General features: G+C 54.1%; 37 protein-coding genes (2 of these 37 cut by a window edge). 12 read left to right on the forward strand and 25 right to left on the reverse strand.

Going from position 1 to position 57,671, the window contains the following annotated elements:
- From adhE to ACODR9_RS13100, 3 genes are all read right to left on the reverse strand, one after another.
- Positions 1–2,250 carry the 5' portion of a bifunctional acetaldehyde-CoA/alcohol dehydrogenase gene (gene adhE, locus ACODR9_RS13090; protein ID WP_488809775.1) on the reverse strand. It extends 417 nt beyond the left edge of the window, so only the first 2,250 of its 2,667 coding nucleotides appear in the window; its start codon is at positions 2,248–2,250; its stop codon lies off the left edge, out of view.
- Between the two features lie 405 nt (positions 2,251–2,655).
- Positions 2,656–3,723 (reverse strand): carbonic anhydrase, encoded by a 1,068-nt coding sequence (locus tag ACODR9_RS13095; protein ID WP_488809776.1) that lies wholly within the window; start codon positions 3,721–3,723, stop codon positions 2,656–2,658.
- 183 nt (positions 3,724–3,906) lie between these two features.
- Positions 3,907–4,791: a DMT family transporter gene (locus ACODR9_RS13100; protein ID WP_488809777.1), complete on the reverse strand. Its 885-nt coding sequence runs from the start codon at positions 4,789–4,791 to the stop codon at positions 3,907–3,909.
- A 226-nt stretch (positions 4,792–5,017) separates the two neighbouring features.
- Here ACODR9_RS13100 and ACODR9_RS13105 point away from each other — a divergent pair, with 226 nt between their 5' ends.
- The 7 genes from ACODR9_RS13105 (at position 5,018) to ACODR9_RS13135 (ending at position 18,394) form a co-directional block, all read left to right on the forward strand.
- A complete protein-coding gene (locus tag ACODR9_RS13105) occupies positions 5,018–5,956 on the forward strand; it encodes a LysR family transcriptional regulator (RefSeq protein ID WP_488809779.1) in 939 nt (312 codons plus the stop codon).
- 124 nt (positions 5,957–6,080) lie between these two features.
- On the forward strand, positions 6,081–7,262 hold the full coding sequence (locus ACODR9_RS13110) for an FAD-dependent monooxygenase (protein ID WP_488809781.1): 1,182 nt from the start codon (positions 6,081–6,083) through the stop codon (positions 7,260–7,262).
- A 631-nt stretch (positions 7,263–7,893) separates the two neighbouring features.
- Positions 7,894–8,790, forward strand: a complete 897-nt coding sequence (locus ACODR9_RS13115) for a hypothetical protein (protein WP_488809782.1) — start codon at positions 7,894–7,896, stop codon at positions 8,788–8,790.
- Between the two features lie 25 nt (positions 8,791–8,815).
- A complete protein-coding gene (locus tag ACODR9_RS13120) occupies positions 8,816–13,312 on the forward strand; it encodes a Tle-like phospholipase domain-containing protein (RefSeq protein WP_488809783.1) in 4,497 nt (1,498 codons plus the stop codon).
- A gap of 120 nt (positions 13,313–13,432) precedes the next feature.
- Positions 13,433–15,634: a type I secretion system permease/ATPase gene (locus ACODR9_RS13125; protein WP_488809785.1), complete on the forward strand. Its 2,202-nt coding sequence runs from the start codon at positions 13,433–13,435 to the stop codon at positions 15,632–15,634.
- Positions 15,631–16,974, forward strand: a complete 1,344-nt coding sequence (locus ACODR9_RS13130) for an HlyD family type I secretion periplasmic adaptor subunit (protein WP_488809786.1) — start codon at positions 15,631–15,633, stop codon at positions 16,972–16,974. The genes ACODR9_RS13125 and ACODR9_RS13130 overlap by 4 nt, the downstream gene beginning before the upstream one ends.
- Positions 16,964–18,394 (forward strand): TolC family protein, encoded by a 1,431-nt coding sequence (locus tag ACODR9_RS13135; RefSeq protein WP_488809788.1) that lies wholly within the window; start codon positions 16,964–16,966, stop codon positions 18,392–18,394. Before ACODR9_RS13130 ends, ACODR9_RS13135 begins: the two co-directional genes overlap by 11 nt.
- A 75-nt stretch (positions 18,395–18,469) precedes the next feature.
- Here ACODR9_RS13135 and ACODR9_RS13140 read toward each other — a convergent pair whose 3' ends face one another.
- Both ACODR9_RS13140 and ppsA read right to left on the reverse strand, forming a co-directional pair.
- Entirely contained in the window at positions 18,470–18,814 is a 345-nt protein-coding gene (locus tag ACODR9_RS13140) for a YgiW/YdeI family stress tolerance OB fold protein (RefSeq protein WP_488809789.1), read from the reverse strand.
- 172 nt (positions 18,815–18,986) lie between these two features.
- Positions 18,987–21,374: a phosphoenolpyruvate synthase gene (gene ppsA, locus ACODR9_RS13145; protein ID WP_488809790.1), complete on the reverse strand. Its 2,388-nt coding sequence runs from the start codon at positions 21,372–21,374 to the stop codon at positions 18,987–18,989.
- Positions 21,375–21,707: 333 nt separating this feature from the next.
- Between ppsA and ppsR the strand changes: the two genes are divergently transcribed.
- The 5 genes from ppsR (at position 21,708) to ACODR9_RS13170 (ending at position 25,432) form a co-directional block, all read left to right on the forward strand.
- A complete protein-coding gene (ppsR, locus tag ACODR9_RS13150; protein ID WP_488809791.1) occupies positions 21,708–22,529 on the forward strand; it encodes a posphoenolpyruvate synthetase regulatory kinase/phosphorylase PpsR in 822 nt (273 codons plus the stop codon).
- Positions 22,530–22,812: 283 nt separating this feature from the next.
- The gene (gene trpS / locus ACODR9_RS13155; RefSeq protein WP_488809792.1) at positions 22,813–23,838 is read left to right on the forward strand and encodes a tryptophan--tRNA ligase; all 1,026 of its coding nucleotides are present in this window, start codon (positions 22,813–22,815) and stop codon (positions 23,836–23,838) included.
- A 67-nt stretch (positions 23,839–23,905) separates the two neighbouring features.
- A complete protein-coding gene (locus ACODR9_RS13160; RefSeq protein WP_488809793.1) occupies positions 23,906–24,235 on the forward strand; it encodes a chorismate mutase in 330 nt (109 codons plus the stop codon).
- 33 nt (positions 24,236–24,268) lie between these two features.
- Positions 24,269–24,742 (forward strand): CreA family protein, encoded by a 474-nt coding sequence (locus ACODR9_RS13165; protein WP_488809794.1) that lies wholly within the window; start codon positions 24,269–24,271, stop codon positions 24,740–24,742.
- A 6-nt stretch (positions 24,743–24,748) separates the two neighbouring features.
- Positions 24,749–25,432, forward strand: coding sequence for a YdcF family protein (locus ACODR9_RS13170; RefSeq protein WP_488809795.1), 684 nt, complete (start codon positions 24,749–24,751; stop codon positions 25,430–25,432).
- 205 nt (positions 25,433–25,637) lie between these two features.
- On the opposite strand, the gene ACODR9_RS13175 is transcribed toward ACODR9_RS13170, so the two are convergent.
- The 20 genes from ACODR9_RS13175 to ACODR9_RS13270 all read right to left on the reverse strand — a co-directional run.
- Positions 25,638–27,119 carry an LTA synthase family protein gene (locus ACODR9_RS13175; RefSeq protein ID WP_488809797.1) on the reverse strand — a complete coding sequence of 494 codons (1,482 nt, stop codon included), beginning with the start codon at positions 27,117–27,119 and terminating at the stop codon, positions 25,638–25,640.
- Positions 27,120–27,141: 22 nt separating this feature from the next.
- Positions 27,142–27,912, reverse strand: coding sequence for an SDR family NAD(P)-dependent oxidoreductase (locus tag ACODR9_RS13180; protein WP_488809798.1), 771 nt, complete (start codon positions 27,910–27,912; stop codon positions 27,142–27,144).
- Complete coding sequence (locus ACODR9_RS13185; RefSeq protein WP_488809800.1) at positions 27,899–29,281, reverse strand: glycosyltransferase; 1,383 nt, start codon at positions 29,279–29,281, stop codon at positions 27,899–27,901. Before ACODR9_RS13185 ends, ACODR9_RS13180 begins: the two co-directional genes overlap by 14 nt.
- Positions 29,282–29,387: 106 nt before the next feature.
- On the reverse strand, positions 29,388–30,473 hold the full coding sequence (locus ACODR9_RS13190) for a CgeB family protein (protein ID WP_488809801.1): 1,086 nt from the start codon (positions 30,471–30,473) through the stop codon (positions 29,388–29,390).
- The gene (locus ACODR9_RS13195; RefSeq protein ID WP_488809802.1) at positions 30,470–31,786 is read right to left on the reverse strand and encodes a glycosyltransferase family 4 protein; all 1,317 of its coding nucleotides are present in this window, start codon (positions 31,784–31,786) and stop codon (positions 30,470–30,472) included. The genes ACODR9_RS13190 and ACODR9_RS13195 overlap by 4 nt, the downstream gene beginning before the upstream one ends.
- Before the next feature lie 2 nt (positions 31,787–31,788).
- Positions 31,789–32,757, reverse strand: a complete 969-nt coding sequence (locus ACODR9_RS13200; protein WP_488809804.1) for a polysaccharide deacetylase family protein — start codon at positions 32,755–32,757, stop codon at positions 31,789–31,791.
- Positions 32,754–33,704, reverse strand: a complete 951-nt coding sequence (locus tag ACODR9_RS13205; protein ID WP_488809805.1) for a polysaccharide deacetylase family protein — start codon at positions 33,702–33,704, stop codon at positions 32,754–32,756. The genes ACODR9_RS13200 and ACODR9_RS13205 overlap by 4 nt, the downstream gene beginning before the upstream one ends.
- Positions 33,705–33,812: 108 nt before the next feature.
- A complete protein-coding gene (locus tag ACODR9_RS13210; RefSeq protein WP_488809806.1) occupies positions 33,813–35,081 on the reverse strand; it encodes a hypothetical protein in 1,269 nt (422 codons plus the stop codon).
- Between the two features lie 48 nt (positions 35,082–35,129).
- Complete coding sequence (locus ACODR9_RS13215) at positions 35,130–36,782, reverse strand: hypothetical protein (RefSeq protein ID WP_488809807.1); 1,653 nt, start codon at positions 36,780–36,782, stop codon at positions 35,130–35,132.
- A gap of 33 nt (positions 36,783–36,815) precedes the next feature.
- On the reverse strand, positions 36,816–40,178 hold the full coding sequence (locus ACODR9_RS13220; RefSeq protein WP_488809808.1) for a glycosyltransferase: 3,363 nt from the start codon (positions 40,176–40,178) through the stop codon (positions 36,816–36,818).
- A gap of 17 nt (positions 40,179–40,195) precedes the next feature.
- Entirely contained in the window at positions 40,196–41,458 is a 1,263-nt protein-coding gene (gene wecC, locus ACODR9_RS13225) for a UDP-N-acetyl-D-mannosamine dehydrogenase (RefSeq protein ID WP_488809809.1), read from the reverse strand.
- A gap of 81 nt (positions 41,459–41,539) precedes the next feature.
- Positions 41,540–42,697, reverse strand: coding sequence for a non-hydrolyzing UDP-N-acetylglucosamine 2-epimerase (wecB, locus tag ACODR9_RS13230; protein ID WP_488809810.1), 1,158 nt, complete (start codon positions 42,695–42,697; stop codon positions 41,540–41,542).
- Positions 42,684–44,471 (reverse strand): hypothetical protein, encoded by a 1,788-nt coding sequence (locus ACODR9_RS13235; protein WP_488809811.1) that lies wholly within the window; start codon positions 44,469–44,471, stop codon positions 42,684–42,686. The genes wecB and ACODR9_RS13235 overlap by 14 nt, the downstream gene beginning before the upstream one ends.
- Complete coding sequence (locus ACODR9_RS13240; protein WP_488809813.1) at positions 44,468–46,486, reverse strand: coiled-coil domain-containing protein; 2,019 nt, start codon at positions 46,484–46,486, stop codon at positions 44,468–44,470. The genes ACODR9_RS13235 and ACODR9_RS13240 overlap by 4 nt, the downstream gene beginning before the upstream one ends.
- A 19-nt stretch (positions 46,487–46,505) precedes the next feature.
- The gene (locus ACODR9_RS13245) at positions 46,506–47,633 is read right to left on the reverse strand and encodes a KpsE/RkpR family capsule polysaccharide export protein (RefSeq protein WP_488809815.1); all 1,128 of its coding nucleotides are present in this window, start codon (positions 47,631–47,633) and stop codon (positions 46,506–46,508) included.
- 41 nt (positions 47,634–47,674) lie between these two features.
- The gene (locus tag ACODR9_RS13250) at positions 47,675–48,337 is read right to left on the reverse strand and encodes an ABC transporter ATP-binding protein (protein WP_488809816.1); all 663 of its coding nucleotides are present in this window, start codon (positions 48,335–48,337) and stop codon (positions 47,675–47,677) included.
- On the reverse strand, positions 48,334–49,119 hold the full coding sequence (locus ACODR9_RS13255; protein ID WP_488809817.1) for an ABC transporter permease: 786 nt from the start codon (positions 49,117–49,119) through the stop codon (positions 48,334–48,336). The genes ACODR9_RS13250 and ACODR9_RS13255 overlap by 4 nt, the downstream gene beginning before the upstream one ends.
- Before the next feature lie 42 nt (positions 49,120–49,161).
- Positions 49,162–50,346, reverse strand: coding sequence for a polysaccharide biosynthesis/export family protein (locus ACODR9_RS13260; protein WP_488809819.1), 1,185 nt, complete (start codon positions 50,344–50,346; stop codon positions 49,162–49,164).
- A 27-nt stretch (positions 50,347–50,373) separates the two neighbouring features.
- The gene (locus tag ACODR9_RS13265) at positions 50,374–51,690 is read right to left on the reverse strand and encodes an aminotransferase class I/II-fold pyridoxal phosphate-dependent enzyme (protein ID WP_488809821.1); all 1,317 of its coding nucleotides are present in this window, start codon (positions 51,688–51,690) and stop codon (positions 50,374–50,376) included.
- Positions 51,687–57,671, reverse strand: partial view of an SDR family NAD(P)-dependent oxidoreductase gene (locus tag ACODR9_RS13270; RefSeq protein ID WP_488809822.1) — the 3' portion only. 1,623 nt of this gene lie beyond the right edge of the window; the window shows 5,985 of its 7,608 coding nt (coding positions 1,624–7,608); the start codon falls outside the window, past its right edge; its stop codon occupies positions 51,687–51,689. Before ACODR9_RS13270 ends, ACODR9_RS13265 begins: the two co-directional genes overlap by 4 nt.

Raw genomic sequence — 57,671 nt, forward strand, 5'->3', positions numbered from 1 at the left:
GTTATAGCGGATGACATTGCTGATCAGCAAGGCATTGGCCAGGCCATGTGCCAGGCCGAACTCCGCGCCCAGCTTGTGTGCCATGGAGTGGCACACGCCCAGGAAGGCGTTGGCAAAGGCGATGCCGGCAATGGTGGCGGCGTTATGCACTTGTTCGCGTGCTTTCGGATCGCCAGCGCCCTTGGCATAGGCCGAAGGCAGGTAGTCTTTCAGCAGTTTCAGGGCTTGCAGGGCCTGCGGGTCGGAGTATTCGTTGGCCATCACCGACACATAGGCTTCCAGCGCGTGGGTGACCGCATCAATACCGCCAAAGGCGGTGAGCGACTTGGGCATGTCCATCACCAGGTTGGCATCGATGATGGCCATGTGCGGGGTGAGTTCGTAGTCGGCAATCGGGTATTTCACCCCGCTCACTTCGTCGGTCACCACGGCAAACGGGGTGACTTCCGAGCCGGTGCCAGATGTGGTGGGCACGGCCACCAGCATGGCTTTGCCACCCAGCTTGGGAAACTGGTAAATACGTTTGCGAATATCCATGAAGCGCAGTGCCAGATCGGCAAAATGCACTTCCGGGTGTTCGTACATCACCCACATGATCTTGGCGGCATCCATCGGCGAGCCGCCGCCCAACGCCATGATCACATCCGGCTGGAAGGCATGGGCCAGATCAACCCCCTTGCGCACCACCGCCAGCGTCGGGTCGGCAGGCACTTCAAAGAACACCTCCACTTCCAGGCCCATTTTTTTCAGCAGGCGCACCGGCTCGTCAACAAAACCATGCTCCAGCAGGTACTGCCCGGTCACGATCAGGCAGCGTTTTTTGCCGGCCAGGTCTTCCAGTGCTACCGGCAGGCAGCCACGACGGAAATAAATGGACTTGGGCAGTTTGTGCCACAGCATGTTTTCCGCCCTCTTGGCCACGGTTTTCTTGTTGATCAGGTGTTTGGGGCCGACGTTTTCCGAGATGGAGTTACCACCCCAGGAGCCGCAGCCCAGCGTCAGCGACGGGGCCAGGCTGAAGTTGTACAAATCGCCAATGCCGCCATGCGAGGACGGGGTGTTGATCAGGATGCGCGCGGTTTTCATCTTGTCGCCAAAAGTGCGGATGCGCTCGCCTTGCAAGTCCTGATCGGTATACAGCGCCGAGGTATGGCCAATGCCACCCAGCGCCACCAGTGCCGCTGCCTTGTCGCAAGCATCGGCAAAATCGCGGGCGCGGTACATGGCCAGGGTGGGCGACAGTTTTTCGTGGGCGAAGGCTTCGTCATTGCTCAGATCGCTCACCTCGCCAATCAGCACCTTGGTATCAGCCGGTACGGTGATACCGGCCATGGCGGCAATCTTCACCGCGCTCTGGCCGACAATGGCCGCATTCAGATTGCCACGGTTGAGAATGACACCGGCGACAGCAGCGGTTTCCTGCGCGCTGAGGATGTAACCGCCATGGCGCGAAAAGCGTTCGCGCACGGCCTCGTAAATGCTGTCCACCACGATGACCGACTGCTCGGACGCGCACACCACGCCGTTGTCGAAGGTCTTGGACATCAGGATGGAAGCCACCGCGCGCTTGATGTCGGCGGTTTCGTCGATCACCGCCGGGGTATTGCCCGCCCCCACGCCAATGGCAGGTTTGCCGGAGGAATAGGCGGCCTTCACCATGCCGGGGCCGCCGGTGGCCAGAATCAGGTTGATGTCCGGGTGCTGCATCAGCGCATTAGATAGCTCCACGCTAGGCTCGTCGATCCAGCCGATGATGTCCTTGGGCGCTCCGGCAGCCACCGCTGCATCCAGTACCAGCCGGGCGGCTTCGCAAGTGGAGCGGCGTGCACGCGGGTGCGGCGAGAAGATAATGGCATTGCGGGTTTTCAGCGCAATCAGCGCCTTGAAAATAGCGGTGGAAGTGGGATTGGTGGTGGGCACGATACCGCACAGGATGCCAATGGGCTCGGCAATGGTGATGGTACCAAAGCTGTCGTCTTCCGACAGCACGCCGCAGGTTTTTTCATCCTTGTACTTGTTGTAGATGTACTCGGAGGCAAAGTGATTCTTGATCACCTTGTCCTCCATCACCCCCATGCCGGTTTCTTCCACCGCCATGCGCGCCAGCGGAATGCGCGCATCGGCTGCGGCCAGCGCCGCACTGCGGAAAATGACATCCACCTGCTGTTGGGAAAATTCGGCAAAAGCCGCTTGGGCCTGTTTGACGCGCGCTACCAGCGCATCCAGTTGTTCCAATGAGGATACCGACATGACACGACTCCAATAACAAAGAAAGAAATCCGTCCCGGGCATCATGACATTCAGTTTATTCACCTGCCATTCAAGCAATATGAATAATATGATTGACTGAATATTCCGCCCTGCCTGCTGTAATTAATGCACTACAACAAGGCAAATGAAATTGTCCGACAAACAATAAAAATACCTTTATTTGCGAGGAAATTTATTAATTAAGGCCAGATTACTCTTTTTGTTTTCGGATCGTTTTGCGCCAAGCCAAAAGAAGGTAGCAAACAGGCCAGGCAATCAGGCCGTGCGCCAATGAGCGGCCTGCCTGAGTGTAGCGCGGTACTTACATGGAAGCGGGCCAAGCATGAAAAAACCGCCAGCGCCAGACTAGGCGGTGGCGGCATGAGCCGGGGATACACACTTGAATCAGCGCATGAAGCTGTACTTGAAATACTGGCCCTGCTTCATCAGCTCGCGGATTTTTCCCGGGTCGGTTTCACCGTTCAGATTGGTAATGATCAACTTGCCTGCGCCCTGGTGCAGATCGTTACGGAAATCGTAGAACGCCCCCAGGATGGCCAGATGCCCAGCTTCCACCTCGCCGGAGAATTTCAGGATGGCGCTTTCCACCTGGTTATTCACATTCAGCAGCGCACCATCGGTAGGATCGATTCCTTGCGGGATATTAATGGTGGCCAGTTCCTTGCGAATCGCCGGTTCCAGCTTGCCGTAATCTGCCGAGGCGGCCTTGATGGCACCGCAGGCAGCATGGCCGACAAAAATCAGCAGCGGGGTGTGCAGATGGCGCACGCCATATTCCACCGAGCCTTCGGCCGTGGCCAACTGATTGCCGATATCGCGCACCATGAACAGGTCATTGACCGCCCCCTTGTCCATTACCTCGCTTTGTACCCGCGAATCAGAGCAGGTCACCACGGTTGCGCGCGGTGTCTGCTTGTCGGCAAAGGTTTTGAAATAGGCTGCCTTGTGGTGCGCCATGTAATCGCTGTTGTCATGCAGGATGGTGGTTACGGCTGCACGCACCTGTTGCGCTTCGGAGCCATGGCCGTGCTCGTCGTGGCTGCTCTCCTCCGGCTTGCGTACCATTGGCTTGGGTTTTGCCCGGCGTGGCTTGGCGCTGCGTCTGGCCTCATGCACAGCACCGCCCGGTGCATGCACTTCGGGGCTGGGGCCAAGCGGGGTCTTGATTTGTGGCGCTGCGGACTGCTTGACCTCGGGCTGCAGGGTCTCCGGTTCCTTGGGCTTGGCGCGGGCGGCCGCCATCGAAGCGGCCAGCTTGCCCGGTAGCACAATGGTTTTGGTCGGGCTCTCGGCCGCAGCGGATGCAGCCTGTTTGCCCGGCAAGACAATCGGCTTGCCGTGTTCAGCAGGTGCAGCGGCCTTTTCCTCTGCCTGTACCATTGCCGCGAGCAAACACCCCCCCAGTAATACTGCCGCCGCATGCCGCGAACGGATCTGCCATGTTTTGTTCATCACGCCTTGCATCCTGTTGTTGGTAAGAGATGCCGTTTTCACTCACCCTGCCCAGGTAGTGTTGCCGGCTGGCTTGCCTGTTCTCTTTATATGCTGGTCCGGTCGCCATCACCGCCCTTGCTATCGGCAGCGCGCACGCCGCCGACTACTGCTACTCGTCATATCGACTAGTTTTTACCAAACTTAACCTTCAGCCTGCACGTTCGCCGGCCGCTCCCGCCCCAGCAACACGCCGCCCAACACCAGCAAACAGGCCAGCCACTGGGCCGCAGCCAAGGTTTCACCCAGCAGCAGCCAGGCCAGCATCACGGTAAACAGTGGAATCAGATTGATAAAGGCAGATGCCCGCGATACCGGCATCTTGCTAACCGCCCAGGTATACAGACCATAAGCCCCCAGCGTGACAAACACGCCCAGATACACCACCAGCACGCTGGGCAGCACCGGAAACTTCACCGGCCAGTGTCCCCATGGCGTCAGCAAGGCGGCACCAAACCAGACACTGCCCAGCAGCGTCTGCATGCCGGTGATGGCCAGCGCGGAGTAACGCAAGGACAGCCGCTTGGCAATCAGCACATAGCCAGTGGCACACAGCATGGCGCAAAACTCCAGTGCATTGCCCAGCACCGGGTGGGGGGCCTGGGCGGATGCCTGGTTGTCCAGTGTCAGCCACAGCACCCCGGCAAAGGAAATGGCCAGGCCCAGCCAACTGCGCGGCCCCATCTTTTCATGCAGAAACAGCATGGCCCCCACCCCAGTCAACAAGGGCAGCGTGGCGGTAATGACCGAGGCCTGTGCCGCGCTGGTATTCATCAGCGCCTGCGCCTCGAACAGAAAATACAAACAGGGCTCAGCCAGACCCATGGCCAGCATCCAGCGCCAGTCACCACGCTGGTAGCGCCAGCGCTCTCCCCGCTGCCATAACAGCGGCAGAATGCAGCAACTGGCCAGCACCATGCGGGCAAACAGAACGGCCAGCGGGTCAAACACGGCAAATACGATTTTGAGGGCGATAAAGGCACTGGCCCACAGCAGCATGGCGGCACTGAGTGCGAAAGTGGGCAGCATGTCACATCCATAAATTGTTACGACAGGCGACACAGCGCCCTGGACCGGTATTTTCCCACACCTTTGACTGCGTCGTCCTGCCGATGACACTGCGTATATCAGACATGGAAAGTGCGCTGTATAGCACTGGTTTTTTCTGTTAACTGTTCAAAATTCGTCCGACTACTCATGCTAATATCGTTAAAAACCCATAGAAACTTCCTCCCTGCCCACGTTTTGTTCTGCCATGAAAACAAGTAGCACCCCCACGCCCGATGCCCTGCTGGCTTTTGATGCGCTGGCACGCAAAGGCAGCTTTACCGCCGCCGCCGATGACATCGGCTGTGCCAAAAGCCGTATCAGCCAGTTGGTGAAAGAGCTGGAACAACAGCTGGGCACGGTATTGGTATTGCGTAATACCCGCCGCGTGGCACTGACTGAAACCGGCCGCCGGCTGGCTAAGCACGCCCGCCAATTACGCGAGTTGCTGGACAAGGTAAGCCCGGATATCGAAGAGGCGCAGGGGCTGATCGAAGGCCCGCTGCGCATTAGCGCCACCGCCTCCTTCGCCCAATACCTGCTGGCCCCCATGCTGTCCGAGCTGGCCGCCTGCCACCCCGGCCTGGAGCTGGAGCTACGCGCGGAAAACCGCCTGCAAGACCCAATCAACGACGGCGTGGATTTCTGTATCCGCTCGCGTAATGTGCATGACGACCGGCTGGTAGCCAAACCGCTGGGCTTTGTCTGGGAGGCCCCCTATGCCTCGCCCGACTACCTGGCCAAGGAGCCACCGCTGGAAACCCCCGATGACTTGTGCCGACACCGCATCCTGCTCAACAGCCATCACGTGTATGGCCGCGAATGGCGGCTGGAAAAAGACGGCGAGCTCAAATCCATCACCACCCGTCCCATGCTGGTATGCGATCAATACGCCTCGCTGATTTCCGGGCTGATTGCCGGCCACGGCGTGGCACTGCTGCCGCACTATGTAGCCAGCCATTATCTGGACAGCGGGCACCTGGTACGGGTGCTGCCCGGCTGGCAAGGCGGCAGCTGGCCGGTATATCTGGTATTCCCCTATCGCCAGCCCCTGCCGGGAAAATACGAAGCCTTCATCCAGCATGTCACACCGCGCCTGCGCGCCGTGCTGGAAGAACGCCCGCTGTATTCCGGTGAAAAAGGCTGACACGGCAAGGCCAGGTACAGGCAGACCCTTGATCCAAACCAAAGCAGCCGCCGCCGGCTTTTGCCACAATCGCGCGTCAGGAAGCAATCGAGAATCAGGCGCATCGCGCCACAAGAGGGCAGCAATGGAACATCTGGATATTTTGATCGTGGGCGGGGGCATGGTGGGCAGCGCCCTGGCTTGCAGCCTCAGTGGCAAGGGCCTGAAAATTGCCGTGCTGGAACAAAGCGCTCCGCCGCCATTTGACAGTACACAGCCGCCCGATCTGCGCGTATCGGCCATCAGCCCGGCTTCGGCCAGCCTGCTGGACAGCATAGGAGCCTGGCAGCGCATTCTTGCCATGCGCGCCGCCCCTTACCGCCGCATGCAGGTTTGGGAAGACAACGAGCGTAACGGCACTTTGTTTGATGCTGCCGAAGCCGGTGTGGATGCACTGGGTCACATCGTGGAAAACCGCATCGTTCAACTGGCCGCCACCGCCTGCCTGCAAGAAAAAGACGACATCCGTTATCTCTGTCCCGCGCGTATTGCCAGCATCGTCTACTCCCCCAAGGCATCGCGCGTCACGCTGGAAGACGGCACCGTACTGGTGGCCCGCCTGCTAGTGGCCGCCGACGGAGCCCGCTCACAAGTGCGCGATGCTGCCGGCATCGGCATCACCAGCTGGGATTACCCCATGCACGCGCTGGTGGCCAGTTGCGAAATGGATTATGGCCAGCAGGACATCACCTGGCAGCGCTTTACCGCCACCGGCCCGCAAGCTTTCCTGCCGCTCACCGGTCCCCATGCCTCCTTGGTGTGGTATCACACCCCCACCGAGGTCAAGCGCCTGCTGGCGCTGAGTGATGAAGAACTGGTTTCCGCCTTCAGCGCCACCTTCCCGCCCAAGCTGGGCGGCATCCGTCAGCTGCTGGCACGTGGCTCCTTCGCCCTCACCCGCCGCCATGCCGCCAGCTATGTCAAAGATGGCGTGGTACTGGCCGGTGACGCCGCCCACACCATCCACCCGCTGGCAGGCCAGGGCGTCAATCTGGGCTTTCAGGATGTAGCCGTGCTGGCGGAAATCATCAGCACGGCGGTCAATGAAGGCCGCGACTTTGCCGATATCAGCGTGCTCAAAGCCTACGAACGCCGCCGCAAACCGGCCAACCTGGCCATGCAAACCGGCATGGATGCCTTCTGCTTTGGCTTTGCCAACGAAATTGGCCCGCTCAAGGCCGCGCGCAAACTGGGGCTGAAACTGGCCGACAAAGCCGGCCCACTCAAACGCGAAGTCATCCGCTACGCGCTGGGACTGCCGCGCTAAGGCAGTCTTGCGCTCATTCTGCACAGCAGGTCTGGATGGACCTGCTGCGCGCATTCTTGCCATCCCCAGCCCCCACAACAGTACCCTTGCCGCTGCTAAGCCATCTCACCGCATGGATAAACAGCCCAAGCACACGCTATCGCCAGCCCCCTTCCACAGCCTGTACCTCGCCCTCAACACCACACCTGCATTCAATCCCCAGACGCTCGCGGTAACACCATATCCAGGGGAAAAGTGAAATTGCACACACCGTAAGCACAACCCTACCAAACACACTACCTACCCATTTCACTGCATCAAGCTCAGCGCGCGCAGGCAAGCGGCATGTACTCACCGAGTAATTCTCATCCGGCAACGCCAACTTGCGCGGGCCTTATCCAGTCATTTCGGTACTGAAACCTGCAAAATTTTGCCATGCAAGGGAAAGATCCCAACCCGTCTGCCGGATTAATCCTCGGGAAAATAATCCAACTTCATCAGCCCCACGCCCTAGATCTGCATTAATGCCATTTACCTGTCCCTAGTACAGGTTTACCCACCCGATTACTCACCCCTACAGTCAGCCACAGTATCGTGGTCAGCCCGTGTTACCTCTCGTTTTACTGCCATTCCCTTCGGCGAAGGAAAGCCCATGTCCCGTCTTGCCCTTCCCCCTTATCGCTCTGCCATGAGCCTAGCGCTGGCCTGCATGCTAACCGCAGCCACGGCTCACGCACTTGAACCCTTGCCCATGCTGCAAAGCGAGCCACCCGCAGCGAAATTTTCTTATGAAGCACGCATTGTTCGACACCGTGGCGTGATGGATCGAGACCCCAATATCTACGTCTACACCCCCGCTTTTGCGCAGCGCTTTCAAATGCCGGTGCAATGGGAATCGAAAGAGTTGCAAGGTGCCGATGCTGTCGCCTTTCGCGTGATGCCCAGTTATGCCACCTGCGGTTGGGGGGGCAACCGCCAAGCTTGCCGTGAAGACGAAGTACGCTGTGTGCTGGATGTGTATTTCGATCAGCAGCGTAATCCGCTGCCCTGGGACCCAAGGATGCCGTTAGTAGAGCTGGATCTAAGTCAAACTTCATCGGAATTTTTGGCTAGTGCAGCGAACCGGCTAATGCGTCCGCGCAGCACATTACCGGGAGCTGGAGTTCGAGTACCACTAACCGACCCACAAACTGGCAAGGAGCTGGGGTGGATGTATTGGGATAAAAGCGGTAGCTCTGGATGGATTGGAATAATTTCTTACGACAAAAACATATTTAATCAAATCAGCATGATTACCATAGGAACTTCTTGCACCGACCCAACTTCCGAGTTGTGGTTAACATCAAGTTGGCTGTATCACGATGAAGTCACTAATTCGTCAAAATTAAAACATCGCATCACTTTTCCCGACAACTGGCAGCAACGGGTGAAGCAAGCAATGACAGCCAGCGAGCAGCGCAGTCGCGCATTTTATCGAGAGCAAGGCGAAAAAGCGCTCAAAGCCTTGCAGAAAGCCCAGCCCAGCCAGTCCCCTTCTTTCCCCCAGTAGACCTTGTCCAGACCGGAGATAAACCATGACCAGCACCCTGAACCGTGACGCCGTACTCAGTACCCTGTCAAATGCTGCTTATGAAGATAAGCCACCTGAAAAAATTGGCAATTGGAAATTAATTGACTACCAAGGGAAATCATCTGGTTTCTTCGCAGTGGCATATATCAATGATGTCACCAAAGAAGTCGTCGTCAGCTACCGTGGCACGGATAATCTGTTTTGGGGTGATGCTGCTGCTGATAAATCTTTTGTCACAGGTGGGTGGCATGACCAATTTGAGAATGCAGCAGCCTTTACAGCCAAAGTCATGGCGGATCGTTATATAGCACCTAAATTAAAAGATGGCCAATATACTCTTCTCACCACCGGACACAGTTTGGGTGGGGGGATTGCACAGTTGATGGCACAGATGTTTAACATCAACGGCGCCAGCTTTGATGCACCGGGTGCCAATAAGGTAGCTAACTCAGCAGGATTTCTACTGGCCAAAGCACGCTATGCACCTGGCAATAGCAACCAGATTGGCAGCGACTTTTACAACTACAGCTCCAATGGCAGCATGATTTCAGCAGCTGGTAGTCATCTTGGTCAGGAAATATCCATTATCAACCTTGCCGACGCCAGCCCAATTCCATTTATTATCGGCTTGGTGAGTGTAATGAGTGGTGGTGCTGCCGTAGCATTGCTGGGATTTGCTGGAAGCACAAGCATCCTGGATACACACCTGATGAATGGCATAGAGCGTGCGCTCTATATAGCAGCCGGTCTAGAAAAAGCACTCAATGATGGTTCTTTTAAGATGGCCACGGTTCCACTTTCCCAAGCGACCGGAAAGCCGTGGACGGGCTTGGGCAAAGAACCGAATGTCGTTGTTTTTCAGAATGCAGACAAGAAAACAACAGCAATAGTGGAACGTACCGGGGACATTTGGAAGTTATATACACCAAATGAATCAACAGTGATTACCTTGACCCCCTCCACAATACCCAACCAACCACCGACGTGCATCGTCAAGGAAGTTGATAAGCCCGCCTACAGTTGCACGATGGAGCAAAGTGGAAACACAGTCACGCTTCTAAAAGATACTAACCTGGACGGAAAAGTTGACTCTATCACTTCAATAAAATCTGTAGATGGCTATAACTCTGAAACAAAAATAGATAACAATGCAGATGGATTTTGGGATCGATTCGATTATGGTTATGACAGTAACCGTGATGGCCGTATCGACCAACATATTTCCACGGGCAACTCCTTTGCCGACCTGTTGAATGCTGACCGGCAAATGCGCTATCTGTATGGCCAAGGCAGTATGCTGGATTCCATCTGGCGTGATTACAGTAGTTTCTCCACCTATCAATTGGTATACAGCAGCCCTACCTTTACTACACCTACCTACCATTTTGGCTACGACCCCATCGGCGCTTTCTACGAAAGCAAAGCCATTGCCACCGATAATGCTGCATCCATTGCAAAACAAACTTTCCGAGTGCTGGACAGTAATGGCAAGGCCGTATCGGCAGCGCAATTGCTGGCACGCGATAGTAATAAAGACGGCAAACTGAGCGGGGCCGAGCTGGATGGGCTGACCGCCTGGCAGGATGGGAATGAGGATGGTGTTACACAGGCCGGTGAAAACATCACCCTGGCCAGCGCGCTGAGTGGGCTTGGTTTGCAGGCCATCCGCGCCAGCGATGTGGGGTTTTATACGGCAGGCCAGGCTGTTGGGCAAACCGTGGCGCAAAGTACGGCTGTCATTGCTGATCGAAAAACCCCGTCTACCCTGCCTGCTGCATTAGGCAGCAACTATGCCACGCTGCGTAATACCGACAATCGTTTCTGGGTCGCTAAAAGCTTGTGGATTGATTGGGCCCCTGGCCAAATCAAGATTTCCAGTGACCAGCGTAATTTGATTGGTACCGAAGGTAATGACAGTTTCGATATCAATTATTATGTGCAATACAATGGCAAGTATTTCAATTTGGGTTTGATCCAGAATTTTTATGCCAGTGGTGGCAACGACATGATGGGCGGGTCGGATCGCAACGACAATTTATGGGGTGGCACCGGTAATGATGTGTTGTTGGGCTATGCCGGGGATGACCACCTCGATGGCGAAGAAGGCGATGATGAGCTGGATGGCGGTGCCGGCAATGACTTGCTGGATGGTGGCAGTGGTAATGATCTTCTATTGGGGCAGGAAGGGAACGACACCCTGACAGGCGGGGATGGCCATGATGAGTTGAATGGAGGGAGTGGCCATGATGTGCTGGATGGGGGGGCCGGTAATGACAAGCTGTTTGGCGGGGTGGGGAATGATGTGCTGAATGGCGGCGATGGTGATGACCTGCTTTTTGGCTTCACCCCAAGTAACGACAGCAAACAAACCCTGGCCCCAGGTGAAAGCGACGATGATGTGTTGTTTGGCGGGGCGGGCAATGACTTACTGCTAGGCGGTTTGGGCCAGGATTATCTGGATGGTGGCAGCGGCGACGATGAGCTCAATGGCGGTGAGGGAAACGATGTCATGGATGGTGGCAGCGGTGCCGACAAGATGTTTGGCGGCGTGGGTAATGACCGCATGTGGGGCGGTGATGGCGATGACATCATGCTGGGGTTCACTCCAGATAATGATACCAAGCAGACCCTAGCGGCTGGCGAAACTGATGATGATGTGATGTATGGCGGGGCCGGCAATGATTTGATGATAGGCGGGCTGGGTCATGACCAGTTATGGGGCGGTACCGGCAACGATGAGTTGCAAGGGGGTGGGGGAGATGACTGGCTGTATGGCGAGGCCGGTAACGACCGGCTGTTTGGTGGCGCTGGCGATGATGTAATTTATGGTGGCGATGGCGATGATTTGATTATTGGTGGCGTAGCCAATAACGAAGCAGCATTGCCAGCAGGGACGCGTGATAATAATTTCCTGTACGGTGGTGCCGGGAACGACACCATTATTGGCGGCATTGGCAATGATTATATTGATGGTGGTGCCGGTGCCGACAGCATGGAAGGTGGAAAAGGTAACGATACCTATATTGTCAACAGCGTGAATGATGTGGTGCTGGAGCAGCAGAATGAGGGCTACGATACCGTTATCAGTAGCGTCAATTACATTCTGAATGCCAATATCGAAGAATTGCGCTTGCTGGAAGGCTATACCATCAATGGTACCGGTAATAGCCTGAACAACCGCATCATCGGCAATAGCCGGGACAATATACTGGATGGTGTCACCGGGGCCGACACCATGATTGGTGGCCTGGGTAATGATATTTATTATGTCGATAACACAGGGGATCAGGTGGTCGAGCTGGCTGGTGAAGGGGTGGATACAGTCTATGCCAGCATCAGCCATACCTTGGGTGAACATGTCGAAAACCTGACCTTGCTGGATTTTGCCAAGCCGGAAAAGGGTATTGCCGATGGGGTGGATATTCTGGTGTATGGCTACCCCAAGGCCAACGAGCTAGATTATATGCAGGGCAATGCCGTCCCCGGTTTCAGAGGCACTTGCGCACTGACCAGCATTGCCAACCCGACTACCCAGGCCAATATCGCACTGACCGAAGGCCAGGTGGTGCAGCGAGCGATAGACAATAAATGGTGTGTCACCGATCCGGTCAAAGCCGACTACCAGCGCGGTGGCAGCAACGCCTATGATCAGCAAGCCTTGCTCAATAGCTATGGCATTCGTAATGGTCTGATTGCTGGTTATAACGAACAGGCCATTGCCAACCTGATCAAGGGTGGGCGCGGTGTCATTATTGCGGTTAACAGTGGCAAGCTGTGGAACGATGCGGCTTATCTGGATGACGGCAGCACCAATCATGTGGTGACTGTGACCGGCGTGGCTTGCGATGCCAAGAGCGGCGCAATCAATGGCTTTTATATTGCCGACTCGGGCCGGGGCCTGGTCAGCGATATGACGCGCTATATCTCGCTGGCAGATTTCCGCCGTGACGCCAATGTCACTAATGCTTATGCCATTTACACCATCGAACCGATCAAGCTATGGGAAGAAAACATCAATGCCACTGGCAATGCATTGAATAACCAGATTATCGGTAACCGTGGCAATAATGTGCTGACCGGTGGCAAAGGTAATGACACGCTGATTGGCCAAGCCGGTAACGACCGCTATGTATTTAACCGTGGCGACGGCCAGGACTTGATCATCGATCAGGATGCCACGGTGGGCAATACCGATACCTTGCAGCTGAATGGCATCAATCAGACTGATTTGTGGTTCTCCAAACAAGGTATGGACCTGCAAATCCAGGTACTGGGCAGTACGGATAGGCTTACCGTCAAGGACTGGTACACCGCGGGCAGCAGCGGCACGGATAACCAGATCGAGCGGATTCAAACCGCTGATGGCCGCACGATGTACAACAGCGACGTCGCCCGCTTTGTGCAGGCCATGAGTGCGTTTGCGCCACCATCAGCTACCCAAACCAGTTGGGTGAATGGGCAGCAAAGTAATGGGCAGATACTGCTGGCGGTCAATCATTAGTCCCGTCAAATCATCCTGTTAAGCAGTCGGGAGGTAAGCCTCGCTTGCCTCCTGTACTGCCATTGTTCCCGGCTGGTGATGCAGCACCGCCTTCATCCTGTTCGTTTTGGCTTTGTTTCCATGTCTACACTCTCTTCCTCTCCGGCTGATGCCACACATAGCAAGCAACTTGACAGCGGCTTGCACTGTTTGATTCTGATGGCGCAATTACATGGTATTGCTGCCGATGCCGCGCAGTTACAGCACCAGTTTGGCAATTCAGCTTTTTCGGTACAAACCCTGTTGCTGGCAGCGCGCAAGTTGGGGCTGACTGCCAAATGTATTCAACAAGATATGGCGCGACTGGAACGCGCGCCCTTGCCTGCGATTGGCATACAACCCAATGGTGAGTTCTTTATCTTGGGGAGGGTGGATACCGCGCAAGAGCCCTGGCGTGTATTGCTTCAGCAACCAGGTCAGCCACCGCAGGTATTGAACCTGCCAGATTTGTTGGCACGCTGGAATGGCGAGTTGATTCTATTTACCAGCCGGGCCAGCTTTGCTGGGGCCATGGCGAAATTTGATTTCACTTGGTTTATCCCAGCCGTGGTGAAGTATCGCAAGTCCTTGGGCGAGGTTTTGCTTATTTCACTGGCGCTACAGCTGATTGGCCTGATCACACCCTTGTTCTTTCAGGTGGTGATGGACAAGGTGCTGGTGAACCATGCCATGACCACGCTGAACGTGATTGCCATCGGCCTGATTGTGGCCACCTTGTTTGATACCTTGCTCAGCGGAATTCGCACTGCAGTATTTGCCAACACCAGCAGCAAGATTGATGTGGAATTGGGCGCCCGGCTGTTCGACCATTTGCTGTCCTTACCTGTGGCCTACTTTCAGGCAAGACGCACTGGGGATTCGGTGGCACGCATACGCGAACTAGAAAATATCCGCTCTTTTCTTACCGGCAATGCCATGACCCTGGTGCTGGATACGGTGTTTTCTGTTGTGTTTTTACTGGTGATGCTGTGGTATAGCGTGCCGCTAACCATGATTGTGTTGGCATCGATTCCGGTTTACCTGCTGCTGTCCTTTATTTTTACCCCTATCCTGCGTGCCAAGCTGAACGACAAATTCAATAAGAGTGCCGAGAACCAATCATTTTTGGTGGAAACTCTCACCGGTATAGACACCATCAAATCGATGGCGGTGGAGCCACGCTGGCGGCAAAAGTGGGACAAACAACTTGCCGCCTATGTGGCCGCAGGGCTGTCCACCACCAATGTAGGCCTGGTGGCCAGTGGTGGTGTCGGCCTGGTCAGCAAACTGGTGACTGCTGGCATCATGTGGCTGGGGGCTTTACAAGTGCTGGACAGCAAAATGACCGTGGGTGAGCTGGTGGCATTCAATATGCTGGCAGGCCAAGTATCGGCTCCCATTCTGCGGCTAGCGCAGTTATGGAATGACTTCCAGCAAGTGGGCATTTCCATGCAGAGACTGGGCGACATCCTGAATACCCATACCGAGGTGGAAGGGCATAAAACCCGCATTCCGCGCATTACCGGTGCCATTGGATTTGATCAGGTGTCCTTCCGCTATCGTCCGGATGCCAGTGATGTACTGCGTGGCGTATCTCTGGAAATAAAACCAGGTGAAGTCATTGGGATTGTCGGTCGCTCCGGGTCGGGCAAAAGTACCTTGAGCAAACTGGTACAGCGCCTGTATGTACCGGACCGGGGCCGGGTAACCGTGGATGGTCAGGATATTGCCATTGTAGACACCGCTTCCTTGCGTCAGCAAATCGGGGTGGTTTTACAAGAAAACACCTTATTTTCCCGTTCAATTCGCGACAATATTGCGCTGACAGATCCCGCCACGCCGATTGAGAAAATCATTCAGGTAGCCAAACTGGCTGGTGCGCACGACTTTATCTGTGAACTACCCGAAGCCTATGACACCTTGGTTGGCGAGCAGGGGTCCGGTTTGTCTGGCGGGCAGCGGCAACGGATTGCCATTGCACGGGCATTATTACTTGATCCACGCATTCTAATTTTTGACGAAGCGACCAGCGCACTGGATTACGAGTCAGAAAAAATCATCCAGGACAATATGCGGCGGATTGCCGCCGGTCGCACCGTATTGATTATTGCGCATCGCTTGTCGGCAGTGCGTGATGCCAACCGGATCATCGTGATGGAAAAGGGCCAGATTGCCGAATCAGGCAGTCACACCCAATTGATGCAAATGCCAAATGGCATTTATCGCCATTTGCAAACCCTGCAAGGACAGGCGGCAGTCAGCCCGGCAGTGCAAGGCAAGCTTGACCCTCAGGAGCAGGCATGAGCTTGCGTCACCGGCTACAGGCCGGGTTCGATCTGTTGCGCCGTTACGTTTCGGTTTTCCGGCACTTCTGGCGTATCCGCGATACGCTGAAAACCGATTTTTTCAACAAGCAGGAGGCAGAGTTTCTACCTGCCGGGCTGGCATTACGGGAGACTCCCGACTCGGCTACCTTACGGCTAAGTGCCCGTGTGCTGATGAGTTTGCTGCTGGTGGCCATACTGTGGGCCTGCTTTGGCCATATCGATATCATCGTCACCGCTACGGGCAAGATCATTCCATCGGCACGCATCAAAACCATTGCATCGGTTGATGTGGCCAGCGTCAAGGCATTGCATGTGAAGGAAGGGCAAACCGTACGGGCTGGCGAGGTGCTGGTTGAGCTGGATGCCACCGGCAGTGACGCCGAATACGATAAGGCCGCAGATGCCTTGCTACAAGCGCGCTTGCAAGTTGCGCGTTCGCAAGCCCTGATTGAAGCACTGGATCAGCACCATCCTCCACGTCTGACCGATAACAAGGACATTCCAGTACAGCAATGGCGCGCGGCCAAGCAACAGCTGGACAGTCAATATCAGGATTTCCGGGCCAAGCTACAGCGTCTGGATAGTGATATCGCCCGCTTTGCCGCTGCTCTACCGTTGGCGACGCAGCGCGAACAGGACTACAGGATCCTGGCACAGGACAACACCGTCTCCCGCCATGCCTGGCTGGAAAAGGAGCAGGCGCGGATTGATCTGGCAGGGCAGCTGGCAGATGCGCGCAATCAGCGTATCGCCTTGATTGCCCAAACCCGCAAAGAGGCCTTCGACGCCATCACCGAAGGCAACAAGATCGTGATTGCCTCCGGGCAGGATGCCCGCCGTGCCGGCTCGCGCAGTCGGTTACTGAAATTGACCGCACCTGTTGATGGAACCGTGCAGCAGCTCACCGTACACACGGTGGGCGGTGTCGTCCCTGCGGCACAGCCCTTGATGCAGATTGTTCCCCAGCAATCAGCCATGGAAGTCGAGGCATTTATCGAAAACAAGGACGTCGGCTTCGTACATGTCGGCCAGAGCGCTGCCGTCAAGATTGATGCTTTTGAATACACCAAGTACGGCACCATTCCGGCCCAAGTCAGCCATGTTTCTCACGATGCCATTCAAGATGAAAAGCGTGGGCTGCTCTATGCCAGCAAGATCACGCTAGACCGGGATAGCCTTATCGTTGACGACAGAAAACAAGCACTCACCCCTGGCATGGCAGTTAACGTGGATATCAAAACCGGCAACCGCCGCGTCATTGAATATCTGCTCTCTCCACTGCTTCGCCACCAGCAGGAGTCCTTGCGTGAACGTTAACATTCGTACTTATCCGCTGCTCTCACTCTGTTGCCTTGTCTTACCGATGGCCTCTGCCATGGCGGAAATCAGCAGGGCAAGCTGGCTGTCAGACCCGCTATTGGCCAGCCCGCCACTACTGGAGACTGCTGCTGATCATGGTCAGCCTTGCCAGATCGCGCAGAACAACAGCGCAACAATAATCAGCCTGGCCACGGCACTGGATATGGCGCTGTGTTTTAATCCGCAATCGCAAGATGCATGGGCTTCCATCCGGCAATACAGTGCACAACGCGGAGAAGCACGCGCCGCCTACTTGCCGAACATCAGCGCCGGCATCAGCCGCCAGCAGCAGCAATCCCGCTACCCTGCCACAAGCAGCCAGATGGATACCAGAATTACCACCGATAGCCGTTATGCCAGCCTGACCTGGCGACTGCTGGATTTTGGTGGTCGGGAGGCCAGGCTGCAGGCCGCTGACCATATGCTGAGCGCAGCTCTTGCCAGTCGGGATGCCATTGTTCAGAAAATCATGAGCGATGTGATTGCGCTGTACTTTTCTGCCCAATCTGCTCAAGCCGAACGAGAGGCTCGAGCGGAAGGAAAGAATATTGCTCAAGAGATTCTGGCCATGGCCAAGCGTCGTGAATTGCAAGGACTGGCTGCGCATACCGATAGCCTGCAAGCAGCAACGGCCTTGGCCAAGGCTGAGCTGGAACTGGCTCGCGCCACAGCCAATGCCGACAAGACCAGCTTGGCGCTAGCCTTGCAATTGGGTTTGCCACAACGAATGCTGCAAATACCACGCATACCGGCTACCGATGTTCATCGTTATAACGTGATCCAGAAAGACCTGAGCGCCTGGCAGGCACTCGCCAGTGAACAACACCCGGCCATTGTGGCGGCCTATGCGCAGTGGCAAGCCGCGAAGGAACAATACAAGGCCACGCGGGCAGACGGGCTGCCAGTACTGGAGTTCAGCCATAGCCGTTATTTGAATGGACGTCCCAATCAGGAACTGAACAGCAGGCAGTCCCGGGAATCGGTCACTGGCCTGACATTGAGCATCCCGCTATTTGAAGGCTTTGGCCGACACTACAAACAACAAGGAGCACTGGCACAGATTGCCCAGAAAGAAGCGCAATGGCAGGAAACCCGTAACCAGGTACTGCACGACATCAGTCAAACCTATAGCGAAGCCACGGCCTCCTTGCTCACCCTGGAAGCCTCGGGCCGACTGCTGCGCATTGCAGAGGAAACCATGCAGGCCATACAGCGCAAATATGCCAATGGGCTGGCTGACACACAGGAAATTCTCAATGCTCAGGCTGGTTTGGCCGATGCACGACAGGAGCGGGTACGGACACTGGCGGAATGGCGCTCAGCGCAGTTGCGCCTGCTGACGGACGCGGGAAAATTGCGCATGCATGATGTGGAATAAATTCCAGTGACCATACGGCATGAAATAACCAGATAGCCGTCCGGTTTTTTCATGCCGACAACTGCGTCAGTCGGGCTATTTGAGGATTTCTACCTGCTTGACATCAATCTTGCGACCGGAAAACTCCTTGTCTACCTTGCCGTGCAAACGGACTTTGCTTTGCGCGGTAAATTTTTCAGCCGGCAGGTACTTGCTGTCAATTTCCACTTTTGCCGTACCACTGGCATCCTTGAATTCATAATGCTTGTTATCGATCTGGCGGACGATATTGCCCTCCAGCACAACGCGGCTGTCGTCAGCGGCCTGCAGCACCTTGGCAACAGTCGTGAGCGCCGGAGCGCTGCCTTCTCCGATAAATTCGGCATGGGCACCAAGTGGCAGCAAGGCGGCAATACTCAACATGGCAAGAATCTTTTTCATGGTGTGTCCTTGTATGGATGGAAAGGGTCTCGCCATTTAAGTCTGGCAAGCTTAAGTCATGCTTAAAGCAGTCATCACTCAACCCATCCTTTAGGTCAGTCATATCCAAGCGGAGTAGCCATAAAAAAACCGCCCTCGAAGGGGCGGTTTTGTGTCGCCTGCAGATGCAGGCTTAGGCGTTCAGTTCGCGCGCCAGGTACAGCCAGGTTTCCACCACGGTGTCCGGGTTGAGGGAGACAGTCTCGATACCCTCTTCCACCAGCCACTTGGCAAAGTCCGGATGATCCGACGGGCCCTGACCGCAGATGCCGATATACTTGTCGGCCTTGCGGCAAGCCTGGATGGCCATGTGCAGCATGGCTTTCACGGCTTCGTTACGCTCGTCGAAGGTAGCCGCAATCGGGCCACCGGAGTCGCGATCCACGCCCAGGGTAAGCTGGGTCATGTCGTTGGAGCCGATGGAGAAGCCATCGAAGAACTGCAGGAACTTGTCGGCCAGCACAGCGTTGGTCGGCAGTTCGCACATCATGATCAGACGCAGGCCGTTTTCGCCACGCTTCAGACCATTGGCCGCCAGGATTTCGACAACCTTCTCGGCTTCAGCCAGGGTGCGGACAAACGGGATCATCACTTCCACGTTGACCAGACCCATCTCGTCGCGCACCTTCTTGATGGCGCGGCATTCCAGGTCGAAACAGTCACGGAAGGATTCAGCCACGTAGCGCGCTGCACCACGGAAACCGATCATCGGGTTTTCTTCGTGCGGTTCGTACAGCTGACCGCCGATCAGGTTGGCGTACTCGTTCGACTTGAAGTCGGACATGCGTACGATGACCTTTTTCGGGGTGAAGGCTGCGGCCAGGGTAGCAACACCCTCGGCAATCTTGTCCACGTAGAAGTCAACCGGGCTGGCGTAGCCAGAAATGCGATCGCTGATGGTCGCCTTCAGGTCGGCCGGCAGGGTGTCGAATTCCAGCAGGGCTTTGGGGTGAATACCGATCTGACGGTTGATCACGAATTCCATGCGGGCCAGACCAACACCTTCGTTCGGCAGCTGCGCGAAGTCGAAGGCCAGTTCCGGGTTACCCACGTTCATCATGATCTTGACCGGAGCAACAGGCATCTTGTCCAGCTCGAGGTCGATGATTTCCACGTCCAGCAGGCCATCGTAGATGTTGCCGGTATCGCCTTCGGCGCAGGAAACAGTCACCTGCATGCCTTCGGACAGTACGTCGGTGGCATCGCCACAGCCGACAACAGCCGGAATACCCAGTTCACGGGCGATAATCGCTGCGTGACAGGTACGGCCACCACGGTTGGTGACAATGGCAGCGGCACGCTTCATCACCGGTTCCCAGTCCGGGTCGGTCATGTCGGTGACCAGCACGTCGCCCGGCTTCACGCGGTCCATTTCGGACGCGTCCTTGATGGTGCGCACGGTGCCCTGGCCAATCTTCTGACCAATGGCGCGGCCTTCGCACAACACGGCGGACTTGCTGTTCAGGCGGTAGCGACGCAGGGTGTCCTTGCGGTCTTCCTGCGACTTCACGGTTTCCGGACGGGCTTGCAGGATGTACAGCTTGCCATCGCCACCATCACGGCCCCACTCGATGTCCATCGGGCGGCCATAATGTTTTTCGATGATCAGCGCGTATTCAGCCAGCTCGGCCACTTCGGCGTCGGTGATGGAGAACTGCTTGCGCAGGTCTGCCGGTACATCCACGGTCTTGACCGAGCGGCCAGCCTGGGATGCATCGGTGAATTCCATCTTGATCAGCTTGGAACCCATGTTCTTGCGCAGCACAGCCGGACGACCTGCCTTCAGGGTCGGCTTGTGTACGTAGAATTCGTCAGGGTTGACGGCACCTTGCACCACGGTTTCGCCCAGACCATAGGAAGCGGTGATGAACACCACGTCTTCAAAGCCGGATTCGGTGTCGATGGTGAACATCACACCAGCAGCACCCGTGTCGGAACGCACCATGCGCTGTACACCGGCGGACAGGGCCACAACATCGTGGGCAAAGCCTTTGTGTACGCGATAGGAAATGGCGCGGTCGTTGTACAGGGAAGCAAAAACATGCTTCATGGCATCCTTGACGTTTTCAAGGCCACGAATGTTCAGGAAGGTTTCTTGCTGGCCTGCGAACGAGGCATCGGGAAGGTCTTCTGCGGTTGCGGAAGAACGGACTGCTACGGAAATATCTGCACCACCGGAGTCGGCAACCATCTTGTCCCAGGCAGTCTTGATATCTTCATCAAGCTTGGCCGGGAAAGGGGTATCGATGATCCACTGGCGGATTTCCTTGCCAACGCGGGCCAACTCGGTCACGTCGTCGATGTCCAGTTTGGACAGCGCGGCGCTGATCTTGTCAGCCAAGCCATTGTGCTGGAGGAAATCACGGTAGGCATCCGCAGTAGTAGCAAAACCACCGGGGACTCGGACGCCCGAGCCTGCCAGCTGACTGATCATTTCACCCAGGGAGGCGTTCTTGCCGCCTACCTGTTCAACGTCAGTCATGCGCAGCTTCTCGAACCAGATGACGTAGTTCTCTGCCATCACTTCACTTCCTGTGTTGGATTGGACGGATAGAAAACCCGCATTCTAGCCGAATACCACTGCATTTGCGTAGCCCATTTTGCGGCGCACAACGCAAGGGTTTGCCCCATATCAATGCAAACTACGCCCAGGAATGGTCGATACAGGGGCGTTTCTTTGCAGATTTGTGACTGCAATGTAGTGTGGCAACTACAACAAAAGCCACGGCAGGGGCGGATCATGGCCAATTCGTGGCAAATCTCCTGTCAACGACACCCACCTGCCGTACTCCGGGCAGCCAAGGGTATAATCTGCTGCAACATTTTCCCCATTGCTTCCGAAACAGGTGCATCCATGCCACACCGTCGCTCCGCCTTTTTCATTTCTGACCGCACCGGCATCACGGCCGAATCGCTGGGCAATACCCTGCTGACCCAGTTTGACACCCTGGATTTCAAGCGCGAGGCCATCCCCTTCATCGATACGGTGGAAAAAGCCCAGGTGGTTGCCCACCACATCCGCACCGTGGCCGAGGCGGACGATCTCAAGCCTTTGGTGTTCACCAGCATCGTCAACCCCGAAGTGCGCGAAGTGCTGCACATCGACAATGCACTGGTGATGGACTTCTTCGACACCTTCATTGGCGAACTGGAGGCGGAACTGGGCCAGAAGGCTTCGCTGACGCTGGGCAAGGCCCACGGCGTGGGCAGCGAAGAAAAATACGACCACCGCATTGAGGCAGTTAACTTTTCGCTCAACCACGACGACGGCGTGAAGCTGAAAGACCTGGCCGAAGCCGATGTGATTCTGGTGGGGGTGTCCCGCTCCGGCAAAACGCCAACCTGCCTGTACCTGGCGCTGCAATACGGCATCAAGGCCGCCAACTACCCGCTCACCCCGGAAGACCTGGACAGCCCCACCCTGCCCAAGATGCTGCTGCCCTACCGCAACAAGATGTTCGGCCTCACCATCGACCCGGCCCGCCTGCACCACATCCGCCAGGAGCGCCGTCCGGATTCCAAGTACGCCAGCCTGGACAACTGCCACTTCGAGGTAAACGAGGCGGAGTCCATGTTCCGCTTTCACGGCGTGCCCTTCATCAGCACCACCCACAAGTCGATCGAGGAAATTGCCACCACCATCATGCACAAGGCTACGCTGGCCCGGCGCTTCTAACACAAGAGCTGCCCGCAAAACCTCTGTTGCGGCGTTGTGGCCACGCGCCACGCACTGCGTTTGCTGCTTGACGCCTGCAGCTGCGCCGTGGTGTGATAGAAAACATGAACTCCCGCATCGCATTCGCATCCTTCACCTGGTGGTGGCGCCTCTCCTGAGGTAGCACCGGCGACTGCGCACGCATACAACCCGGAGGCTGCCGACAAGGTGGATCCGGGTTTTGTTTTGTCTACGTTCCGCCTTGTCGATGGTTTCCGTTTATCACTGAAAACTGGAACCCGACATGAAACTGCGCGACATCACTTCCCAAGACATCATACTCACCGGCGACCGCACCACCGGCCCGCTGCACCTTGGCCATTACGTCGGCTCCTTACGCAACCGCGTGCTGCTGCAAGACCGTTGCCAGCAATTTCTGCTGCTGGCCGATGCCCAGGCGCTAACCGACAATATGGGCAATTACCTGAAAGTGCGCGACAACGTACTGCAGGTGGCGCTGGACTACCTGGCTGTCGGCATCGACCCGGCCAAGAGCACCATCTTTATCCAGAGCCTGGTGCCGGAGCTAACCGAGCTGGCGTCTTACTACCTCAATCTGGTGACGGTATCGCGGCTGGAACGCAACCCCACCATCAAGGATGAAATAAAACTACGCGGCTACGAGCGCGACATCCCCGCAGGCTTCCTCACCTACCCCGCCGCCCAGGCCGCCGACATCACCGCCTTCAAGGCCACCATTGTGCCGGTAGGCGAAGACCAGATTCCGATGATCGAACAGACCAACGAAATCGTGCGTCGCTTCAATGCCAGCGTGGAAACCGCACCAGTACTGGTGGAAGCCAAGGCCATGGTGCCGGAAGTGGGGGCGCGCCTGCCCGGCATTGATGGCAAAGCCAAGATGTCCAAGTCGCTGGGCAATACGCTTACCCTGTCCGCCAGCGCCGATGAAATCCGCCAGGCGGTGAAGATGATGTACACCGACCCCAATCACCTGCGCGTATCCGACCCCGGCCAGGTGGAAGGCAATGTGGTGTTCAGCTATCTGGATGCCTTCCACCCCAATATCGAACTGGTCAAGCGCCTGAAAGACCACTACCGCCTGGGCGGGCTGGGCGACACGGTCATCAAGCAGCATCTGGAAGAATGCCTGCAAGAACTGCTGGCCCCCATCCGCCAGCGCCGCGAGGAATACGCCCGCGACCCCGCTGCCATTCTGGCCATGCTGAAGGAAGGCACCGCGCGCGCCCGTCAGGTAGCCGCCGTCACCCTGAGCGAAGTAAAAGCAGCCATGGGGCTGAATTACTACTGATCCGCCTGCATGCGCCATGACAACACGGTCACCCGGCTGCGGGTGGCCGCCAACAGGAGAAACACCCGTGGAATTTGTTTATCAATGCCAGAATCTGGATGAGGTACGTACGCAAATCGACCGTATCGACCGCGCACTGGTGTCCCTGCTGGCCGAACGTGGCCTGTATGTGAAACAGGCAGCCCGCTTCAAGCACAGCAACGACGAAGTGGAAGGCGGCAAGCGGGTGGACCAAGTGATGCGCCGGGTAGAAAAACTGGCCGGAGAGCTGGGGGCCGACCCGCAACTCACCGCCGAGGTGTACCGCACCATGATCAGCCACTTCATTGCCAGCGAGTTGCAGGAATTCGCCACGCAGCAGTCGGCCAGCATGGGCAAACCGGCACAGTCGGCTTAGACTCTGCAGCAGACCTCACACCAAGGAAAGTCCATGTCCCTACTGCACCCCCTGCTGCTGGCTGCCAGCCTCTTCAGCCTGCTTCCCTTGGCCCAGGCAGAGGAAGTCGGCAAGGTATCCACCACCTTCCGCCTGCTCAGTCCCAACGACAAGGTAGTGGTGGAAGCCTTTGACGACCCATCAGTCGCCGGTGTGGCCTGCTATGTATCGCGCGCCCAGACCGGCGGCTACAGCGGTGCCGTGGGCTTGGCCAAGGACCCGTCGCGCTTTTCTGTGGCCTGCCGCCAGATCGGCAACATCAGCTTTGCCAAGGCATTGCCCAAGCAGGAAGAAGTATTCAAGGAAAGCGCGTCCTTCATCTTCAAGCATGTGCGGGTGGTACGTATTGTCGATGCCAAACGCAATACCCTGGTTTACCTCACCTATTCCGACAAGCTGGTGGACGGCAGCCCGGACAATGCCGTTACTGCAGTACCGGTGAGTGGTCAGAACATTCCACAGAAATAAACGATAGTGCTGAGACCTCCGCCAACACAACGCCCCACAAGCACCTTGCAACTGGCAGGCCGGCTATGGGATTTCCTGTCAGCCGGGCGCAGACATCAGCCCTGTGATGTATTGGTGGTGTGTGGCTCTTACGATATCCGGGTGGTCGACCATGCGGCGGGCTTGCTGCAACAGGGTATCGCCCCATCCATGCTGATCAGCGGCAATACCGGCAACTGGACACGCGACCTGTGGGACCGGCCAGAGGCAGAGATCTTTGCCGAACGCGCGCTCGCGCTGGGAGTAAGCCCGCAACAATTGCTGCTGGAGCCGCAAGCACGCAGCTTTGCCGAGAACCTGGCATTTGCGCGTGCCATGTGCCCGAATGCACGGCGCGTCACCTTTGTCACCAAGCCCAACTCCATCCGCCGGGTGGCCCAGACTCAGCCAATCCATTGGCCGGATATCGACTGCGCAGTAGATGCGCCGGACTTCGCCTTTCCCTGGGGCGTGTCCAATATGGTAGGGGTGTTCGGCTTGATCGAAGAAATGGTGGGCGACATTCACCGCCTGCTGCGCTATCCACGACTGGGTTTTCAGCTGGCACTACCCATTCCGGCCGAGGTGCTGGATGCCTGGCAACAACTGATAGCGCTGGGTTACAACCGTCACCTGCTGCGTGGCAGCGCGCTGGATGATCTACCGGTTTAGCCCTTCCGCCCGGCCCACCTCGCCAGCGTGGCCATACCACCTGTCAAATTAGGTGCCATCTCCAGCAGCCCCATGCGGGTTCAAGTGATGGCCAGTGCTCCTGAATAACATCAAGCGTGCTCATACCGATCGATAACCCATCAATAGTCAGCACATCCGTCGATAAATGGCTGACTTGAGCGCCATAAGGTGCTGGCAAAATCGCCTACGACACACCCACAGCCTGCAGCCATCGCTGCGCCAGCGCATCGGCGCTGCTCATGGTTGCTGGCTGAGACTTGACCTTCCAGTTGGCCCAGAGAATATATTCGACCTCACCACTCGGGGTGGCAAACTGCTTGTATACACTAGGCATGATCGGCACATGGTCGCCATACCAGCACAGGCTAGCCGGATGAGAGCACTGCTCCAGCGTCTGGCGAAGCGAAAGAATCATCCGATCGGCATTGCGCAAGTGGCGCAGATAGATGGTCAGATCGTCGCAACCATCTGGCGGCGCGGTGTGATAGAGATCGTCCACATCACCAGCTACCACCTCCTCAAGATGCAGGGGACCGTGATTTTCCATGGTAATGACGAAAACAAAGAGCGGCTGTGCGGCCTCACGCACAATACGGTCAACCAGATTGGCCACTGCCGCGTCCCCGGTATAGGGGCCAGAGCGCATCGACTCATCAAAATGGCGGATATCCAGAAACTCATCAAAGCCCAGCCGGGGATAAACACAGTCACGGCGATAAAAACTGGCCGGATAAGGGTGAATACAGACGGTGCGATACCCCAGACGTTTGAGATGGCTGGCCAGCGAAGCCACACCCCAACCACCGGCAACTGCCCGGTAAGGATTGAAGCGATGCACACCCAGTTGCTCGGCCGCGATTCCACTAAGAAAGGCAAATTCAGACCGTACCGTATTGGCCCCCCAGGCAGGAACCTGCAAAGGACCATGCAGCACAGCATCCTCTTTGAGACGGTCGTACTGCTGCAGCACATCCGCGCGAATACCGGCAAACAGCTGGCGGGCATCGAAAAAGGACTCGCTCTGTACCGCCAGCAGATGTGGCAATACAGTATCTGCTGGTGACTTCAGCCGCGTACTGAATGGAGAACTTACCTGCGGAGTGGACTGCTCGGCTTCGGCGTAGCGCCACAGACTGGCCAGGAAACCCAGCGCAGGGATATCCAGTTCCGGCTTCAGGCTAACCAGATAACGCTGGCGCTGCCCCAGATACAGCAGTAGCCCTCCGGCTACCAACAACAACAAGACGCCCCCCAACTGCCCACTCAAGTTTAAACGCAACGCTGGTACTGATTCGCCATACAGCCCGACACCTACCGCCAGCACAAAGCCGGCTACGGCAGCAAAAAACTTCCACCAACCCAGAAAAGGAATATAAAGCCGTGGGTGCAGAATGGCATCGGTGAAGTATTCGTAGTCTTGAAAGACAAAAGGCTCGCGCAGCGAATGCACCTTGGCATTGTTAACCAGCACCAGCAGCAACAGGAAAGCAGCAACAGCTGCCGCCGCAAACCAGGGCCGCCCCAAAAGCAGAGTGAGCAAAGCATGCGCAGACATCACCAAACCGATATGCAAGGCCCAGGCAGACCAGGGACGCCGCAGCCCAGGTTTTGGCACCATCAGCTGTTCAATCCCCAAGGACAGCGCCAGCAGTAGCAGGCTTGCCATTATCACTGTGCCAAACGCAAACTCAATCACCATAACCCACCATGCGTACGATCAAAGACGACAAACCCGCTGGCAACACCGCCAGGAACCAGGACCCCAGATTCAGCGGGAAAGGAAAGCTGATACGTGCCTGGTTACGCTGCAAACCACGCCGGATGGTGCGGGCAGCACGCTGAGGCGTCCACAGGAAGGGCTTTGGCCCGGGCATGGCATCACACATTGGTGATTTGACATAGCCCGGCATGATCACACTTACCCGGACTCCCTCGCTGGCCAGCCAGCCGCGCAAGGCCTCACCATAAGCCTTTACACCCGCCTTGCTGGCGGAGTAAGCGGGCGTAACCGGCAGACCAAAATAACCCGCCAGAGAGCTGAGAAAAGCAATCTGGCCATGACCACGCTGCCGCATGGCCGGCAGCACTGCCTGGGCAATCAGCATGGCGGATTTCAGATTGACATCAAGCAGAGCCTCTACCTCGCCCCAGGGCTCCGGCTCACCGGCAGGACCAATATTGGTGTTCACCCCGGCATTGATAATCACCAGATCCAATACCCCCAACTCCCGACACCAGCTGTCCAGTGCAGAAAAATCACGTACATCCAGCTGCTGGGTCACCACCTCGGCCCCCTGCTGACGGCAAGCAGTGGCAACCTCATTCAGCTTGGCAACATTCCGGCCCTGCAGATAAAGCGTTCCCCCTGCTTGTGCATACTCCATGGCCAAGGCGGAGCCGATAGCGCTGGTCGCTCCGGTAATCAAGACGGAGGGACTGGCGCGCTTAATCTCGCCCATGCTGCTGCCTTTCCTGCCAGGACCAATAGAGCACCATTGCAAAGCCCAGGCATACATTGATATTGAAAGAAATGAACAGGTAGTTTTTTTGCCAGACCGCCACGGCAATCGCCAGCAGTGAATACACGAAAGTAATGATTTCACCAGCCAGCAATATCACATTGATGTGGGGCATTGCCGCCCGATAAGCCGACTTGCCCTTGGGGGTACGATTAAACTCGTCATACACACCAAACAAGGCACGTATGCCTCCGGCAAAGTAATACCATGCCATGGGCGAAAACATCGCAACATAGCGATAGGTATCCCACAAGGTATGCCAGATGTTTTTCCTGCGCTGGATGCTGCAACTTTTTTGCGCGGCAAACACATTATCCAGAGCCCACACGGAAACCAGCAGCGTGAAAACCAGTACCACCCAATGCAAGACAGAGCCTTCCACATGAATCAGGTAACTCAAGGGCAAGCTGAGAAACACCAGCACGTGAATGGAAGCAAGCAATACCGAAGAAAACATCATTGAAATAGCGTGCAGCCGTTTGAGCAGCGGCATTTCCTGCCGGAACATCTGCCGGGCATGTTTGAAGGCACTGTGAATCAGGCCACGTCCCCAGCGCTCGCGCTGAATGCGAAAAGCGCTGATGGTTTCCGGTAATACCGACATGGAAACCACATCGCGCAAGTAGGCATATTTCCAGTGTCCCAACTGGGCGCGGTAGCCCAGATCCACATCCTCGGTAATAGTTGCCGCACTCCAGCCACCCAGTTGCTCGACACAGCTTTTGCGCCATACACAAGAGCTGCCACTGAGCGAAGCCATATCGCCGTCCTCACACAAACCCACGGTGACATACTGTTGATGCCCCATTTCCATGGCCTGAAAACGCGTCAGAAATGAAACATCACTGTTTTCATAGCCAATGCCAGTCTGCAAAAAGCCCAGCGCAGGGTCAGCAAAACAAGGAATGGTCTTTAACAGGAAGTCTGATGGCGGAACGAAATCAGCATCGAAAATGGCAAAAAAATCGCCATTAGACTGTTTAATGCCATGCAGCAGATTGCCAGCCTTGTAACCCTGCCGGTCCTGCCGCTGTACCAGGCGGATATTGACCCCTTGTGGTACATGCAAGCGGATTCTGGCCTCGGCCAGAGCTGATGTCGCATCACTGGAATCATCCAGCACCAGGATTTCAAGCAAATGGGCAGGATAAGACAAACGGCAGGCAGCATCGATCAAGCGTTCGACAACATCCGATTCATTACAGATCGGCAGCAGTATGGTTACCCTGGGCAATACACTCGGATCGATATCCACTGCATGATGTGAAATTTCGGTCAGCTTGCGCTGCTCTACTTTTCTGGAAATCAATAAAACACGCAGTTCCAGCAATACATACAAAGCAAAATAAATGACAACAACAAGGAAAAGACCTTGCGCGAAATAGGAAATAAATAACACCGTTGCAACCCAAAAGCTAAATGTTTACGGCTGCGCAAATCTGCTCCAGCCGGTGAGACCAGGTATGATTTTGTCTCACGTAGGTGGCACCAGCCTCGGCTCGCGCAAGATCCACCGCTGAGGGCCCATACCGAAGACGGGAAAACAACGCCAGCGCCTCTTCCCTGTTATTCACCACATGACAATAATCACGAAAATGCTTGTCAATCGCCAGGCTGGGATTCGTCACCGCAATACCACCACAAGCCAGGATTTCCAACAAACGACGCGAGCACATGGTATCGGAATCGGTTACCGAATTGACATTCAATGATATCAAATGCGATTTGTACACGCTGGCGGTATCCCGATGCGCTACGCTGGAATGCAAACGCAAATGCGTGCACTTGGGAAAACGGAACTCAAAATGCCGCGACAGGCGATGATGGTTTCGGTCAAAAACATTCAGCCACAAATCAGACTCGGCACAGGTATCAAAAATCATATCCAGAAACTGTCGACGCACATTCAGGATGCGCCGGTAATAGCTGCCAGTGAAACACGCCTCGTTACGGGTAAAATTGAAGCCGGTAAACTGGTGAAATGCTGGCTGATATGGCATGGCCAGTGTTGCCACCGGCACCTGGGCTGGTAGCTGCTGCCGATAGCGTTCGATACATTCTTTATCCGTGGTAAAGACAAAATCGAATGCCTTGGCCACCTCAATGAAGTGTTCAAAAAATGCCCCGTCGTCCTTGTTCCAGAACACAGTGGGAATACCCAACTGCCGGGCATGTGCCACCAGCTGGAAAATGGTTTTGGGCTGCCCCAACCGCAACAGCTTCGACTGTTTGGCCAGCTCATAACGCCATTCCCCACCAACCCCGTGGAAAGTGGATTCAACAAACACCAGATCAGGCTGCCAGTCATTTAGCACATCCCTGAAGTTGGCTGGTGTCATGACACGAATCCGGCACTCGGCAGACAGACAATCCGCCGTAAAATAATCGCTTACCAGCGCAATTTTAAGCTGGCCGAACACACCAGCCTGCGCCACATCCTCTGTCAGCTGCGGAAACGTATAAACCAGCGAGCCCAGTTTTCTAATTGCCCTGCCTATCATGTTGTTTCGCCTTGTTGCACTGCCAGTACATTCGCCACAAAAGGTGCCCAGCTCCGCTGGGTTACTGCATATTCACGTGCCTGGGCTCCCAGCTTTGACAGCCCCGCCGGGTCGGCAAAGGCGGTAACAATCACCCGCGCCAGGTCTGCGCTGTCTCCCGCCCGGAAAAACCAGCCAGCCGGGTGGCTGCCCATTTCATCGCGAAACACCGGCAAGTCCGGCACAATAACCGGCTTGCCGGTCGCCAGTGCTTCCACCAGCTTGATCGGAGTCACGATCTGGCACACCTTGAAAGGCTTGCGTGGAATACACACCACTGCGCATTGCTCCAGATGGCTACGGGTTGCCTCTGGTGACTGCTTGCCCAGGAATCTCACCACGACGGTCAGGCCCAGTCGCTGCACCTGCTCTTCCAACTTTGCGCGCACCTCGCCGTCGCCAATGATGTCCAGGCGCACCGGGCAGCCCTGCTGCCGCACCAGTACCATCGCATCAATCAGGGTATCCAGCCCCTCGTACCCCAGCAGTGAGCCAGCATAGACCAGCGTATGCGGCACGACCTCCGCGGCATCCGCCGGTACAAAACGCTGCGGATCGACACAATTGGGCAGCAACTCAATGCGCGCGGGGTCTACCCCCCAGTGTTGCTGCACATAACGCCCCAACTGCTCGGATATCACGAACAAGCGGTCAGCATGGCGCGCCACCAGCGCCTCCAGCTGCAAACCCTGCAGATACCCTTGCGAACCTTCGTATTGCGGAGAGCGGGAAATACGACTCAGCTCCCACAAACCACGCATTTCATATTGGAAGGGAATGCCCAGACGCCGTGCGGCCAGCAAGCCGGGCAAGGCATTGACATGGTTTGATGCCGCATGAATGACCGTCACACCGTGACGCTGCGCAAAATCCGCCACCACCTTCGATGCCTGCATGGCGTATTGCAAGACAGGCCGGTTGTTCAAGGGAGCACTTGCATGCTGATAGAGCACATCGTCCCTTATCGTTGACTCTGCCGCAGGATCACAACGCCGGTCGTTACGATCCCAGGGGTAGCCGGGCCGGGTCAGCACATGGACATTTGCACCGCAGGCGCGCAAGGCACGAATCACCTCGTGAGTGCGCGTGGTATAGCCACTGATATGGTAAGGCAGCGAACTGGCTGGCACATACAGCATGGCACCGGATGACCAACGCGTCTGGCGTTGTCTTGCAAGCCGACGTAAACGCCAGTCCAGCACATGTACGGTCAGCCAACGATTAAACGCCAGCCACGGCTCGCCCATCCATGAGCGTAAAAACCAACTCAGCACAATCAGCCCCCCAGCCCGGCAACAGCATTCAGCTCGGCCAGTGCCAGATCAACGGTCGGCGACAGCTTGATACGACCACGCGCGTGCAAATCCAGAAAATCCGCACTGGTAATCACGTCGTAATCCTTACTCAGGCGAGCCAACAATTTGCGATAGCCCTCCAGCCGCTCATCATCCTTGTACATGGCATGGCCCTGCTCGTCCCAGTGCAGTAAAGACCACGAATGCAGCAAGAACACCGCAAACCCGGGGCTACCACTCAGAGTATCCAGCAGCAACTTGCCCCACCACGGACGGAAGCGGAAATAACTGGACTCCGGATAGGTCAGCCGTGCCCACCACTCCGGCTTGCCCACCTTGGGCAGGATTTTCTTCTCGGTCATCGGGATTTCAATCACCCCGTTCGACCAGCAAAATGGCAGATTGGTAGGCAGGCTGAATCCACACTGCCCCGCATGCACCGCGCACATGGAATTATTGAAAGACAGTGCAATTCCCGCTGCTTTCAGCGCACGGATGGTACTGGCATTCCAGCGAAAAGAACCCGCGCGATGCGAAAGCAAGGGCTTGCCAGTCACCTGCTCGATCAAACCACCAAAATGGCGGATGACAAACTCTGCCCGGCCATCATCAGCATACTGATTCATATACGAAGGGCGATTCTCCAGGCCATGCTCGGCCCAGAAACTGTCTGGCAGATACTCCGGATGCGTGTGCAACTGCACATCCTGTCCGGCAGCATCCAGCCAGCGGACAACCTCGCGTGTTTCGTCCAGATAGGCGTAAGAGCCGCACTGATCGACAAAGAAAACCTGCTTGATGCCAAACTCGTCGCCAACAGAACACATTTCGCCAATGCCCGCAGTGCCATTAGCGTGACGCCCCCACATCAGGCGATTGACATGATCCTCAGCCGCACGTTTTGGTAGTGCCTCGGTATCCACCGTAATCATTGCATAGCGCTGTTTCATGCCGACCATTCCGCCTGGGCAATATCCACGGTCTGATTGGTTTTAATTTTCCCCCTGGCATGCAGGTCGAGAAATTCACTAGTGGTAATCACATCATAATCCTTACTTATCCGGGCCAGCAGCTTACGATAGCCCTCCAGCCTCTGGTCGTCCTTGTAGACGGCATGGCCGTTTTCATCCCAGTACAACATGGACCAGGAGTGCAACAGGAAAACCGTAAAATCAGGCTGTCTGCCCAATAGCCGGTCCATCAGCTTGCCGCGATGATCGGCATAACGAAAATAAGATGACTCGGGGTATGTCAAACTGACCCATCGATCCGGCTTTCCTGCAATTGCAGGAAAGTATCGTTCCGTGACCGGGACTTCAATAACACCGTTAGACCACAAATAAGGCGAATTGGTGGGCATACTGAACGGACAGCGCTTATTATTAAATGCACGCATGGAGTTATTGAATGAGAGTAGAAGTCCAGCCTTGGCCATTGCAGAAATGGTTGCACCATTCCAACGAAATGATCCCGCTCTAAAAGAGGTTACCGGCCTCCCGGTTCTAGATGAGATAACCTCAGAAAAATAGCTCAGAAAAAATGTAGTTCTCTCAACATCATTAGAATTTCCAAAATATTCATTATAAAAACAATAGCCGTGATTTGACCAAAATTCTGCTGGTAAAACCTCAGGATGAGCATGAAGCTGAACATCCTGCCCCTGTGCCGCCAACCAACCCACTACGTCAGACACCTCGGAAAATCGACCATAAGAACCACAAAAATCAACGAAAAAGACGTGGGGTGCACGAAACTCCTCACCAATGGCAACCAGTTCACGTATACCGGCACATCCATTGGAATACTCACCCCACATCAAACGTCGGACATGATCACCTCCAGAGCGACTTGGCAATGCTTCCGTATCAACCGTGAGAAGTGCGTATTTACTCTTCATTCAAAGTTTTCCCTGCACACTCAACACCTTAAAAATTTCAATTGAAATAAATAATTTTCAAATTACGCACAGTAACAATAGAAAGCTTAATTCAATACGTGAATTACATTAAATTTCGACATTTTTAATTGCATTAAGCGCACTTAATAGTCTAGTTATTTTTGCATTTTGGCTACCAGTTGGTATCAACGTATAATCAGGCAATTCATAAAACAAATTCGAGACTTCACTCATATCAACAAATCGACCCGCCACCTCAAGTGAGTTTTGATCGATCCACCATTGCTCACCATCCAAAGCCAGCTGATGATAAAGAAATGCCTCAACAGTAGCAAGATAATCTCTTGAAATACCATTCGGATAAAATATACCAAACCCCGCTGTCACATATTGCCACGGAAGGCACTTTTCCTTTTCCAAATACCGCAATGCCATTGATTTATTTTCATGAGAACGAATAAGTGGCAACAATGATTTCTTGATTACACAATCAAAATCCATTACAACAATCGGCTTATCAACGACAGAACTAACTTTACTCGCAGCCAAATATCTCAAAGCAGATGAAATTGGGCCAATATTACTAGATCGCGCCAATCCCAACTGCTTAACAACAAAACGTGGATCACTGAATTCTGGCTGAATATCAAGTGCATCTGCTATTACAATAAAACACAAGAATCTATCACCACTAAATGCTAGAGAATCAATAATAAATTTATTATACTTCTCAAAATAGGATGAATCGCAAGAAATCGTCACCACATAATCAATCGCACCCACATTATTTAAGAAAGCTGAAAAATCAATACTATTAACAATTTGAAATAATTTATTCTCATATGAAACAGGGATGCTTTTTGGCGATTTCTCACTAAGCCAAACCGTAGAACAAGGGATTGCCATATAGGGGTTAAAATTTTGTTCCTTTGCGTCAAAAAATGTACTCAACAATGAAACATACTTATCATAGGCACCCTTTCTCCACAAAAGAGCCGCCTCAAATATCAAAACGAGTGCATTCGTATTTTTATTAGTGCAATATTTTCGCACCGCATCAAGCTTTTCTTTTGCCATGTCACAATCATTATTGTGAATAATAGCAAGGCAATAATAGACAACTGCATCAGGATGATCACTAACCTGAAGCGCCATCAAAGCAAATCGCTCAATGTCTTTGTGTATTTCTTTATATCTTTTTGTATAAATTTGGCAAATTTTAAACAAAAAGGTAATTCCGCCACCCGTTAAAAAGCAATACTCATAAATCTTTACAATCGAATCAAAGAGAAGTTCATCTTTTTCATCCAGGAAATCAATTCTCTTAAAAATGTCATCAACTTTTTCTAAAAAATCCTTATCAAGATAATATGACATACCCTCACCTATTAATTTAAGTATAATAATTAACTATTTTTCAATAGCTTATTCAGAAATTTTCTCAAGAACAAGTAGGGAATTTGTTCCGGCACATGTAGAATTCCTGTCAAAAAATCCTGCCATACGAAATAAGCCACCCTTAAACCCACAGCGCAGACCATCAATATCAACTCTAGGACTTGCCTTAAATCTTTTCATAAGATAATTAGAAACCCCATACTCATCACTCAAAGGAGCCTCTCTAGGAAAATCAATGGCAATAAAAGTTCCAATAGAAAATGATTGGGCCAAAGCACGGATTTCAGAAGACCAGAATTTAACAAAGTTACTGAGATCAGGCGCCTCAACAAAAACAATATTACGGCCATCAATATTCAATCGTGCCGACACCTCAACATTAGAAGATATTTCCCCCGTCACGATAACAGCACTAGTATCATGTCGATATTTTTTGGAAATGCCCTTCACACCATTATTTACCTTACGGTCTTTAACCTTAGATTGTCTGGCAGGCACATCAAAACCTTGCAAATCCTCAATAGCATCATAAATGAAAATTTGACGCGATTTAAAACCCATGCTTCTCTTAAACAAATCTATACCTGAAGTTTTATTCTCACTTACATACAAATAATTTAAATATTTAACTTCTTTTTTATTCTCAACTAGATAATTAACCGCACAGTACAGGTTAAAATTCATCACCCCATCATTCAAATTATCATTATGACAGAGGATGTGATTAATCTCTGCCAACTGCCCGAAAATAAACAAAGTTATATATGAAACAAGCTTCTCCCCCAAAAACACACCAACAAATATTTCATCATGGTGATGACAACCTACTTTGCTGCGATCAATCACAAACTTTGGTGGATTAGTGTGAAAATACTCAGGTATGCTTCTTCCCTGTCGCATAGGATCAGAAGTTCTCACCTCATAAATATCTTGCCCAACTTCTGATGGATCAACTTTTTTAAAATAATAACCAAGCCTCCGAGCTTTGGATATCATGTTTCTTGATTTATCACCAATCTCATATAGCCACTCAGAAATATCAGTAGGGACTCTCAACAACGCGGGTTGGCCTCGATGCAAAACAGCGGGAAAAGACTCTCTCCCATTACTCAATAAAAGACTATCTCTTCCCAAATGATCACCCCAACGCGAGGCAAACCCGTCCATTGAGTCAAACCACTTATTAAAATGAATACAACACTCACGCCCACAGTTGAATTTCAGAATATTCGCATTAATAGCTACGGCACCTGATGGTACAGTGACGGGCCCCTCCCCCTGACGGATCGAAGAAGGCAGATTAACGTTAATACTTGTCGAATCGGATGAAACTGCATTCAACCCTTTAATATAAACAGGACTCTGAGTGCAAAATGGAACCAGCCACACTTCGCCAACAGAAGGTGAGACTTTAAAAGTCATAAAAACCCTCTCCTCCTGCATGTGAGGCTTGACATACTTATAAAATCCGTACTCAGAAGAAACAAAACCCAATCGGCCAGCTTCCTCCTGAGAAAGTTCATCTCCCTTGATAACCAATAGTAAATTTGCACCTGGCTTTGAATCAGACCAGTAACAACAGAAATCAATACTAAGTTCAAACTCTATTTGAGAGTTTACCGAAAATAACACTTTCCCGACATTAGGGATTTTAGTGAGCCATGGAAAATTAAAATTCATTTTAATATCACCTTATCGCACATCTCTGAAAAGTCACACAAGCAAACTTAACTCTTGGGAAACAATGCGAATTTTATCACTTTGACATCTAACTCGTTTAGCTGCACTAATTGACATAGCGGTAAATAATGTAGAACTTACATACAACTGTTCTATTCCTTTGGCTAAGTTAACTGAATCATCTTCCATTGCAAGCATTCCACAGGTTTCGTCAACAAACTCCGGAATAGCAGCTACCGCATTAGTTACAGGCACCAAACCAGAAGACATGGCTTCATCACGAGAAACACCCTGGGTATCCGTGCGGGACGGCACCAGAAATATCCCATACTCTTTGTGTAACTCTGCGATTTCCAACTGACTAAGAAAACAGCGCTCAATGATAATATTAGGGAAGCCTCTTAATGGTTTTAAGGTTTCCTCAAACAGTTTTCCATCACCAATTATTCTAAACTCAAGCTCATTGAAAAATGGTTGTTTAGCCAACTGCAAGATAGCCTCGACACTTAAATCGTTGGCATAGGTTCGGGAGGCATAGGGGCGGATGGAAAGAATGCGCTTGCGCTGTTCAACCGGCTTGGGCTGATAGGAAAATAGATCGGTATCAATCGGATTATGAATAATAGTGTAGCGATCTTCCGGAACACGGAAACCCAGGTCTTCAAATACTTCTTCGGCAAAGTATTTTGATACAAAAACCAGCTGCAGGTTTTCCGGGAAAGGCTGCAGCATTTCACGCCAGAAAGCCATGCGAAGGGCACTTTCCCTGATCGCTTTATTACGATCCTGTTCGTTCTCTAAATTAAATTCTCGACGATGCCAGGGCTGGATTTCTGCACCATGCAGCCAGATGGTTTTCCTGATGGCTGGGAATTCTTTCAAGACCTGCCACATTTCCGGCGACAGGAAATGCACCAGGACATTGCGGTACTTGCCGGATTCCAGCAGCTTGTGCAATGCCTGCTGGCTGCCGGTTACCACATCGACATTCTGGAATTCGTGATAGCTGATTGCATCATCAGGACGCAGCCGGAATACATCTACCAGTACTCCCCGTTCTGCATAGGCTTTTACCCGGCTATGGACAAAACCGTTGCGATACAAGTCTTCATAGCTGGGGTAGTGATTGGTCAGCAGCAAGGTACTGCTACGGCCCAGCAGACGTGCAGGCTCCTGCTTGCGATGGCCCCACAGCAGGTTTTTCACTGTCGCTTGCCCGCTGCCGGAAACGCGCCAGCCGAAGCGGACAAAGGCGGTTCCCTCTGCCAGTTTGGCTGAGTGATTGCGATTGGCGGTATGAATACTGTGGCCAAGCTTCTGCTTGTTTGCATCCAGACACAGGAATACATACTGGATATTCAAACCGGGTGTTGCATCCAGGAAGGTCTCCAGCGTGCCAACAGCTGGCAGCTGTTTTACCGGGATATCCTCACGGGCATAGACATATTCATGTTTGCCATCTGGCAAGCTGGATGTAATCAGCAAACCGGCTGGATCGATGGCAAAGCCCAGATGTGGATGCTTGTGCAGCTTGCATAGTGAATTAAGCTTGCTGGCATTCCATTTCGGGAGACGGGCTTCATCAAATTCGGCGGGGCCGATCTGCTCGGCAGCACGCTGTATTTCCTCAATACTCAGGCCCAGATCCAATGACAGGTCATCCACCCGCTCGGTGATGACATCGTGCTCAGCTGCATGCTGTCCATCACGACAGTAATTGAAGGGGTCAATCGCCAGGCCGGGTTCAGGCCACATGCCTTCTGCAGCCTGCTGCAGCCAGTCGAGCAACGGGGTCTGCAAGGTTAGCCGCTGTACGCTCGCCAGGCTGCCGCGACGGGGAATTTCCACATTGTCGTGGTAAGCAATATCAGGCTGTTTCTGCACCACTACGCCAGCCTGGTAGTGAAAATGTGCCGGCTTGCCAATCAGCGTGGCCTTGGCATAACCCGTGGCAATGGCCATATCCAGCAAATAGTTCTTGCCGTAATAATCGGCAGGATGCAACGGTGCCAGCCACTGCCCGGCAGAAACGACGTCGGCAAGGCGCAGCGGGCTGGCGGCTGGTAATGTCAATACCCGGATCTGGCCGGCATCTACACCGGCCAGCATATCTGCGGTCACCGGGACGCTACTGACCAGCAAGAGTTGGCGCTGTGTGTAGGTCTGCTGTTTGAAACTATCCACGATACGGCGACAGTCTTCAGCGGAATTGGCCAGTGCAAGCGCCACGATCTCCGGCCCGCTGGCAGACTGTTTCCTGCCAAGGGCGCGGCTGGCAATGTATGACCAACGATGCTGGTATGTATGTTCCAGCATGACTTTACGCAAGCCAGCCAGCCGCAGCTTCTGCTCGTTTTCGCCTTCCAGTGCTTGCAGTCGTTTGATGATTTCCTGCCCGCTATCACTGGACACCACCAGATCACCAAACAGCGTACGTACACCACGCGAAAAGTTGCTTACCGTTACGGTATTGGAGCCGAGCAATTCGTAAACACGGCGAGCAAACATGGTTTGCGATTGCTTGATTGAGTTCAGATTGATTGCATAGCGATAACCCTTGTATGCCTTGTCAATTTCATTGAAAGGCAGAGTTCCTACAATAAACGGCTGATAATTGGTCGGAAACTGGTAATTGACATCATCCTTGCCAAAATTCCGATCGTAAATTTCCAATGGCTTGAACTTTGGAAATTCTTCGATATATGCTTCCAGATCCTTGGTCCGCTCCGGGTAACGAACATAATATGCACCGGCAAAGCAGAAGGCATCTTTTCGCTGGTAATACTCAATAGGGTTATGAATACCCTGCTGGCAGGCAAATGGCAGCAGATAAACCCGCTCATGTCCCAATGCAGCTTTATAGCGTGCAATGCAGTCGATATCTGTCGTAAAGACATAATCAAACTGCTGGGCGGTGGTCAGGAAGGTTTCAAAGTGAATCGGGTCTTCCTTGTTCCAGAAAATGCTGGGGATATTTCTATCGCGACACCACTGCAATGCAGCCCGCAGCTCCTCGCTTAAGGTGCCGATCTTGCGATCCCAACGATTATCCTTGCCACGCCAGGCCGACTCGATAAACAACAGATCAGGATTAAAATTCTGCAATTCATCGATAACATGTTCCGGGCTGAGCTGAAACAACTGGCATTCCGGGTTGTAGCTATGGAAAGTAAACTCATCCATAACACATGCAACTTTTATCTCACCCAAAGACAAATCATTACAATCTCGCCGTCCTGACTTTTCCAGGCGGCTCTGGCATATCTTGATATTGGCGCTAAAAAAATCGAAACCGATTTTTTCTGCCAGTTCATGATACACATTCAGGGCACGATGATACTGACCTGCGGCATAATCAGTTGCTGCCTGCTTTACCAAGGATTTATTCAAAGACACACCATTTCCCTTCAATACTAGGCAAACAAACCTACAACATCCAACAGGCTGGCGTGATTGCCGATTACTTGTTTGGCTGCAGTAAATTCCCGGTGTTTGACCAGTACGCAAATTACATCAGCTCTCGCCAGAGCCTCGTCCAGTGAAACTAGGCTGATATTTGGCTGTTGCAATGAAACGGGCAGGCTCTCAATATTTGGCTCCACCACCAACAGCTGGCTGAAAAGCTGGCCAAGCTTACCGGTAATTTCCACCGCAGGGCTTTCGCGCAAATCATCGATATCCGGCTTGAAAGCAAGTCCAAGGCACGCAATGCTGATATCAGCCATCGTCATGCCTGGTTTTTTTCGTAGAACATCACCAATTACGCTTTTTATTTTTGCAACAACCCATTCCGGCTTTCCATCATTCACTTCACGCGCAGTACGAATAATACGTGCCTGTTCTGGTGTGGTATCTACAATAAACCATGGGTCAACTGCAATGCAGTGGCCGCCGACACCCGCTCCGGGCTGCAGGATATTGACGCGTGGGTGGCGGTTGGCCAGTTGAATCAGCTCCCACACATTGATATCCAGCTTGTCGCAAATCAGTGAGAGTTCGTTGGCAAAGGCGATATTGACATCGCGGAAGCTATTCTCTGTCAGCTTGCACATTTCTGCGGTACGGGCATTGGTGGCTACCAGTGCACCTTCGACAAAAGTTTTGTACAGCGCGATAGCCATGGCGGAGGCTGCCTTGGTCATCCCACCGATTACCCGGTCGTTACTAACCAACTCATGCACCACGCGGCCCGGCAGTACGCGTTCCGGACAATAGGCAATCTGGATGTCGGCCTCTTCGCCGGCTTGCTGTGGGAAGCTTAGGTCAGTGCGGGCAGCCGCCAGCCAGGCAGCCAGTTTCTCAGTCGCCCCCACCGGCGAGGTTGACTCGAGAATTACCAGATTACCCTTTTGCAATACCGGCGCCAGTGCGTGCGCAGCCGCTTCGATATAGCGCAAATCTGCCTTGTGCTCATCCATGAAGGGGGTTGGCACGGCGATCAGGAAGGCATCCGCAGGCTCTGGCCGTGTAGTGGCGCGCAGATAGCCTTCTGCAACGGCTGCATGTACCAGAATATCGAGTTCTGGTTCGACAATATGAATCTTGCCCTGATTGATGGTATCGACCGCATGCTGATTGATATCAACACCGATGACATGTTTTTTTCTAGAGGCAAACAACGTGGCCGTCGGCAAGCCGATATAGCCCAAACCGATCATGGAAATGGTATTAAACATGAAACTAATCCAAAATTTATTTTTACAATGACAATAGGGTGTTCGCGGTCAAGCGAATGGAAAAGCGGTGTGTCGGCTTACTTATGCCGCACCTGTATAAGACTTCAGGATGTCCTTTATTCGCATGGCGGCCAGGCCATCTCCATAGGGATTATGGCCGCGCGACATATGCAGATAGGCGTCCTGATTGTCCAGCAGGTGGCATGCTTCGCGAATGATGGTGTTACAGTCTGTGCCAACCAATTTGACCGTTCCGGCTTCGACCGCCTCCGGGCGTTCTGTGGTGTCGCGCATCACCAGCACTGGCTTACCCAGCGAGGGGGCTTCTTCCTGGACACCGCCGGAATCGGTAATCACTAACTGGCAACGCTGCATCAGGTAGACAAAGGGTAGATAGTCTTGCGGTGGAATCAGGTGCAAACCGCGTACACCAGACAAAATGCGCTGCACAGGCTGCTGGACATTCGGATTAAGATGCACCGGGAAAACCACCTGCACATCACCTCGTCCTGCAATTTCACGTAGGGCATGACAGATGTTTTCAAAACCGGAACCAAAATTCTCGCGGCGATGTCCGGTAACCAGAATGATGCTTTTGTCTGATTGCAGGAAATCAAAACGGCTAGCCATATCGGCACTGACACGGTTATCGCTTTTTACCCGCTCGGCCACGTCCAGCAAGGAGTCGATTACTGTATTGCCGGTAATATGAATGCTGGCGGCATCCACGCCTTCGCGCAGTAGATTGGCATGTGCTTGTTGGGTGGGTGCAAAATGAATGTCAGCTACTGTACCGGCAATGCAGCGGTTCATTTCTTCCGGCCAGGGTGAATATTTGTCATGTGTACGCAGTCCGGCTTCCACATGTGCAACTGGAATTTTGGCGTAATAGGCGGACAGACTGGCGGCCAGTGTGGTGGTGGTGTCGCCATGTACCAGGATGATGTCCGGCTTCCACTGCTGGTAAATGGTGCGCATGCCAAGCAAGACATTGCAGGTGATATCGCTCAGGTCCTGCCCCGGTTTCATCAGGTTGAGATCGAAATCCGGCTGGATGGAGAATATTTCCAGTACTTGGTCCAGCATTTCCCGATGCTGGGCGGTTACGCAAACCTTGGCTTCAAAAAATGGGTCTGCCGATAGTGCCTTGACAACAGGCGCCATCTTGATCGCTTCCGGGCGCGTACCAAATACCGCCAAAACCTTTAATTTTGCTTCACTCATATTATTTCTCTGCATTTTCAAAATTTAACCGTAACAGGCAGGCTTTTTTCTCAAGATGATTGAATTCGATATGCTGGTATTTTATTTTTCTCTCATCCAATAGGGTCATCCAACGTCTGACTATTTCTTGCTCTTCCTGCCGCAAATAATCATCCATCAGAAAATCGACACGATCATTTTCACCACAGCTTGCGAGAACCTGAGGCAAGGCTGGATAACGCGCATGCTTGCCCACGGCAGATGGCGGGCCATCAACGATCACCAGTATCCGGCGCATTGAATCCCCCATTTCCTGCCGGTAATTGCGGATGGCTGCACCACAGGAATAATATGCAAAGGGCTCATCCCCCTTGGATTGCCAGCTTTCCAGTGGGGCCAGTACTACATTGGCGTAGCGTTGTAAACCAGACTGGGTAATCAGCTTGCGGGTTTTACCTGCGTATTCATCAAGGTGATCAAAAGTCAGCAGGCTAACTACGGAGCCATCCTGGCGCCGTGCAGCACGCTCCAGTGCTTTGGCCACGATCAGGGATGAAGTACCGGAACCGAACTCGATAATGCCGTCATAGGCATTCTGTTCAATCAGGTTGATCAGCAGGACGCCGAAGTCTGGGCTAATTGGCCATTTATGCATATCAGGCAAAATTGTTTCGTCGCCCAGATAATGCTGTAAGCGGATACAGGCCTCCAGCTGACGCATGGAGTTTTCAACACTGTTTCTGCTGGAATTTTCCAGTTTGCTGATTTTTTCTTCAAAAAATGCAATCAGTTCTTCGTTATCCTGTTCTTTCAGGGTAAATACAGTCTTTTTCAGATCAATACTTCCCTCTCCAGCCAGCCGAATACCAATTGCAAGCGCTTCAACATGAGGAAGTGTGCGGAATGCCAGTCGAAAACGGCCGTTAGTTACCGGAACAGATTGGGAATCTTCCCGCTTGCCACCGGCGTATTGAAACAACCAAACCACGGGCTTGTTATTACCTTGCTGCGCGATAGTCCCACTGAGCAAATAGGCGGTATCTGCCGGCAGTATGAGTTGTTGTTCCTGTGGAGGCTTTTCAAAATTGCCATTGCCATTGCTGACCAAATACATAGGCGCATTGTTTTCGGTTTTGTATTCCAGCAGTTCAGGTTTGGCGTTCACCCGGTCTGGCTTGTTGCTGTTAAACCCCACGCTTATGGTTGCGGCATTGTCCAGACGGAATGTCAGGCTGAGGCAATATTCAGACTTGCTGACGGTTTGGCTAGTAATCTGTGCCGTGCCGGTAGGTGCAGATGCCGGAACGGCAAGCAGTTTGGCGACGACATCGATTTGCGCTAGCTGCTCGTTCTGGCGAGCCTTGGCCAGCAGCCGGATATCGGCTCCCGGCGTACCCACTCCTACCGATGACTCGAAGTGCTTGAGCATGCGCACTTGCTGTCCGGTCAGCGCTGATGCACGTCCCAGGCTGTTGTGTACCCCGGCAATCAGGATTCGGGCCAGGTTGGTTTTGCTCGCGCCCCAACGGGTGGCAAAACGCAGCAACTGCTGAGCCTCATGCACATTGCCGCTTTGCAAATGCCCAGCGGCCACAAACAGCGCCAGCTTTGCCCGATCAGGGTGGTGCTGGATGGTGTCGAACAGGATGGCTGTCAGGCTTTCCCAGTCGCCAAACTGCCATTGACTACGGGCACGTTCGACCAGATGTTCGTCAAAGGGAACCAGTGATTGTGGTGAGTCTCTGTGCAGTTGCTCATCCAAGCCGTCATGTAATGCGCTATTTAGCCCCTTGCCTTCTGCCGCGGTCACAGCCCCTCCTCCTTCAGGACCATTACCTTGATCAGATCAAGCTGCGCCTCTGCACGGACCAGCTCTTCCTGCATGTGTTGCTGGCGAACGATCAACTCAGCCTCAGATTCCTGACGTTGCTGGATCTGCACTTCCAGCTCGCTGATACGCTTGTTGCGCTCATTGAGTAATTTGGATTGATCGTCACTGCGCGCAGCAAGACCTGCAATATCGGCTTCCAGCTTGGCCTTGGCTTGCTGTAATGCTTCGATGGCATTACGTTGCTGGGCGGCAAATGTCTGACGCTCAGCTTGAACTGTACTCAGCTCAGTCTGCAGCGCGGCCAGCTGTTCAGCCTGCGCATGCTTGTCCTGTTCCAGGACTGCATTCACTTGCTGCAAAGCGTCGATGGCGCGAGCCTGCTCTAGGGCATAGGCAACACGTTCAGCTTGTAGCCTGTTCAGTTCGGACTGCAGCGCGGTCAGCTGTTCAGTCTGCGCATGCTTGTCCTGTTCCAGGACTGCATTTACTTGCTGCAAAGCGTCGATGGCGCGAGCTTGCTCGGAAGCGTAGGCAGCACGCTCGGCTTGTACCGTGTTCAGTTCGGACTGCAGCGCGGCCAGCTGTGCAGCCTGCGCATGCTTGTCCTGTTCCAGAACTGCATTTACTTGCTGCAAGGCGTCGATGGCGCGAGCTTGCTCGGAAGCGTAGGCAGCACGCTCGGCTTGCGTTGTTTCCAGTTCAGCCTGCAGAGCCGCCAAGGCAGTCTGACCAGATTGCAGCTGCTCAGCCTGCTTCAGTTCGGCTGTGGCTAACTGCTTGAACAGGCTCTCACGCTCATGCTCCAAAGCCTTTGCGCGACGGCTGTACTCGTCACACTGGGCCAAAAGCAATGCTTTTTCCTGCTCAACCGCAACAACCTGCCGATGATGGTTTTCTGCAGCCTCTTGCAGTTGGTGCACTTGAGCAAGCAGCAGATGTTGCTCTTCTTGCAGTTGGGAGTTTTCCTGCTTCAGGGTCAAACCATTTTGGCTAATGAGCGCCAGTTCACTTTGGCTCTCGGCAAGTGCGGCCTGCTGCTGCTGGAATCGCTGCTGCCAACTGTCAGCATCCTGTTGCCACTGGGCCTGTTCCCGCTTGAGTTGTGTGATTTCTCGCTGACTGGCTTCCAGCTGTTGTCCTTGTGCGGCAGACTGCTCAGTCAATTGCCTGATCGTTGCCTCTACTGTGGCCCGCTTTTCGGCATAACCGGTTTGCCGCTTCGCCTGCAACTTGCGCCAGTATTCGGCCTCATGTCTTACCTGGCGGATTTGCTTGGCCTCAGACTCGCTGATCTGGATATCGGTGGGCAATGCTTCCAGCATAGCTTCAGCTTCTGCAAGCTCACCGGCTTCGTGCAGCCGAAAGGCCAACCATTTCAAGCGGTAGGGTTTGGGATCCAGTGCATAAGCGCGGCGCGAAAACTCGGCTGCATGGCGACTGTCCTTGTTTACCAGGCTGCGTGCCAGGGCGGTATAGGCATTAGCCTGGATCAATGGTGAGCTTGCCGATTTTTCCAGCAAAGCCTCTACCGCAGGCAGGCCTCCGGCCCCCCAGGCCTCCACCACCTTGCCAAAACTCTTGCCCCCCAATGCTGCCGGTGGCTGCTTGTGATAAGAGCGCCATACTCTCCACAGCTTGCCGGGCAAGGACCACAGGCTGGCAGGGCGATCTACGCTCTGGATCAACAGTGTCCCCAGCTTGCGGTTAAGGCCACCTGCGCTTTCGCACTGATACAGCTGTGCCAGCACTTCCAGCTTGGTTTGCAAGCGCATGTTTTCTGCCAGGACATCTGGCATTTCCTCATCCACCCAAAGCAATTTCTGGCCAGATGGCAAGATTCCCACAGTTGCATCATTAGCCTGATGCAACCGCTCCAGCTCTTCCTGTACCAGATGCAACTGTTCGATAAGCATTTTGTTTTCATCAGCCAAGGCTTGCGACTGACTCTCGACGGTAGCTGGCCCAGACTTGCTCAGATTCTGAATTTTTTGCATGGAGGTTCTCAGGAAGTCATCAATCTAGGTGGTCCAGCACAATGCCTTCCAACAACTTGAGCGTGCCTGCCAGCATGGCGGCGATGATCAAGGTAGCCAGAATGTTGTAAAGGCGGCGCGGTTCAAGCGGAAACTCCGGCAGGCTTGGGGATTGCAATACAGAAACCTTGTCCAGCATGCGTGCTGCATCGAAACGCCCCTTTTCCAGGGCTGCCAGCGACGACTTGTACACATCCTGTTTGAAGGCTGCGTCCATCTGCAGACGATGGAACTCTTCCATGGAAACGTTCAACGTTTTGCCTGAAGGGTTTGCCAAACGTGCTTTTTCCTGAGCGATCTGGCTGTTCACCGAACTGATAGCCTGTCGGAGCATGACCAGATTGGGGTGATCCGCATCCAGCGACTTGGGCAAGGTGGCCAATTGGGTTTGCAATTGGGCACGCTGGCTTTCCAGTCCGGAAATAATGCTACTGATGCTTTCCGCCGTCGCCTGGGGAGAGAGCAAGCCCTTTTTGTTCTGGTATTCCACCAGTAGTTGATTAGCCTGCTGTGAACGCTGCTGTGAAATATGAACCTGATTGACCAGATAATTAACCTGCGTCTCGGCCATTTCATGGCCCAGCTGGTTCATATACCTTTCGCCCTCAGCAACCATTGCGGCAGCAATTGCCTGTGCGGTTCTCGCATCGTAGGCTTGCACTTTTACGCGCAGCACACCGGCAAACTCGTCATAATCGACACTCACCCGCTTTTCGAAATAGCGCTGAAACAGCTCCATCGGCGTGTCTTCTTGCCACAGCCGGGAAAATATATCGTACCGGCTATCACTATAATGGCGACGCAGCTTTAGTTTTTTATCCAGTTTTTTCAGCATATCCACAGACAATAGATATTCCCGCAGCAATAGCTGGTCTGGCCGGCTGGCCGACGACACCCCCGAAATCAGCAAGGGCAGGTCTACACTTTGCTGGGTGAGCGAATCCGTTTTTCGAATGATCATGCTGGCACTGGATTCGTAGCGATCCGAGGCAATAATCAACCAATAGCCACAAATCAATACGGCCAGAATGAATACCAGCTGAATCAGGCGGCTGAATATTCTGATCGAAAATAAATCACTGCGAATACTATTAAATAGTTTTCCCATACCAGTCAGTTTCTTTTCATTGCTTGAATTAGGGTGATGTATCATTTGGGCAAGGTATCTCGATAGGCCTTCAGCGCATCTTCGATATCATCGAACCAATGTGCCTTGCCATCATGAATCCAGACACCTGCCTGGCAAAAATCCCTGAGGGTGCCTTCATCATGGGCAACCATGATCAGGCCGGCCTGAGAAGTCATGGACTTGAAAGCATTAGCTGCCTTCTGTCTGAATGCGGCATCGCCGGCTGCTGTAACTTCGTCTGAGATATAAACATCAAAATCGAAAGCCAGCGACAAACCAAACTGCAGACGGGAGCGCATACCGGAGGAATAGGTACTGACGGGTTCATCAAATGCGGCACCCAGTTCGGAAAAATCCTGGATAAATGCTAATCGGTCTGCCAGATCGGCCTGGTGCCCATGAACACGGCAGACAAATTTAGCGTTTTGTCGCCCGCTTAGGGTGCCCTCCAGCCCGCCCTGCCCCATAGGCCACGAAACCTTGCAGCGACGCTCGATGCAGCCCTTGGTGGGATGATCGGCGCCGCCGATCATGCGCAACAGCGTGGATTTCCCCGCACCATTTTTACCGATAAGGCCAACATTCAAATGGCGGGGAATGGTGAAATTGACGCCTTGCAGCACCCACTTCCCCATGCCGTGCTCAGTTTTATAACGTTTGTGTACGTCGTTAACAATAATCATTGCGTCACCAGCTTTAAATCAAAGCGCCGGTACAGCATTAGTCCAAACAATATGCTGACCAGGGCCCAGCCATATAGATACGCCATGCTGGTGCTAGGCGCTGCATGGTAATACGGCGAATAAGCCTGTCTTACCAATTCGAGGCCATGGGCAATTGGATTTAACATCAACCAATCCTGATAGGGCTGCGGGATTGATCCTACTGGCATGATGACACCGGAAATAAGATAGAGCGGCATCATCAATATCTTGAGGATATGCTCGGTTTCTGGCACGAGTGCCATAAGTACCGACGAAATCAGCCCATACCCCACACCGAACAGCCATAACCCCAGCAGTGCTACCACAATCTGAATCAGGTTTGCCGGGATGACATCATGCCCAAGCAAGGCCGCAGCCAGCAAAATGATGGCTGAAACCAATACCATCAAGAAACCTTCCAGCCCACCACGCACAATAGCAGTATCAAATGGACGGACCTGGCGATATGCAAACATCGGGCTATTACAATCCACAGCGTACATCACCTGAATACCCGTACGGCGAAACAGGAAAAATGCCAGCATGCCGACAATAATCCATACCGTAGTATCTGCCCCGGCGATGCGATGCAGGCGCACTACGGTAAACAATGCGGTGATAAAGCCGATATGCATCACCGGCTCCATCAGCAGCCAGAACCAGGCTGCACGCATGTCAAACAAGCGGTCCAATGCCTCGCGCAGGAAAATGGCACGCCAGACATCAAGAGTAATTGCCAGCGGGTTTCTGGGCTCAGCCATATCGCCACCTGATATCACACATCGGGGATAACATCATTTTGCTCATTTGATTGAATTGTTGAGCGACACACTGGGCACGGCGACAGAAATAACCAGAGAAAGAAACTTCTGGAACTCTGCCACTGGAGAATTGGTGACATAAAGAACGTCACGATTCTGAATGGGGAAATTCTGTGTCACAAAGAATGAGGCGGGGTCACGCAAGTCCACCTGATAAACCACGGGAACCAGGCCATTGACCATGTTTTGCGGAGTTGGATTGCCTGCCAGCAGTTTTGGGTCTTCAAACCGGAAAATGAATACGCCACGCGCATCCGCACGCCCGTCGCTCAAACCACCAGAGCGAGCCAGCGCCTGGGCCAGAGAAATACCCTGTGCTTCAAACGGTATTTCGTCATTTTTGCCGGTTGCACCCAATACGGAAAAGCTGAGCGGCTGGTACAAGGCAGTGACCACATCACCGGGTTTGAGCATGATGTTCTGCTTGGGATCACGAATGATGGAGTCCAGCGCCATGGTGGTGGTTACATCACCACGGGATAGCTGGATAGCCATGCGACTGATCGGTTGCTTGACACCTCCGGCCAGTGCCAGGGCATCAATCAGGCGTTCTCCCTTGGGCGTCAGCGCCAAGGTTGCACTGGTTGATACATCACCCACCACAGTGACGTTTGACGTGTTGTTCTTGGCTACTCGTACCAGTACCTGGGGACGATTGGCCTTGCCGTGTAGTCGTTTGGTAATGTCATCGCCGATTTGATCTATCGTGCGTCCTTTTACCGCCACCTTGCCGGCAAATGGAATACTGATCATGCCTTCAGGAGACACCATCTGGTCTGGCAAGGTCACTGCCTGTGAAGTGGATGCAGCGGACTTGGCATCCAGTGAAACACCACCAAACAACATGGCTGGCTGAGCCTCCCAGATGGAAACCTCGATGATGTCACCCGGCCCGATCAGGTAATTATTGGAAGACTTGCTGGGAAACACATCAGAAAAACGGCCCACCTGCTTGGCCGCAGCCAGCTTCTTGGTGAGCGCATCATCCACATCGACCAGCTTGATTCCTTCTATCCGCTTGGTATCACGCGGGCTCTGGACCTGTTCACGACTTGGGCCACTTGCAGAAATCCAGCCAGGAAATGTTCCACAGGCACTCAATGAACAGAGTATTGCCACACTCAGCAAAGTGGCAGGACGGCGGATAAGTTGATTAACGCTATGCATGATGTTGTTCGTTCCAATAACTGACTGTCACACCAATTTGGAGATGGTCTGACAAACTGATTCAATATCCTGCTCGCTATGCAATGCGGAAAGGAAAAACCTTAGCCGTGCTGCTTTTTCCTCCACTGCCGGATAAACAATGGGCTGGACATTGATGCCCTGGTGAAACAGCTGGTTTGACAAGCGAACCGCCTTGATCGAGCTGCCGATGATGATGGGCACAATGGCATACCCTACGGCGAAACCGGTGTTGATGCCTCGCTGTTGCAGATTGCCCAGCAACTGCTGTCCGCGCTCCCTTAATGCACTGACGCGCTCGGGTTCGCGCTGCATGACACGCAGAGCCTCCAGCGAAGCTGCCGCCAGTACCGGCGACAAGCCGACACTGTAGACAAAGCCCGGTGCCGCATATTTGAGGTGCTCGACCAATGCCCGCTCCCCTGCGATATAGCCGCCACAGCTGGCCAGGGTTTTGCTGAGCGTACCCATCCAGATATCAACATCCTTGCCTGCTACGCCAAAGTGCTCATGGATGCCTCTGCCGGTTTTGCCAAGAACACCCAGAGCATGGGCTTCGTCCACCATCAGGAATGCTTTGTGGCGCCGCTTGATTTCAATCAGCCGGGGTAGATCAGGAAAATCGCCATCCATGCTGTACAGTCCCTCAACCACAATGAGCACCCGCTCAAACTGTGGCCGGATATCAAGCAGAATCTGTTCAAGCACGGCGATATCATTGTGTGGAAACGACCGGCGGGCAGCACCAGATAACTGAATGCCCTGCAAGATGCTGTTATGAATCAGGCTGTCATGAATGATCAGGTCCTTGGGTCCAAACAGGTAGCCAATCGTGCTGACATTGGTGGCATGACCACTGACGAATACAACGCAGTCCTCCACGTCATAGAGCCGGGCCAGCTCCTGCTCCAGCTCTCGCTGAATCGGTCTTTCCCCAGCCACCAGCCTGCTGGCTGATGCAGAAGTGCCATAGTGATCGATGGCTTGTTTGGCAGCCCGGTTTACCTCCGGGTGTCCGGCCAGTCCCAAATAGTTGTAGCTGGAGAAGTTGAGATACTCGGCCCCCCCAATACGCGTGGTCGCGCCAGCGACGGCCTCGTGCACCTTGAAAAAGGGATTGTCCAGACCCAGCTTGTCTGCCGCAGCTTTGGGTACCAGCATCTGCTCATAAGCAGGATGGCGATCAAAACGGGTATGTGCTTCCGGGATGGCAACACTGCCCGCTTTCCGCTCTATCGGAAGACCTGGCCCCCTGCTGCTGGCTTTCTTGCCCAAAATACGATCGATCAGCTGTATTTTGGATTTTTGTACGAGTTCATTGCTCATAAGATCAAACTGGTCCCCGACTGCGCCAACTTGCGCGCCTCTTCATTTAACTGCTGCACATCGTCCTGGCTCAGACCTTCACCGTGCTGGCGTGCAAGCCCTGCAACGACATCCGCCATATCCTCGGACCCGGAATCTTCCGCAGCCAGCAGCTTTTCCATGATGCGGGCGGTCACATTGTTGGCAGTAGGAGAGTCGTTAAGCATCATCACGGGCAGCTGAACGCCAAAACGCTGCTCAAGCCCCATGGCTAATTCCACGGCCATCAGCGAGTCCATACCCAAGTCATGGAGTGAACGGTTGTGCTCGATACGATCAGCACCGATGCACAGGATATTGGCCACTTCCTGCACTACCAGGTCGCGTATCACCACCTCGACCTCTGCCGGCGACTTGCCGGCGATCAGGGCTCGAATGTCGATTGACTCACCACCGTGGCCGGCATCCTGTCGATTGAGATTAAGAATGCTGAAGCGATTACTGGAAGAGCCCGGCAGCAGCTGTGCCAGTACGTTCCAGTCGAAGTTGGCCGGGATAAAGAGCGCATTATTCTCGGCCAGAGCCCGGTCCAGCTGTGATAGAGCCGTTGCTGTGGTCAGGGCCGCACGACCCAAACGCTGCTCCAGTCCATCCTTTACCGTCTGATGTCGATTCAGGTAGCCAGCATCTGCAATCGGTCCCCACGCAATGGCAATCGCTGGCAAGCCCATGCGTCGGCGCATTGCCACCAAGCCTTCCAGGCCGGCATTGGCAGCCACATAGTTGGCTTGCCCCGGATTACCAATCGCGGTGGTGACCGAGGAGTACAGAACAAAATGCTTTAGTGAGGTAAGAGGCAACGTTGCCTGATGCAAATGCCATGCACCCAGCAATTTGGTATTCAAAACCGACTGAATACTCTGCGTATCAAGATTACCGATGAGTTTGTCGTCAAAGACGGCCGCAGCATGCAAAACGCCCGCCAGGGGTGGCAGAGTGCGCTGGATATCCTCCACCAAGGCGGTAACAGCCTGCCGATCGGTCAAGTCGCAGGCACGTACCGAAACCTGGACCCCAAGAGCCTGCAAGCTTCTTAGTGCATCGTTTATACCCGGGGTATCCAGACCACGGCGGCCAACCAATACCAGGCTTCGTGCCCCACGCGCAGCCAACCAACGGGCTGACTCCAGACCAAAACCAGAGGTCCCGCCAGATACCAGCCAGCTCACATCCGGCGCAATGTGGAATGTGGCAGCCGGCACAGGTGGCAGGGAGATGGCAGGCCGGCTACCGTTCTGCGAGACCACGATTTTGCCGATATGCCTTGCCTGCTGCATCACGCGGAAAGCATCAACAACGCGGCTGGCCGGTAGGCTCCGATAAGGCAATGGCGTCAGTGCCTGCTCGTGGAACAAGGCCATGACTTCACGGAAAACCTGTGCTGCAAAAGCAGGCCGCCCGGTCAGCAGTTGATCCGCATCGATACCGAAATAGCTGATGTTGTCCTTGAAAACCCTCAGGCCGATCGGCGTATTCTCAAAGAAATCACGCTTGCCCAGTTCGAGGAAACGGCCAAATGGTTTGAGTACATCAAGACTGCGCCGCATGGCTTCACCTGCCAGCGAGTTGAGTACGACGTCGACGCCCTCCCCGCTAGTTACCGCCAATACATCGTCGGCAAATGACAGACTGCGGGAATCAAACACATGATCGGCACCCAGCAAGGCAACAAAGTCTCGTTTTTCATCGCTGCCAGCAGTCGCGAATACCTCGGCACCCAGGCGACGTGCCAACTGGATGGCCGCAATCCCGACACCACCGGCTGCACCGTGAATCAGTACGCGTTCGCCTGCTTGCAGGTCTGCCAGTTTTTTGAGTGCGTAATACACGGTAAGGAATACCGTAGGCACCGTAGCGGCCGCTTCAAAGCTCCATCCTTGTGGAATACGCTCCAGCGCATCTGCTCTTGTGACAACATGGCTGGCAAAGCAGGAAGCACCAAAGCCCATGACGGCATCACCCGGCGACAATGTACTGACCTTGCTTCCTGCCCGGGTGACTACACCAGAAAACTCAAGCCCCAGGCTGGCACCAGCAAAACCCTTCTCGACGGCTTCGTCGGGAAGCAGACCCATCAAGTACATGACATCACGGAAGTTCAAGCCGGTTGCGCGGGTTTCCACCTCTACCTGATGCTCCTGCAAGCCCTGCTCGTCTTGCGGTAGCCAAAGCAGATTGCTCAATTTTCCTGGCACATGGAAATCCAGGCGGTAGCGCGCATCAGGTGCCGCTGAAACGCTGGATGCCTCCTCGCACTCTGTTAGCATTGGGCAGTAGCGCGCATCGGAGGTCAACACCACCTCATTAATGCCTTCCGAATAGAGCAATTCGTTAGCCAAGCGTCGTGCCAAGTGCGGCTCTGCCGGATCACAGTGCAAATCGATGACTCGGCAAGACAGCTGTGGACATTCATTCATCACAACGCGGGCATAACCCCACAGCGCAGATTGAACCGGATTGGACTGCGGGCCATCGCTCAGGCCATCCAGCAAACCACCTCCGCACGAAACCAGGCTCAGCTGTGGAGTCCTGCTACCTACCGACTCCAGTAGGCACACCAGCTCATGCAATTTGCTGACGGCAACCGCAGCATGCTCGACGGCATCATCCCAAGCCAGCAAGTGGACAATATGGTCTGGCACATGGCCACTCATGTCATTTGCTTCACGGGCAATGACAACTTGCTGACCAGCACTTTCCAGTTGCAGCCGCAGCCGCTCTGCCATCTCGGCAGAGGAGGCATCTGCGAGCAGCAACCAAGATGCCGGCGACAGGGTGGTTAAGGGCAGGCGGCTGACCTCGCTGCGACGGCCCAGCAGTAAATATGCCCCCTCAGCTAGCGCCTCCGCAGCGGGCTCGATGACGGTTTCGACATCGACATAGCCAGCCTCGATCATTGCCTGTGACCAGACTTCCGGAGGCTGCAGTGCCGCATGCGGTACTGCAGCCTCTCCCTGCGAATCGTGCCACCAAGCCGGATTCAACCCTTCCAGCAAACTGGCGCACCAGTCCGGATGGCGCTCGGCCAGCACCAATACGCCACCGCAGGCAAGCAACTGGTCAAACTGTGCCAGTGCTGCACGCGCATCGTTTCCCCTATGCAATACATGCCGCAGGACAATCACATCGTAACGATCAGGCAAGGTCTGGTTGGCAGTCAGATTGAGTGTTGCCCTATCAAATGTAGCCACAGTGACATTGGGGCAATCGTGATATTCACCCTGCTGTCTGGCAAGCAGAGCGTCATCCGACTGCGCCAGAACATAATCAAACTGATCTTCCGCCAATGAGCTGATCAGTACATTGGGCAGATCGCTGTGTCCGGCAGCCAATTCCAGCACACGCAAACGACGCGACGCTGGCTTGCTGGCGGCCAGACTGGCCATCACACCTTCCAGCGCATGCCGTACACCCAGATAGGCAGGGTCGTCGCCATACAGGACCTCAGCCACAGGAGAGTGCTGCAATTCCTCTTGCAGTTTTGCGGCATCCAGCGAGCCATCAAGCAAACCTGGCAAGGCACGTCCGGCCCGACCCAACAGGGCAAGATGCGGCAGATAGTCAGGTGTATCTCGCAGCAGTGTTTGCCAGAGCTCTTGCGCTGGAGGCAAATCGGCAGCACTCTCGATATGCCAACGTCCTGCCTCCTGCCGCAACAGGCCCTCACCACTCAGCAAATCGGCTAGCCAGCGCGCGTACGGTGTGGCAAGTCGTGTGCTGAATGCCTGGAACCAGTCATCCGGTCGCTGCTGCGCCAGTTGCCGGAATGCTTCGTAAGCAAAGGAAAGAACCAGTACCTCACTGAGAGGCAGGGTTTGCTTGAACCAGATCTGACGTTCATCAGCCAGACGACAAAGTACGTGCAGTGCCGATGAAACCGCATCGGGCAAAGCCATATGCGAAAAATTGTCAGCCTGTGCGTGAGGGGTCAGCCAGGGCAACATGCGCCAGTTCGACACTTTATTCAGGGTATTACGCTTGAGATACGCGGCACGGAAACGACAGCCGGCAGCCTTGGCAAGCAATTGACCCGAGGCATCGAAAAGTTCGAAATCCACCATGACCGAACGCGTACCTCTCCTGCGCAATAAGGCGCGGAAATACGCAACATCACCTTGCGCGCACCGCTCGATACGTCCCATCTTGACTGGTAGGAGTGCAACACCCTGCACGCCACGGGCGGCATCGCCAATGAAATTCACCAATGACTGAAAACACAGGTCCAGCACGGCGGGGTGCAGCAGATATTGGTCCTGTGACAGCGCTGGCGGCAACTCCACTTGAGCCTCCAGCAGGTCTTGACCAAAACGCGCATTCAACAATCCCTGGAAAGCCGGGCCATAATCCAGCCCCAACTGGGATGCCAGTCGATAGTGGGTTTCCCTGTCATGGGTGATGGCGGATTGAGCCGGGGCGGCAATGCCGGCGGACGGCAGCCTGTCGACAGCGGCAAGCAACCGGCCAGCCGCATGGATTGTCCATTCATCGTCACTCAGTCGCTGACGGCTCTTGATCTGAAAACCATGATCACGCGGATTCAACGTGAAACGCAGGCTACGAGCATGCTCACCATCAAAAACCATGGGAGCGACAATATCGAGTTGCTCGACAACGAAGTGCTCTCCGCCGCAGTACTCACGGGCTGCTGCCAGAGCCATCTCGGCATAGGCAGATCCCGGATAAACAATAGCCCCGCCAACTTTGTGGTCTGCCAGCCAAGGCAGCACCACCGGGTCAAGCGTGTTTTCCCATGCCTGATCTGCATCCTGCAGACGCCACCCCAGCAAAGGGTGTACACGTCGCCGCGCAATAGAACGCAAACCTTCACTGGTCCACGGCATCCAGTGGCGTTCGCGTTGCCATGGATAGCTTGGCAGACTGACATATTCACCTGCTACGGGGAAATAGCTCTGCAGTTGGGGAGCCGTCTGTTGCAGTTGCACCCGCAAAGCAGCCTCCTGCAATCTGGCTATATCATCATCATTGCGCCGCAGCGTCGGGAGAACCCGCCCTTGGATATCAATGGAAGCCAGACATTCGCCGATATAACGCTGCAAAATGGCATGCGGGCCAATTTCGACAAAAACACGACAGCCCAGCCCTGCCAACTTCTCTATTGCCGCAGAAAAACGGACAGGTTCCCGGATATTGCGCCACCAGTAGTGCTGATCAAGGCCGCTCCCATCCATCACATCCCCGGTCACCGTGGAGACAAAAATAGACTGGCAGGCAAGACTGGTTTTCAAACCAAAGAGGCGCCCTGCAAGATCGGACTCTACCGGATCCATCTGACTGCTGTGGAAGGCATAATCCAGATCCAGCAAGCGGAAGAATACTCCTTGGGTCTCGACGGCCTGCTGCAAGAGCAACAAGCTCTGAAGGCTGCCAGATAGCGTGACATTGCCAGGACTGTTGATACCGGCGATTTCCACATCCAGTCGACCCACTTGCCGGATAAGGGCATCCGCAGCCTCACTGGACATACCCAGTGCAGCCATGCGGCCCTGGCCTCGCATCAGTCCCTGGGCCTGGCTTCTGGCGCAAATCACGCGAATGGCCTGCGTAAGATCAAAGGCGCCCGAGGCCCACGCAGCGGCAATCTCACCCACGCTATGGCCAGCCACGGCAAACGGCTTGATACCCTTCGCACGTAACATCATGGTGAGTGCCACTTGCATGGCAAACAACAAGGGCTGGGCAACGGTCGTATCATCCAGCCTGGCGCTACCAGCTACCGCCCGAAGCTCCTCGAGCAAAGAGAAGCCCGCCTGAGGCTGCATCGCGGCATCCAGATCAGTCATGATTGCAGCAAACTGCGGGGAGTTCTCCAGAAGAGTCAGCCCCATTCCCACCCATTGGGCACCGTTGCCGGAATAAACGAAAGCAAGCTCGCCGCATTGCGGTAAGGCATCCTCACGGTAAATCCCATTTGCCGCTTCGCT

The sequence above is a fragment of the Aquitalea sp. FG25 genome (assembly GCF_057809375.1).

What these genes read in the sequence shown, in the direction of transcription:
- ACODR9_RS13095 (WP_488809776.1), bottom strand. Translation starts at nt 3,723, where the DNA reads ATGAACAAAACATGGCAGATCCGTTCGCGGCATGCGGCGGCAGTATTA.
- ACODR9_RS13100 (WP_488809777.1), bottom strand. Translation starts at nt 4,791, where the DNA reads ATGCTGCCCACTTTCGCACTCAGTGCCGCCATGCTGCTGTGGGCCAGT.
- ACODR9_RS13105 (WP_488809779.1), top strand. Translation starts at nt 5,018, where the DNA reads ATGAAAACAAGTAGCACCCCCACGCCCGATGCCCTGCTGGCTTTTGAT.
- ACODR9_RS13110 (WP_488809781.1), top strand. Translation starts at nt 6,081, where the DNA reads ATGGAACATCTGGATATTTTGATCGTGGGCGGGGGCATGGTGGGCAGC.
- ACODR9_RS13115 (WP_488809782.1), top strand. Translation starts at nt 7,894, where the DNA reads ATGTCCCGTCTTGCCCTTCCCCCTTATCGCTCTGCCATGAGCCTAGCG.
- ACODR9_RS13120 (WP_488809783.1), top strand. Translation starts at nt 8,816, where the DNA reads ATGACCAGCACCCTGAACCGTGACGCCGTACTCAGTACCCTGTCAAAT.
- ACODR9_RS13125 (WP_488809785.1), top strand. Translation starts at nt 13,433, where the DNA reads ATGTCTACACTCTCTTCCTCTCCGGCTGATGCCACACATAGCAAGCAA.
- ACODR9_RS13130 (WP_488809786.1), top strand. Translation starts at nt 15,631, where the DNA reads ATGAGCTTGCGTCACCGGCTACAGGCCGGGTTCGATCTGTTGCGCCGT.
- ACODR9_RS13140 (WP_488809789.1), bottom strand. Translation starts at nt 18,814, where the DNA reads ATGAAAAAGATTCTTGCCATGTTGAGTATTGCCGCCTTGCTGCCACTT.
- ppsA (WP_488809790.1), bottom strand. Translation starts at nt 21,374, where the DNA reads ATGGCAGAGAACTACGTCATCTGGTTCGAGAAGCTGCGCATGACTGAC.
- ppsR (WP_488809791.1), top strand. Translation starts at nt 21,708, where the DNA reads ATGCCACACCGTCGCTCCGCCTTTTTCATTTCTGACCGCACCGGCATC.
- trpS (WP_488809792.1), top strand. Translation starts at nt 22,813, where the DNA reads ATGAAACTGCGCGACATCACTTCCCAAGACATCATACTCACCGGCGAC.
- ACODR9_RS13165 (WP_488809794.1), top strand. Translation starts at nt 24,269, where the DNA reads ATGTCCCTACTGCACCCCCTGCTGCTGGCTGCCAGCCTCTTCAGCCTG.
- ACODR9_RS13175 (WP_488809797.1), bottom strand. Translation starts at nt 27,119, where the DNA reads ATGGCAAGCCTGCTACTGCTGGCGCTGTCCTTGGGGATTGAACAGCTG.
- ACODR9_RS13180 (WP_488809798.1), bottom strand. Translation starts at nt 27,912, where the DNA reads ATGGGCGAGATTAAGCGCGCCAGTCCCTCCGTCTTGATTACCGGAGCG.
- ACODR9_RS13190 (WP_488809801.1), bottom strand. Translation starts at nt 30,473, where the DNA reads ATGATAGGCAGGGCAATTAGAAAACTGGGCTCGCTGGTTTATACGTTT.
- ACODR9_RS13200 (WP_488809804.1), bottom strand. Translation starts at nt 32,757, where the DNA reads ATGAAACAGCGCTATGCAATGATTACGGTGGATACCGAGGCACTACCA.
- ACODR9_RS13205 (WP_488809805.1), bottom strand. Translation starts at nt 33,704, where the DNA reads ATGAAGAGTAAATACGCACTTCTCACGGTTGATACGGAAGCATTGCCA.
- ACODR9_RS13210 (WP_488809806.1), bottom strand. Translation starts at nt 35,081, where the DNA reads ATGTCATATTATCTTGATAAGGATTTTTTAGAAAAAGTTGATGACATT.
- ACODR9_RS13215 (WP_488809807.1), bottom strand. Translation starts at nt 36,782, where the DNA reads ATGAATTTTAATTTTCCATGGCTCACTAAAATCCCTAATGTCGGGAAA.
- wecC (WP_488809809.1), bottom strand. Translation starts at nt 41,458, where the DNA reads ATGTTTAATACCATTTCCATGATCGGTTTGGGCTATATCGGCTTGCCG.
- wecB (WP_488809810.1), bottom strand. Translation starts at nt 42,697, where the DNA reads ATGCAGAGAAATAATATGAGTGAAGCAAAATTAAAGGTTTTGGCGGTA.
- ACODR9_RS13240 (WP_488809813.1), bottom strand. Translation starts at nt 46,486, where the DNA reads ATGCAAAAAATTCAGAATCTGAGCAAGTCTGGGCCAGCTACCGTCGAG.
- ACODR9_RS13245 (WP_488809815.1), bottom strand. Translation starts at nt 47,633, where the DNA reads ATGGGAAAACTATTTAATAGTATTCGCAGTGATTTATTTTCGATCAGA.
- ACODR9_RS13250 (WP_488809816.1), bottom strand. Translation starts at nt 48,337, where the DNA reads ATGATTATTGTTAACGACGTACACAAACGTTATAAAACTGAGCACGGC.
- ACODR9_RS13255 (WP_488809817.1), bottom strand. Translation starts at nt 49,119, where the DNA reads ATGGCTGAGCCCAGAAACCCGCTGGCAATTACTCTTGATGTCTGGCGT.
- ACODR9_RS13260 (WP_488809819.1), bottom strand. Translation starts at nt 50,346, where the DNA reads ATGCATAGCGTTAATCAACTTATCCGCCGTCCTGCCACTTTGCTGAGT.
- ACODR9_RS13265 (WP_488809821.1), bottom strand. Translation starts at nt 51,690, where the DNA reads ATGAGCAATGAACTCGTACAAAAATCCAAAATACAGCTGATCGATCGT.